Genomic DNA, 56,994 nt, shown 5'->3' on the forward strand with positions numbered 1-56,994 from the left:
CCGCACGGCGCTGCTGGATGTGTTCCTGATGTTCTGGGTGTTGTGCGGGTTCGCCTGCCTGGTGGTCGACCGTGACCGCTCCCGCGAACGCCTGGTGGGGTGGTACGAGAGTTCGCCGCTGAGCGACGGCGGACCGTGGCTGGGCATGCGACCTTGGCGGATCGCGGCCGGGGCGTGTCTCGGCGCGGCCTGCGCCACGAAATGGAGCGGCATCTTCTTCCTGGTGGCCTTCGCGGTGATGAGCTTGGTGTGGGACGCCGGAGCCCGCCGGGCGGTCGGACTGCGCCGCCCGTTCTCCGGCATGTTCCGCCACGACGTGCCCACCTCACTGGTCGCGGTCGCCGCCGTACCGGCGCTGACGTACACGGTGTCCTGGACGGGCTGGTTCGCCACCGCCTACGGCTACGGCCGCAACTGGGCCCAGGCCACCTCCAGCGGCTGGGTCTACTGGGTGTTCAGCTCGGCACGGTCGTGGATCGACTACCAGCTCCAGGTGCTCACCTTCCACACAGGCCTGGAGCAGACGCATCCCTACCAGTCGTGGCCCTGGCAGTGGCCGCTGCTGCTGCGCCCGGTCGCCTTCTACTACCAGAGCCCCAAGGGATGCGGCGCGGCCAGCTGCTCGCAGGCGACGCTCGGGGTGGGCACGCCGGTCATCTGGTACGGCGCGCTGGTGGCGTTGATCGCGTTGATCGCCTGGTACGTGGCCACCCGCGACTGGCGGGCCGGGGCCGTGCTGCTGGCCTACGGCGTCGGCTGGCTGCCGTGGGTCTACTACGCCATCGCCGACCACCGCACCATGTTCCTGTTCTACATGGCGCCCGTGGTGCCGTTCATGATCCTGGCGCTGACGCTCGCGGCCGGGCTGCTCATCGGCCCCTCCCGCGTCACGGGCTCCCGCAGGGCCGTCGGGGCGGCGGTGACCGGGGCGTTCGTGCTACTGAGCATCGCCAACTTCGCCTGGTTGCACCCCGCGCTGACCGCCGAGCTCATCCCCTACGACGACTGGTACCGGCGCATGCTCCTACCCAGCTGGATCTAGCCGCGCCTCCGCGGGCGGCGCCGGCTCGCCACGGCGCGCGGGCCACAGGCCGTGCCGGACGGCGATGGCGGCCGACAGGAAGGCCAGCGGCGCGGCGGGCAGCAGGTAGCGGTAGTCGAACTCGGCGGTGGCCGCCGGCGCGACCACCAGGGCCGCCGCCGCCACCAGCGGCAGCAGCCCGGGCCCGCCCAGCCGGCGCCAGCGCACGACCGCCCCGGCCGCGCCCACCAGCATCGCCAGTCCGAGCCCCAGACCGGGCATGGCGGCGACGCGCTGGTAGCGCTCCATGACCGTCGCCCACGGCCAGTACACCCGGGTGCTGGCCCTGCCCTGCTCGTAGGCGACCATGTCGCGGTCGGTCCAGCCCAGGTAGCTCGGCCAGTGGGGGAGCGAGGTCAGCAGCCGCGTGGTGTCGTGCCGGTTCACGCCCTTGCCGTCGAACTGGTACTGGTTCCAGGTGTTGGGGTCGGGGAAGACCGGCCGGTCCCAGCGGAAGCTGCGCAGCAGGTCGCCGGTGACGGCCGCCAGATAGTCGCCGGGCTGGGCGAGGATCGCCCGCTTGGCGAACGTGCCCGCCGCGTCGTTCAGCGACCGGTCGAACTTGTCGGCGCCATAGCGGTGCAGGACCTCGCCCCAGCCGCTGTACCAGAGGTAGAGCTGGGAGAACTTGCTGCGTTCGACGTTGGGATTGATGCACAGAGGGATGAGGTTCTGCTCGCGCTGGACGTCGATCTGCATCTTCCTGCAGTCGGCGAACTTGGCGGTGCGCATGTAGAGGATCAGCCCGTCGCTCTGCGTCATCGCGAACTGGCCGTTGACCACCGAGAACCACCCCATGTACGCGACCACCGGCACCGCGCAGGCGGCCACGACGGCGACCACGGGTTTCCAGTGGGTGCGCTTGACCAGCAGGAAGACCACGACGACGGCGAGAATGGGCAGGCCGATGCTGCGCGTCAGTGCCGTCAGAGCCAGCAGCAGCCCGACGGCGGCCCCCGCCTTCCACGACAGCCGCCTGTGCCACAGGACCAGCGTGACCACGCCCACGATGAGCAGCGTGAACATGGTGTCCGACATGATCATCTGTTCGAGCTGGATCTGGTAGGCGTCGAACAGCACCGGCACGGTGGCCAGGGTCGCCCCCCAGTCGGGCAGCCCAAATTTGCGCCTGAGAAGCGCATAGACCAGCACCGCCGTCGCCAGCCCCATGAGGTGCTGGGTAAAGACCACCAGCGCGAAGCTGTGGAACGGCTTGAGGATCAGCAGCCAGAATCCGTACCCGTCCGGACGAATGGGGTGCGGGCGGGGGTGCAGGGCGACCGAGACGTACTCGTAGGAGTCGTTGAACCACATCGCCGGCCGGTAGCCGAGCATCGCGATCACCCGCAGGACCGCGCCGAGCACGACGGCGATCACGAACAGCCGCCGAGTCCTGACGAACTCCCAGAGTCGCGCACCCCTGCGCGGCGTGGGCAGGCCGGCCTGTGCCGGGTCGGCAACGGTCACCATGGTTTACAGGATGCCAGCCCTTTCGACGTCTTGACCCGAGCACCGGGGGGCAGAGGGCATCATGGTTGAACTACGCAGACGATGATCGAGGCGCGAACGAGGGGTTTCGACGTGGAACTGACCGTGGTCATGCCATGCCTGAACGAGGCGGAGACCGTCGAAACATGTGTCCGTAAGGCGCTGGCCTGCATGGCGGAGCAGGGCATCGAGGGCGAGGTGGTGATCGCCGACAACGGCAGCACCGACGGGTCCCAGCAGCTCGCCCGCGACGCAGGGGCCCGCGTGGTCCACGTGGACGCGAAGGGCTACGGCAACGCCCTGATGGGCGGCATCCGCGCCGCGCGCGGCCGTTATGTGATCATGGGGGACGCCGACGACTCCTATGACTTCACCGCCTTGGCGCCCTTCGTGCAGGAGCTGCGCTCCGGCGCCGACCTGGTGATGGGCAACCGCTTCCGCGGCGGCATCGCCCCGGGCGCCATGCCGCCGCTGCACCGCTACCTGGGCAACCCGGTGCTGTCGTTCATCGGCCGCCTGTTCTTCCCCAGCGCCATCCGCGACTTCCACTGTGGCCTGCGCGGGTTCCGCCGCGAGTCCATCCTCAACCTCGGCCTGCAGACCGGCGGCATGGAGTTCGCCAGCGAGATGGTCGTCAAGGCCACGCTCCAGGGCCTGGACGTGCGCGAGGTGCCGACGACGCTCAGCCCCGACGGCCGCACCCGCCCGCCGCACCTGCGCTCCTGGCGCGACGGCTGGCGCCACCTGCGCTTCCTGCTGCTGTACAGCCCGCGCTGGCTGTTCCTGATCCCCGGCATGGTGCTGATGGTCCTCGGCCTGGCGGCGGGCGCGGCGCTCACCTTCGGCCCGGTCTACATCGGCAAGCTCGCCTTCGATATCGACACCCTGGTCGGCGCGTCGGCGGGAGTGGTCATCGGCTTCCAGGCGGTGCTGTTCGCGCTGTTCACCAAGGTGTACGCCGCCGAGGAGGGCTTCCTGCCCGAAGACCGCCGCATCAAGCGGCTGGTCGACGTCGTGACGCTGGAGAAGGGCCTGGTGGCGGGCGGCCTGCTCGCCCTCGCGGGCCTGGCCGGCATGGTCGCCTCGCTGGCCCACTGGCAGGTGCGCAACTTCGGGCCGCTGATCCCCGCCGAGTCGCTGCGCCTGGTCGTCCCGTCGGCGACCGCCCTCATCATGAGCTTCCAGACGATCTTCGCGTCGCTGTTCATCAGCATCCTCGGCATCCGCCGCACCAAGGAGACCCTGGCCGACGTCGCCGCCTCCGCCGCCGAGGAGGCCGCCGAGGCCGTCAAGCGCGAGAGCACCCCGGCCGCCTGATCCTTCCTTCCGCCCAGAGCCGTCTGACGGGGTGTCAGGCGGCTCTTCGCACGGGTAGGGGTAAACGGTTCGAGACGTTCCGCCGGGGCATCTAGGCTTGTGCCATGTCCCAGCACATCTTGACCGCCGTCGCGTGGCCGTACGCAAACGGCCCCCGCCACATCGGGCACGTCTCCGGGTTCGGCGTGCCGTCCGACGTCTTCAGCCGCTACCAGCGGATGGCGGGCAACAAGGTGCTGATGGTGAGCGGCACCGACGAGCACGGCACGCCGATCCAGGTGCAGGCCGACAAGGAGGGCGTCACCGCCCGCGAGCTCGCCGACCGCTACAACCGGGTGATCGCCGAGGACCTCACGGCCCTCGGCCTGTCCTACGACCTGTTCACCCGCACCACGACCAGCAACCACTACGCCGTCGCGCAGGAGATCTTCAAGGGCCTGTTCGACAACGGCTACGTCTTCCCCAAGACCACGCTCGGCGCGGTCTCGCCGTCCACCGGCCGCACGCTGCCCGACCGCTACATCGAGGGCACCTGCCCCATTTGCGGGTACGACGGGGCGCGCGGCGACCAGTGCGACAACTGCGGCAACCAACTCGACCCGGTCGACCTGATCAACCCGCGCAGCAAGGTCAACGGCGAGACGCCGAAGTTCATCGAGACCGAGCACTTCATGCTCGACCTGCCCGCCTTCACCGAGGCGCTGGGCACGTGGCTGCAGTCCAAGCAGGGCGAGTGGCGGCCCAACGTGCTGAAGTTCTCGTTGAACCTCCTCGGCGACCTGCAGCCGCGCGCGATCAGCCGCGACCTCGACTGGGGCGTGCCGATCCCGCTTGACGGCTGGCGCGACCGCGGCGACAAGCGGCTGTACGTCTGGTTCGACGCCGTCATCGGCTACCTCAGCGCCTCCATCGAGTGGGCGCGCAGGTCCGGCGACCCCGACGCCTGGCGCCAGTGGTGGCAGAACCCCGACGCCCGCGGGTACTACTTCATGGGCAAGGACAACATCGTCTTCCACTCCGAGATCTGGCCGGCGATGCTGCTCGGCTACAACGGCGAAGGCGCGCGGGGCGGCACGCCGGGGTCCTTGGGCAAGCTCGCACTGCCGTCCGAGGTGGTCTCCAGCGAGTTCCTGACCATGGAGGGGCGCAAGTTCTCCTCCAGCCGCCAGGTCGTCATCTACGTGCGCGACTTCCTCCAGCGCTACGACGCCGACGCGCTGCGCTACTACATCGCCGTGGCCGGCCCGGAGAACCAGGACACCGACTTCACCTGGTCGGAGTTCGTGAACCGCAACAACGGCGAGCTCGTCGCCGCCTGGGGCAACCTGGTCAACCGCTCGATCTCGATGGCGGCCAAGAACTTCGGCGCGGTGCCCGAGGCGGGCGAGCTGACCGACGCCGACCGCACGCTGCTCGAGCGCAGCCGCGCGGCCTTCCCCGCGGTCGGCGCCGAGCTCGGCAGGTCGCGGTTCAAGAACGCCGTCACCGAGGCCTTCGACGTCGTCCGCGACGCCAACCGCTACCTGGCCGAGCAGGAGCCCTGGAAGCTCAAAGACGACCCCGAGCGCGTGAAGTCCATCCTGCACGTCGCGCTCCAGGTCGTCGACGACGCCAAGACCCTGCTCACCCCGTTCCTGCCCGGCTCGTCGAACAAGGTGCACGCCATGCTCGGCGGGGAGGGCGTGTGGTCGGGCATGCCGCAGATCCGCGAGGTCGACGACGAGGACGGCCGCCACTACCCGGTGATCGGCGGCGAGTACGACGGCGCGGCCACCTGGGAGTCCAGGCCGCTGCGGGCGGGCGTTCCGCTGGCACCGCCCACGCCGCTGTTCGCCAAGCTCGACCCCAAGGTGGTGGAGGAGGAGCTCGCCCGCCTCGACTCCCCGTCCGCCGAGTGAGCGAGCGCCCGGCGGCCGAGGTCCCGCCCGCGCCGCCGCCGCTCGACACGGAGGTCTTCGACAGCCACTGCCACCTGGACATCATGGTGGGCGACCGCAAGGCGTCCTCGGGCGACCAGGTGGCACTGGCCGCCCAGGCGGCGAGCGGCGGGGTCGAGCGCATCCTGGCCGACGCGCGGGCGGTCGGCGTCACCCGGCTGGTGACGATCGGCTACGACCTGCGCTCATCGCGGTGGAACGCCGAGACCGCGCGGCGGCACGACGACGTCTACGCGGGCGTGGCGATCCATCCCAACGAGGCGCACGCCGCCACGCCCGAGGTGCTCGCCGAGATCGAGAAGCTCGCCGGCGAGCCGCAGGTCCGCGCCGTGGGTGAGACCGGGCTCGACCACTTCCGCGACTGGGCCTCCCATGACGACCAGCAGGCGTCCTTCCGCGCGCACATCGAGATCGCCAAGCGCACGGGCAAGGCGCTGGTGATCCACGACAGGGACGCCCACGACGACGTCCTGCGGGTCCTCGCCGAGGAGGGCGCCCCCGAGGTCGTTGTGTTCCACAGCTTCTCCGGGGACGCCGAGATGGCCCGGCGGTGCGTCCAGGCGGGGTACGTCATGTCGTTCTCCGGCCCGGTGACCTACAAGAACGCCGCCTACCTCCGCGAGGCCGCCAGGGTGGCGCCGCCGGAGCTCGTGCTGGTGGAGACCGACGCCCCTTACCTGCCGCCCACCCCGCACCGCGGCAAGCCGAACGCGCCCTACCTGATCCCGCTCACGCTCCGCTGCCTGGCCGAGGTCAAGGGGACGCCCGTCGACGACCTGGCCCGCGCCATCAGCGCCAACGGCGAAAGAGTCTTCGGCGCCTGGTGATTCCGCAGGGGCCGTCCCCGTCCCGGCCGGTCGATCATGGCCCGGGGTGCGGCGGCGGAGCAGTCGTTCGTCCCTTTGTCCCTTTAATCCGGTCCGGTACTCCCAAGCGGAGTCAATGTCACGGATTGGTTTCGGCGAACCGGTTGAGGAGGAGGGAGGCCCGGCGCTAGCGTCGGCAGCCCTCGGTGAGACCGACCGCGCGGCCCACCGGTCCCCCACCGTCTTCGGTCTACCTGAAGGACGCGCTGTGGATCCATCTCCGGCCCCTGGACGGGGCGCGCGGCGTGCGGGGTCGCGTCGTGCCCGCCGTCGCCGCACGTCCCGGCCTCGTCCGCCCGGCCTGCACTCCGGTCCGCGACCGGCCGTCCGCGCCGTCCGCGCCGTCCGCGCGGTGTGGGCGGTGTGGGCATGGGCGGTGGGCGCGGTCGTGGCGGGCGTCTCGCTCGGCCTGCTGACCGGCCACGTGCTCGCCAAAGAGGTGCGGCTGGCCGTGGACGGCGGCGAGACCACCGTCCGCAGCTTCGGCGCGACCGTGCGGGACGTCCTCGCCGCGGTCAAGGTGCGGGTCGGCCCGGGGGACGTGGTGTCCCCGCCGCCCACCGCGCCGGTCGCCGACGGCTCGTCCATCATCGTGCGCCACGCCCGCCCGCTCCGCCTCACCGTGGACGGCAGGAGGAGCGTGCACACCGTGACCGCCATCAACGTGGGCGAGGCGCTCCAGCAGCTCAAACTGAACGACCGCCTGGCCACCCTGTCGGCCTCCCGGATGCGGCAGATCCCCATCTCGGGCTTTGCGCTCGACGTGCGCACGCGGCGCCGGGTGACGGTCGTCCGGGGCGGGGTCCGGCTGGACGCCGTGACCACCCGGCGCACGGTGCGGGCCGTGCTGGCCCAGCAGAAGATCACCCTGGCCCGGGGCGACCGGGTGCGTCCTCCGATGGACGCCTTCCCCGAGGACAGCGAGGTGATCCGCATCATCCCGGCGGCGCCCGCCGCCCCGCCGCACACGGTTGCGGTCAGCCCCGCCGTCGCCGCGCTCAACTGGCCCGCGCTGGCGCGATGCGAGACCCTCGCCAACCCCAAGGCGTTCGACCCGGCCGGGCCGTACTTCGGGATGTACCAGCTCAGCCTGGCCATGTGGCAGGCGGCCGGAGGGATGAGGACCCCGCTCGACTGGGCGGCGGACGAGCAGACCTACCGCGCCCAACTCCTCTACCAACGGGTCGCCGGCCGCTGGCGCGCCCAATGGCCGGCCTGCGGCGCCCTACTGTTCACCCGCTGACGACCCCGTCGCCGTACACCGGCACTCGGGGGCGGTGGCCGCGCGGTCGAGAGCCGCTGAGGGAGGCGCCGAAGTCGCTCCGCCGGACGCGGCACTCGTCTTCGGGGGGCGCGGTGGCCGCGCGGTCCTCAGCCGCTGACGGAGGCGCCGAAGTCGACGGAGGCTCCGCCGGGGACGGCGGGCACCGCGTCGCGTCCGGGGACGACCAGGCGGGCCGCGGCGCCGTCGCGGAGCACCGCCACCGCCCCGCCGGGAGCGTCGCGCCGGTCCGGCACCCCCGCCAGCAGCCCCGCGCCGGGGCCGAAGGAGTCCGCCGCGCCGAAGGCGGCGATCGACCCGCCGAGGTGGTCGTACGGCCGGGCCAGGCCCGCCTGCGCGGCCCCGCCCGCCGGGCCCCCGACGAGCGGCACCTGCCTGATCGCGCCGCCCTGCGGTGCGCCGGCGGAGTCGAACGGGCCGCCGATCGCCAGCCGCAGCGACGTCGCGGACCCGACCATGGCCAGCGACCAGCCGATGGACGCCCCGGCCTTCGGGGGCTGGTCGGCCAGGCCCTCGCCGCCGAGCCGGATCGTCCGTGAGGGAACGGGAGCGCCGTCCTTGCCCCGGGTGAACACCTGCACCAGGCCGGCGTCGGTCGCCCCCGGCAGGTCGGCGAGCGGCGCGCCGGCCGCCAGATACGGCCGGCCGCCGGACTCGGCGTAGGCCAGGGCGTACCCGTACCGGTCGCCGGGGTGCTCGGTGACGCCCTTGACCGAGTTCGGGATGCCCCACTTGACGCTGGTGTACGCCTTCGCGGCCTCGGCGGCGTCGTAGATGATCTCGACCGCTCCGGTGTCGGCCTTGCCGGAGTCGCCCGCCTGCCTGCCGACCCCGTCGTCGTTCTCGTACGGGGTGCCGACCGCGAGGTCCACCGAGTCGTCGCGCCCGCCGAACCGGCCGAACACCAGCGACCAGCCGTACATGTCGCCCTGCTCGCCGTTGCCGACGATGCCCTCGGACTCCTGGGTGATGCGCAGCGCGGGCTCGGCGCCCCCTTCGGGCTTGGCGCAGTACAGGTAGATCGCGCCGGAGTCGCCGGTGCCGTCGGCGTCCTCGTACGGCGCCCCCACGGCGATCACGCCGGCCGGGCGGCCCGCGGACCGGGCGGCCGCCAGCGACCAGCCGAAGTGCGCGTCCCGCTCGGGCTTGGGGGCGGAGATCTCGCTGATCGCGCCGGCCGGCACCCGTCCGTCGTAGGCGCCGCCGCGGATCACGTACACCGCTCCGGCGTCGACGGCGTCCCCGCTGTCGGCGTAGGGGGCGCCGACGATGACGTCCAGGCACCGGTCACCGTCGTAGTGGGTCGTGCGGACGGTCCAGCCGAACGCGTCGCCGGGATGCGGCGCGGGCGCGGTGATCACCAGCCCCCGGCCGGGGCCGTCGCCGCCGACCGGCAGCACGTGCACCGCCCCGGCGCCGCGCACGCCGGCCGCGTCGGCCAGCGGATCGCCCGCCACCACGTCGTCGCGGCCGTCCCCGTCGAAGTCGTTGGAGCTCGCCTTCGCACAGCCGGCCGCCGCCTCGGCACGCTGGGCGCCCGGCACGGCCAGCGACACGACGAGCATCCCGGCCGCCAGCAGCACGGCCGATAAGCGGGATGACCCGGATGAACCAGATCGGCTCGATAACCCGGACGAGGCCGACGGGCCCGAGGTTCCGGACGGACCCGACGAGCAGGACGACTTCGCGGCCCTGGGCGAGTTCGGCGAACCGGACGAGCCTGAAGACCGGGGCGAGCCCGAGGTCCCGGGCGAGCCCGAGGGGGAGTCGGCCGGTGAGGTGGTGAAGGCGGCCGATGCTCGCCGCGGGCGCAGGGTCACAGCCGCACCTCGATCGTGGTCGTGTCGGAGATCGGCACCTTCAGGGTGGCCGGGCCCCGGGCCGGCGGCAGGTCGTAGACGAGCACGCCGTCGAGCCTGCCGCCCGGCGGCAGGGTCGCGGGGACCGCTGGGGAACCCGAGGACGCCGCGCCGGTCGTAAGCGGCTCGTGCTCGGCGCCGCGGTCGTCCACCAGCACGGGCGGCGTCGCCGAGACCGCCGCCGGGACCCCGCCGGGGTTGATCAGCGTCCACCTGACCACGCAGAACCGGCCCTCGTCGGGCGTGGCTCCCTGGTAGGAGGTGAGGCCGCACTGGGGCCTGGACGGGATGACGAACTGCGGGCCGTCGAGCGTCTCGCTCGCCGCGTAGCGGCGGCCTACGTCGGTCTCACGTGTGGGGGTGGGGGCGGTGACGGCGGCCACGCCGGTGGCGCGCACCGGGGTGCGGTCGGGCAGCACCATGACCAGCACGCCCGCCGTGACCAGGAGCCCGCCGAGCACCGTCAGCGCCGGTACCAGCCACCTGCGGCCGAGCGACCTGCGCCGCGGCTCGCCGCCGGTCGCGGGGATCGAGGACGGCACGGTGACCCCGTCCGCCCCCGCAGACGGCCGCGTGTCCTCGGTCCGCGTCCCCGCGGCGGCGGTCGCGCTCTCCGCCGGGAAGGCCCCAGGATCGATCGCGGTGTCCGTGCGGAACTCCGCGGCGGTCGGGGCCTGCGATGCGGCGGCGAGGCCACGGCCGGCCGAGGAGAGGGCCTCGGCGGACGCGGCGCCCCCCGGACCGGACGTCGTGGCGCCCCCCGGACCGGACGGTGCGGCGGTTCCCGGGACGGCGGACGCCGCGGCTCCGGACGCGGAGAGGGCGGCGGTCTCCGGACCGGCGGACGTCGCGGTTGCCGGCGTGAGAGGCCCGGTGGTCCCTGAGATGGCGGACGTCGCGGCTCCCGGGCCGGAGGGTGTCGCGGCTCCTGGTGCGGAGGTGGCGGTGCGTCCTGGGACGGAAGGTCCGGCGGCGCCGGGTGCCGGGCGCGCGGACAGGTGCCGGGGCAGGGCGAGCCCAGGAAGCGACAGGCCGGGGTTGGTGTCGTCGGTGTCCCCGATGCCCTCGGCGGCGAGCCCGCTCGAAGTCCCTCCTCCGGCAGCCCCGGAGGGACCGGAAGGCGTGGCCGACATGAAAGGACCGGCGGGCATGGCCGGTGTGGAAGGGCCGGCGGGCTTGACGGGCGTGAAAGGCCCGGAAGGACCGGAAGTCGTGGCGGGCGCGGAGGGGCCGGAGGGGACGTCCGCGGCGGCCGTGGATGCAGCGGAGGGCGTACCGGCCACGGGCGTGGCAGGAACGAAGGGCACGCCCGCGGAGGGCCCCGTAGCCCCGTGAGAGCCGTGAGAGCCGTGAGAGCTGTAAGAGCTGTAAGAGCCGTGAGCGCCTTCGACGCCTTCAACGCCTTCGGCTCTCTGAGCCTCTTCGGCGGCGGCGACGTTGGCGGGGGGCTCCCACGACTCGTTCAGCATCTCGGTGGCCACGAGCGTCGGCGGGTCCACGGGAACGACCCGCGCGGCGGCCGGTGGCGGCGTGGCACCGGTCGGGTCGCCGCCGACCAGGGCGATCAGCAACTCCTGGGCGGAGGGCCTGCGACGCGGGTCGGGATCGGTGGCCTGCCGCACGAGCCGGTCCAGCGGAGCGGGCAGCGTGCCGAGGTCCGGCCGGCCGGCCAGCACGCGGGAGGCGAGCGTCATCAGGTCGCCGCGCCCGTAAGGGTGCCGCCCGTTGCCGGCGTAGGCGACCAGGCATCCCCAGGCGAAGACGTCGGCGGCCGGGGAGATCTCCTCGCCGCGCACCTGCTCCGGCGCCCACCAGCCGGGGCTGCCGAGCAGCTCGCCCGAGCGGGTGACCCCCTGGGTGGCGTCGAGGGCGCGGGCGATGCCGAAGTCGATCACTCGCGGGCCGGACATCGACAGAATGACGTTGGCCGGCTTGAGGTCCCGGTGGACCAGCCCGGCGACGTGGATGGCGGCCAGCGCGGCGGCCACGCCGAGGGCGACACCGTGCAGGGTGCCCGCCTCCAGCGCGCCGAAGCGGGAGATCTGCTTGGACAACGGCGTCCCGGCGATGTACTCGGTGACCATGTACGGCCGGCCGTCGTCGGCGTTGCCGTTGTCGAGCACCTCGGCGGTACAGAACGACGCGACGCGCCGGGCGTTGGTGACCTCGGCGTGGAAGCGGACGGCGAAGCCCTCGTCCACGGTGAACTCGGCCTTGACGACCTTCACCGCGACGGGCCGTCCGGTGGGCGCCTCGGCGAGATAGACGGTGCCCATACCTCCCTGGCCGATGCGGCCGAGCAACCGATAGGGCCCGATGTTCGGGGGATCGGCAGGGAGGAGCGGGTCCGCACCTGTACGGTCCATCGACGACGCCTCCTCGCTCCCTGGCGTGGCCACACTACCCATGCCCACTTTCCTTCCGCTTGAAGATCGGTTACGGCTCGCAGGGCGATTCGAGCGGTTCGTCCGCCGGCTCTGGGGAGTGTTCGGTGCGAGACACTGAATGGATGGGGAGTTCAATTGTGGGTTTGCTGGGCCCGTCCGAAATACGTAATTTGGCGCACAAGCTCGACCTTCGTCCGACAAAGCGGCTCGGGCAGAACTTCGTCATCGACGGCGGCACGGTCCGGCGCATCGTCAGAGTGGCGGAGGTCACCTCCGACGACGTCGTGATCGAGGTGGGGCCCGGGCTCGGGTCGCTGACCCTGGCCCTGCTCCCCGAGGCCGCCGAGGTGGTCGCCGTGGAGATCGACCCGGTCCTCGCGGCTCAGCTCCCGATCACCGTCGCCGAGCGCGCCTCCGAGCTGGCCGGTCGCCTGACCGTCGTCCAGGCGGACGCGATGCGCGTCCTGCCCGGGCAACTGGGCGCCCTGCCCACCGCCCTGGTGGCCAACCTGCCGTACAACGTGGCGGTGCCCGTCGTGCTCCACCTGCTGGAGGTGCTGCCGTCGCTGCGCAAGGGCCTGGTGATGGTGCAGAGCGAGGTCGCCGACCGCATGGCCGCAGGTCCGGGATCCAAGGTGTACGGGGTGCCGTCGGTCAAGGCGGCCTGGTACGCCGACGTGCGCCGCGCGGGGCCGGTCGGCCGCACGGTCTTCTGGCCGGTGCCGAACGTCGACTCAGGGTTGGTGGCGCTCACCCGCCGCGAGCCGCCCGCGACCACCGCCTCGCGTGAGGAGGTGTTCGCGGTCATCGACGCGGCGTTCGCCCAGCGGCGCAAGACCCTGCGGGCCGCCCTCGCCTCCTGGGCCGGCACTCCCGCCGCCGCCGAGACGGCGCTCCGCGCGGCCGGCGTGGACCCCGCCCAACGCGGCGAACAACTCCCCATCGAAGACTTCGCCCGCATAGCCGAACACCGCCCCACCCCTATGTGAGGGCGCCGTCAGATATGTCCGGTGCGGTCGCGGCGAGATGGTCGCGGATGGCGTGGGCGGCGTGCTCGGCTTCGGCGGGGGCGCTGTGCTGCGAGGCGTTGAGTTGGGGTCATCCCGCGACCGTGGCGCCGAAGTCGGTGGGGTGGTGGGTCCGGTCGAAGGGCAGGATGTGCCCGTCGCCCGGGCGTAGCGGCTCGGCGTCCGTGCCGCCCATCCGCACCAGGCCGATCGCGCCCGTCCCGTCCCGGTCGGGAGCGCCGACGATCACCCATCCCTCGCCCGCGCCGCTCACCGACCAGCCGAAGTGCTCGAAGCTCTGCGGGCCGCGCGATCGCACCAGACGGGCGGGCTGGGCGAGCGGCGGTTCCGTGGACGGTGTGGGGCCGGACGCCGTCCCGGCCGGCGTGAGCGTCAGCACGTGCACGGCCCCGGTCTCCGGATGGGTGCCGTCCCCGTCGAACGGCGCGCCCACCACCAGGTCGCGGCCGCCCGAGAAGGCCAGCGAGAAGCCGAACGCGTCTCGCGGCTCGCTGATCTCCCCCACGTTCCCCTGCCAGAACGTCCACGCCGGAACGGGTTCGGGCGCCGTGCGGCCGCCGGAGAATATCTGGACGATCCCGGCGTCCCGGGCGCCGAGCGGATCGGCGTACGGAGCGCCGGCCGCGAGCCGGCCGACGGCGTCTCCGTAGGAGAGGGAGTACCCGAACAGGTCTCCCTCGTTGACCGGCACCTGGTCGGTCAGCTTCGACAGGTCCCAGCCCTTGCCGCGGTACCACCCGCCGGGGCCCTCCGCGGCGTCGTACAGCACCGTCACGGCCCCCGAGTCGCGCACCGTCCGGCCGTCGAGCGGAGTGTCCTCGTACGGGGCGCCGACGGCCAGGTCCGGGGCGGGGCCCTTGGCGAGCGCGCCCAGCGCGACCGACCACCCGAACAGGTCGCCGGCCTCCCCGTCGCCCGGCACGCCCGGCGTCTGCTGGGTGATCCGGCGGGGATCGCCGGGGACGCGGCCGCGGTCGCCGCCGAAGCGGTACAGGTAGACCGCGCCGGAGTCGGGGACGCCGTCGGCGTCCTCGTACGGCGCCCCGACGGCGAGCAGGCCGGAGGCGACGGCGAGCGACCAGCCGAAGTGCGCCTCGTTGCGGGGAGAGGGGGCGTGCAGGTCCAGCCGGGCGGCCCCGGGGCGGCCGAAGTCCGGCCCGCCCCAGTAGACGGTGACGGTGCCCGCCCCGGGGACGAGCGTGACCCGGTTGCTCGACTTGTCGGTGACGTAGCCGTTCCAGTGAGGGCTCGCGACCACCAGGTCCAGGCAGCCGTCGCCGTCGAGGTGCCCGGCGCGGGCCGTCCAGCCGCTCAGGCCGCCGCCGCTGGGGAACGGTCTGCCGACCACGTCGGGGAATCCCCGGGAGGTGCCGCTGAGGAGGAACAGGTGACCCCAGCCCGCCCACCGGTCGGGCGGCTCGCCGAAGGGGTCGCCCACCACGACGTCGTTGAAGCCGTCCCCGTTGAAGTCCGCCGTTCCCGCGTGCGCGCACGCCTCAGGGCCGGGGGCTGAGGCGGCGGGAAAGGAGGCTGTGGCGCTGGGGGAGGGGGCCGTGGCGCTGGGGGAGTAGGCGAGCCGGGCCGTGGAGCCGTGGGAGGCGGTGGCGTCCAGGGGCAGCAGGAGCAGCGGCACCACCAGTGCCAGCCGCCGCAGGAGGAGTGTCACAGGCGGACCTCGATCGGAGCGGTGCCGGCGGCGATGCGGCCGGTGAGGGCGACGGCCGTGCGGCCGGCGGGCAGTTCGTAGGCCGCCCCGAAGGTCAGCACCTGCCCGGGACGGATGTCGACGGGGCGTTCTCCGGGGCCGGGTGCGACGGCCCCGGGGCCGTCCGGCGCGCCGGTCCCGACGGCGCGGGCCATCGCGTGCCGTCCGCCGGCGTCGTCCACGAGCTCCGGCGCGCCGGTGAGCGTCACGGGCGTCCCGCCCATGTTGAGGACGAACCAGTACGCACGGCAGGTCTGCCCGCCGGGGCCTCCCGTGCCGCCGGCCGGTGGCGGGCCGCCGCAGACGGGCGGGGCGCTGACCAGGAACTGCAGCCCCCGCTCGCCGACCAAGACGCGACGGCCGAGGTCGGTGTCCCGGGCGGGCGCCCCGGCTCCTCCGCCTGCGTCCGGCCCCATCCATCGCACTACGAGGGCGGCCCCGGCGATCAGCGCCAGCGCGGCGGCGACGGCGGCGAGGGCGGCGGCCGCGCGCGTCCGCGCCCGTCGCCGCCCGCCCGGCCGCCACGCCGCCGGTCCGTGGTCGCGCCCGTCCGCGGGTCGGGAGTAGCCCGCCGGGCCGGAGTCGTGCCGGCCCGGTGACTCCGGGTCCGGCTCGCCGCCGGGCCCGTGCCCGCGCAGGGTCGCCCCCTCCTGCCCTGATGGGAGCGCCTGCTCCGGGGACGGCCCGGGCTCGGGTTCTCCTCCCGGCTCATGCCGCGGTCGTCCCGGCCGGTGGTCGGGGCGTGTCGTCCCGTCCCTGCCGTCGTGGCCGCCGAGAGGCCCGCCGGGGTCGTCGTCCGGACCGGACGGCCCGCCGGGAGCCCGCAGGTTGCTCGGCGGCTCCCACAGCGCTTCGAGGACGTGCGTGGAGGGCCCGTCGGCCTCCCCGCCGATGAGGTCGAGCAGCAGGTCGCGGGCCGTCGGCCGCAGGAGCGGGTCGCGGTGGAGCGCTCGGCGGACCAGGCGGTCCAGCGGCTCGGGCAGGCCGGCGAGCCGCGGTTCCTCGTGCAGGATGCGGTAGGCGACGGTCATCGGGTCGCCGTCGCCGAACGGATGCCTCCCGGTGCCGGCGTAGGCGACCAGGCACCCCCAGGCGAAGACGTCCGCCGCCGGGGTCACCGGTCCGCCGTCGATCTGCTCGGGGGCCCACCATCCCGGCGTGCCGACGACCTCGCCGGTCAGTGTGGGGCCGGTGAGGCCGCTGAGCGCGCGGGCGATGCCGAAGTCGATGACCCGGGGCCCGGTCATGGACAGGATGACGTTGCCGGGCTTCAGGTCGCGGTGGACCAGGCCCGCGGCGTGGATGGCGGCGAGCGCGGCGCAGACCCCGAAGGCCATGCCGACCAGCGGCGACTCCTCCAGCGAGCCGTAGGTGGCGATCTGTGTGGACAGCGGGGTGCCGGAGATGTAGTCGGTGACCATGTAGGGCCGCCCGTCCTCGGCGACGCCGTCGTCCAGCACCCTCGCCGTGCAGAACGAGGCGACCTTGCGGGCGTTGGCCACCTCCGAGCGGAAGCGCGCGGCGAACCCGGCGTCCTCGGTGAACTGCCGCTTGACGACCTTGACCGCGACCCGGCGGCCGGTCGGGGACGTGCCGAGGTAGACCGTTCCCATGCCGCCCTCACCCAGGCGTCCGGTCAGCGTGTACTCCCCGATCGCGCGAGGATCGTCCTTCGTCAGCGGGGAGGAGACATTCTGGCCGTCGATGGATCTCTCCTTCACCGTTCACCCCGTGGCCCCCGAACGGTCACCGTACAGATGCTCGATGTGCTTTGTCCGACCGTTTACCTACATATCCGTTACGGTCGGCGGTCGCCGAGGCCGCGCGCACCCGCCCAGACGCGCCGCGCACCCGCCCGGACGCGCACATGCCCGGAGGTGCACATGCCCGGAGGTGCACATGCCCGGAGGTGCACATGCCCGGAGGTGTACATGCCGGGACGCGCGCCGTGGCGCGGTGGCGCGGGCGTTACGATCGGATCCCGTGACCTCCGTGACCGTGCGGGTGCCCGCCAAGGTGAACCTGCAGCTCTCCGTCGGCCCGCGACGTGACGACGGCTACCACGACCTGGTGAACGTCTTCCACGCCGTCTCCCTGTTCGACGAGGTCACCGCGACCGATGTGATCACGCCCGCCGAGGACGCGATGGACGCCATGGCCGCCGTGGCAGCCGATGACGGCACGGTCACCGGCGAGGCCACGCCCCCGAACGCCGCCACCGGCACGGCCACCCCTTCCGGAGCCATGATCACGGTGAGCGTCGAGGGCGCCCCCGCGGGCCAGGTGCCGCTCGACGGGGAGAACCTCGCGGTCAAGGCGGCTGTCGCCCTGGCGGCGCGCGCCGGCCGGCCCGTGCGTGCCCACCTGGCCATCCGCAAGGCCATCCCCGTCGCCGGCGGCATGGCGGGCGGCAGCGCCGACGCGGCCGCCGCCCTGATCGCCTGCGACGAGCTGTGGGGCCTGCGCCTCGACCGGCGGGAGCTGATGGACATCGCCGCCGATCTCGGGAGCGACGTCCCCTTCGCCCTGTTCGGCGGCACGGCCGTCGGAACCGGACGCGGTGAGAAGCTCGCGCCGGTCCCTGTGACGGGCGAGTTCCACTGGGTGTTCGCGCTCGCCGAAGGCGGCCTGTCCACGGCCAAGGTGTACGGCGAGTGCGACCGGCTGCGCGAGGCCGCCGGTGAGCCGGTCGCCTGGCCGCGGGCCGACGACGCCCTCATGGCCGCGCTCGCCGCCGGAGACGTCAAGGCGCTCGGCGCGGCGCTGGCCAACGACCTGCAGCCCGCCGCGCTGGCGCTGTGCGGTCCCCTGGCCCGCACCCTCGCGGCGGGACGGGACAGCGGAGCCCTCGGGGCTCTGGTGTCCGGCTCCGGCCCCACCTGTGCCTTCCTCGCCGAGTCCGAGGCCCACGCGGCCGGCCTGGCGACGGCCCTGCGCGCGACGGGCGTCTGCCGCGAGGCCGTCACCGCGCGAGGCCCCGTCCCGGGCGCCGTGGTCGTCCCCGCCTGACTCGGGTGGTCCGCGCCTGACGATCACCTTCCCCGGGATCGTCCCGCCTGACGATCACCCTTCCTGGGGTCGTCCCCGCCTGACGATCACCTCCGCCGGGCCGTTCGCAGGGACCCGCCGAGGGCTGGGCGGGGCAAGGGCCGGGGCGGTGCGGCGGCGAGTGGGCGCGGATAGGCTTTGGGCACGATGAATCTGGTTAACCTCGAATCGGTCTCCCATGCCTACGGTCCCAAGCCCCTGCTCGGCGAGGTGTCGCTCGGCATCGAGGCCGGCGACCGCATCGGCGTCGTGGGGCGCAACGGCGACGGCAAGACGACGCTGATCTCCGTGATCGCCGGCACGCTCAAGCCCGACGCCGGGCGGGTCACGCACACCCGCGGGCTGCGCATCGGCTTTCTGTCCCAGCGGGACGATCTCGACCCTGCGGTGACCGTGCGGGAGGTCGTGCTGGGCGAGCGCGCCGAGCACGAATGGGCCGGTGACCAGGCGGTCAGGGAGATCCTGGCCAACCTCATCGGCGACATCGACCTCTCGGCGCGGGCGAGCGAGCTGTCCGGCGGCGAGCGGCGGCGCACCGCGCTCGCCCGGCTGCTCATCGACGAGCACGATCTGGTCATCCTGGACGAGCCGACCAACCACCTCGACATCGAGGCCATCGCCTGGCTGGCCGGCCACCTGTCGCAGCGCCGGTCCGCCCTGCTCGTCGTGACGCACGACCGCTGGTTCCTGGACGCGGTGTCGACCCGCACCTGGGAGGTCGTGGACGGCACGGTCCAGCGGTACGAGGGCGGGTACGCCGCGTACGTGCTGGCCAAGGCCGAGCGGGCGCGCATCGCGCAGGCGTCCGAGGAGCGCCGGCAGAACCTCATGCGCAAAGAGATCGCCTGGCTGCGCCGCGGCCCGCCCGCCCGCACGTCCAAGCCCAAGTTCCGCATCGAGGCCGCCCAGGCGCTCATCGCGAACGAGCCGCCGGTCCGCGACACCGTCGAGCTGGTGAAGTTCGCCTCGGCGCGGCTCGGCAAGACGGTGTACGACCTGGACCAGGTCACTCTGCACGCCGGAGGGCCCGGGGAGGGTCCGCTGGTGCTCGACCGGTGCACCTGGCAGTTCGGCCCGGGCGACCGCGTCGGGCTGATCGGGGTGAACGGCTCGGGCAAGTCGTCGGTGCTGCGGCTGCTCGCGGACGCGGTCCGGCCCGACTCGGGCACGGTCGTGCGTGGCAAGACGGTGCGGCTGGCCCACCTGTCGCAGGAGCTCGCCGAGCTCGACCCGAACCGCCGCGTCCTGGAGACCGTCGAGGAGATCCGCAAGTTCATCCAGGTCGGCAAGCGCGAGTGGACCGCCTCGCAACTGCTGGAGCGGCTGGGCTTCCGCGGCGAGGCGCAGTGGAAGGTCGTCGGCGACCTGTCCGGCGGCGAGCGGCGGCGGCTGCAACTGTTGCGGTTGCTCATGGACGACCCCAACGTGCTGCTGCTGGACGAGCCCACCAACGATCTCGACATCGAGACGCTGAACGAGCTCGAGGACCTTCTGGACGCCTGGCCGGGCACGCTGGTGCTGGTCAGCCACGACCGCTACTTCCTCGAGCGGGTGACCGACCGCTGCGTGGCCCTGCTGGGCGACGGCCGGCTGTCGCTGCTGCCGGGCGGCGTGGAGGAGTACCTCCAGCGCCGGTCGTCCGGCACGGCGCTGACGGCCAGGGCCGGTTCGGCTCCGGCGGGTTCGCGCGCACCGGCCGCCGGTGAGGCGGGCGGCGGGCAGCCGGAGGCCGCGCCGGCCGCGCCGGGCCTGTCGGCCCGCGAGCTGCGTGAGCTGCAGAAGGAACTGTCCCGGCTGGAGCGCCAGCTCGACAAGATCAGCGGGCGCGAGTCGGTGCTCCACGCCGCCATGGCGGACGCGGCCTCCGACTACGGCAGGCTGGCGTCCCTGGACGCCGAGCTCAAGGACCTCCGCGCACAGAAGGAAACCGTCGAACTGGAATGGATGGACCTGGCCGAAAAACTCGGCGAGTGACCCCCACAGCCCGTCCCTTGTCCCTGCCTCTTCGCTGGTAGCACTTGGTGGCGCCGACGCGGGGGGAAGGTGGTCGGCGATATCGGCGCCGGCCTGCGGCGGGACACCTCGCATGATCGGTGACCGGACGGGGGGTCAGGTGGTGTTCTGGGCTGAGTCGAAGGGGACCAGGATGGTGCGTAGGAGGGCGGCCAGGGTGTCGCGGTCGGCGGGGTCGAGGCCGGCCAGCAGCTCTCGCTCGCGCCGGAGCAGATCGGCGAACGCCTCGTCGACGCGGGTCCGGCCCTGCTCGGTCAGCGACACCAGCACTCCGCGCCGGTCTTCGGGGTCGGGCCGCCTGCGCACCAGCCGTGCGGCCGCCAGCCGGTCGATGCGGTTGGTCATCGTGCCGGAGGTGACCAGGGTGGCGCGCAGCAGGGCGCCGGGGCTCAGCTCGTACGGCGGGCCGGAGCGGCGCAGGGTCGTCAGGACGTCGAACTCCCACGGCTCCAGGCCGTGCTCGGCGAAGGACGCGCGGCGGGCGCGGTCGAGGTGGCGGGCCAGCCGGGACACCCGGCTCAGGACCTCCAGCGGTGAGACGTCGAGGTCGGGACGTTCCTGGCGCCACGACGCGACGAGCTGGTCGACCTCGTCCCGCGCGGAATCTTCGGCGGTCCCATCGCTCCGGCGCGTCGTCATGGGCAGAGTCTATCTCTCTTGACATCGAGAGATCTCGCCCAGTATGAATATCTTGATGTCGAGAGATATGTGGGACCCCGCCGTCTACGGCCGGTACGCCGACGAGCGCGCCCGGCCCTTCTTCGAGCTGATCGCCCGGGTCCGCGCCGATGATCCCGAGTACGTCGTCGACCTCGGATGCGGCACCGGCGAGCTGACCGCCGCGCTGTGCGAGCGCTGGCCGGGCGCCGCCGTCCACGGTGTCGACTCCTCGCCCGCGATGATCGCCAAGGCTCCCAAGGCTCCCAAGGCTCCCGAGGGGCCCGAGGGGCCCGAGGGGCCCGAGGGGCCGGCGTTCAGCGTGGGGGACGTCCGGTCCTGGCGTCCGGAGCGCCCGGTCGACGTGATCGTCTCCAACGCCCTGCTGCAGTGGGTGCCCGAGCACCGGGAACTGCTCCCGGGCTGGGTCGGGGCGCTGCGCCCCGGCGGCTGGCTCGCCTTCCAGGTGCCCGGCAACTTCGACGCTCCGAGCCACGCCCTGGTCAGGCAGGTCTGCGCCGGCGACGCCTGGAGGGACGAGCTCGGCGACCTGGTGCGGTACACCCCGGTCGGCGATCCCGAGGAGTACCTCTCGCTGCTGGCCGGGCTGGGGTGCGAGGTCGACACCTGGGAGACGACCTACGTCCACCTGCTCCAGGGCGAGAACGCCGTGCTCAACTGGATCATGGGCACGGCCCTGCGTCCGATGCTCGACCGCATCGGCGCCGACGAGCACAGACGCGAGGCGTTCCTCGCCGACTGCGCGCGGGTGCTCGCCGAGGCCTACCCGCGCAGGTCGTACGGCACGGCCTTCCCCTTCCGCCGCGTCTTCGTCGTCGCCCGCGCTCCACGCCCCGCCTGACCGGCGACCGCCCCGGCTCTGGGCTTCCCTGCGCGCGAGCGGTGGCCGCCCGGACCTGGCGGCTCGCCTATGCCGAACCGGTGGCCGCCCGGACCGGGGGGCTCGCCTATGCCGGACCGGTGACCGCTCGTCCGGGCGATGCGTCCCGTATTGTCCTTGATGGGACGAGGATCGTATCCGGCCGGCTGTGAGGTGAGCATGGCGCTCGAGATCGAGGACAAGTTCGATGTGCCGGCGGACTTCGCGGTACCGGACCTCGCCGCCGTCCGCGGGATCGCCGAGGCCGTCGAGCTGGTCGCGGAGAAGCTGGTGGCCGTGTACTTCGATACCGCTGACCTGCGGCTGGCCGCGCGGGGGATCACCCTGCGCCGCCGGCGGGGCGGCCACGACGCCGGATGGCACCTCAAGCTGCCCAAGGCGAAGGGTGTGCGGAACGAGGTCACCCACCCCCTGACGCGCAGCGCCAAGATCGTTCCGCGCCGCCTGTCGGACCTGGTCCTGGCGCTGACCCGGGGTGAGCCGCTCGTCCCGGTCGCCGAGCTGGAGACGGTGCGCAAGGTCACCAGCGTCCGGGACGCCGACGGCCGGCAACTGCTGGAGGTCGCCGACGACAACGTCAAGGGGACGGTGTTCGCGACGGCCTTCGGCGAGGACCGGCACGTCGAGCGCTGGCGCGAGGTCGAGGCCGAGCTGACCGGCGGCGACGAGGCGCTGCTCAAGCGGGTCGGCAAGGCGCTGCGCAAGGCCGGGGCGACCCCGGCCGGCACGCAGAGCAAACTTGCCCGGCTGCTCGGCGACCGCATCCCCGTCCCGGTCCTGGCCGAGCAGGAGGACGGCACGGCCGGCGCCGTCGTGGTCGGTTACCTGAGATCACAGGTCACCGCGCTGCTCGCCCAGGACCCCCGGGTGCGGCAGGTCGAGGAGGACGCCGTCCACCAGATGCGGGTGGCCTGTCGCCGCCTGCGCAGCGCGCTCCGGTCCTTCTCCGACGTGGTCGCCGAGACCACGGGCGTCCAGGACGAGCTGCGGTGGATCGCCGGCGTGCTCGGCGAGGTCCGCGACCTGGAGGTCATCCGCGACCGGTTCGCCCGCACACTGGACGAGCTGGAGCCCCGCCTGGTCGCCGGGCCGGTCCGCGCCCGCCTCGGCGAGGATCTCGAACGCCGCGAGGGCGAGGCGCTCGCGCGGGCCACGGAGGCGATGAAGGGCGAGCGCTACTTCGCCCTGCTGGACCGGCTGGACACGATGGTCGCCAAGCCGCCGCTCACCCCGCTCGCCGCCAGGAAGGCCGACACGACGCTCGCCAAGGTCGCCGACAGGTCCTGGCACCGCGTGGCGAAGAAGTACGACGAGGCGCGGATGATCGAGGACCCCGAGGCGCGCGAGACCGCCATGCACGACGTCCGCAAGGCCGCCAAACGGGCCAGGTACACCGCCGACGCGCTCAAGCCCCTGCTCGGCGACCGGGCGTCCGGCCTCGCCGGGCGGGCGAAGGCGGTCCAGGAGTCGCTCGGGCTCTACCTCGACGGCGTCGTGGCCCAGGAGGTCCTGCTGGAGGAGACCGAGCGGGCCCGCGAGGCGGGGGAGGACACCTTCACCTACGGCCTGCTCCTCGGCCTGGAGCGCGCCGCCGCGGAGCGCTCCCGAGCCGTCTTCCCCCGCGTCTGGGACGAGGTGACCTCGGCCGCCGGCTGACCGCGCGGAGAAACCCCTCGGCCGCCGGCTGACCGCGCGGGGCCGTCGGGAGCGTTCGGAAGGCGTCGAAGCGGTCCAGAGAGAGCCGTCAGCAGCGTTCAGAAGGCACCGAAGCGGTCAGGTGCGGTGGCGGTCGATGGCGACGATGCGCCCGCCGGCGTGGTGCAGTACCGCGATCGCGCCCTTGCGCAGGTGGAAGTCCTCCGGCCGGCCGTCGAGGCGCCGCTCGCACAGCCCGCCGATCAGCTCGGGCAGCACCTTGCCGTGGCTGCACACCGCCGTGGACAGGCCCTCATCCAGCAGCGGCAGGGTCGCCTTCAGCGTCAGCGAGCGGTCGAAGTTCGTCTCGTTCAGCACGCGTTCGGTGCGGATCGGCAGCGCCTGCCGGGCGGCGTACGGCAGCAGGGTCTGCACGCAGCGCCGGCTCGGCGAGCTGACCAGCGACGCGGGACGGTAGCCGTACAGGATGTCGCGGACGGCCTCGGCCTGCGCCTCGCCCTCCGCGTCCAGGGGGCGCAGCTCGTCATCGCCGTCCCACGCCTGCCGGGAGCCGGCGTAGGCGTGCCTGACCATCACCAGCGGCGTGGTGTCCACCGGCGCCGAGGTCAGGGCCGTGAGCAGCCCGGCGTCCCACTCGTAGGTGAGCCGGCGGCGGGCCTCGGCGACGGGGAGCCACGCGAGGTGGTCCACCTCGTCGGTGGGGTCGTGCGCCACCTCGGCCACCACCCGGGCGGCCCAGTAGTCGACGCGCTTGAGCCGCGAGCCCTTCATGTAGTGGACCGCGGGCAGGCGGCGGCCGAGCGTGGCGCTCACCCCGGTCTCCTCGGCCACCTCGCGCAGGGCGCCGGTGATGGCGTGCTCGCCCGGCTTCAGCTTGCCCTTGGGGAAGGACCAGTCGTCGTACTTCGGCCGGTGGACGACCGCCACCTCCGGGGCGCGCGGGTCGCCGCGCCAGACGACGGCGCCGGCCGCCCTGATCATTCCGCCGCTGTTCGGCGTGCCGTCAGTCATCGATCGTCCTCCACCGGCGCCGGCCGACCAGGTGTGACTGCAGGTCCAGCAGGGGATCGCCGTTCTCCGCCTGATGGTGGCGCACCCAGGTGCCCTCGCTGGTGAGCCACCAGCTGCTGGTGGTGTCGGCCAGTGACAGGTCGAGCAGTTCCGACAGGTAGGCCCGGTGCTGGGCGCTGTTGACCTTCACCAGCGCCTCCACGCGGCGTTCGATGTTGCGGCGCATCAGGTCGGCGCTGCCGATCCAGATCTCCGGCCGCCGCCCGTACCCGAACTCGTAGATGCGCGAGTGCTCCAGGAAACGGCCGAGGATGCTCCGGACCCGGATGTTCTCCGACAGGCCCGGGACCCCAGGCCGGAGCGTGCAGATGCCGCGTACGACCAGGTCCACCGGCACGCCGGCCTTGGACGCCGCGTACAGCGCGTCGATCACCGGCTCGTCGACCAGCGAGTTCGACTTGATCCGGATGCGGGCCGGGCGGCCGGCGACGTGGTGGGCGATCTCGCGCTCGATACGGGCCAGCAGTCCCGACCGCAGCGAGTGCGGGGCCACCAGCAGCCGCCGGTACGCCGAGTGGTAGGAGTACCCGGTCAGGTGGATGAACAGGTCGGTGAGGTCCTCCCCGACCATCGGGTCGGCGGTGAGCAGGCCGAAGTCCTCGTACTGCCGGGCGGTCTTGGGGTTGTAGTTGCCGGTGCCGATGTGGCAGTACTGGCGCAGCTCGCCCGACTGCTCCTGCCGCACGACCAGGGCCAGCTTGGCGTGGGTCTTCAGGCCGAGCACGCCGTAGACGACGTGGCAGCCGGCCTTCTCCAGCTTGCGGGCCCAGCTGATGTTGGCGTGCTCGTCGAACCTCGCCTTGATCTCGACCACGACGACGACCTGCTTGCCGGCCTCGGCGGCGTCGATCAGCGCGTCGACGACGGGGGAGTCGCCGCTGGTGCGGTACAGCGTCTGTTTGATGGCCAGGACGCTCGGGTCGGCCGCCGCCTGCTCGATGAACCGCTGCACGCTGGTGGAGAAGGAGTCGTAGGGGTGGTGCACGAGGATGTCGCGCTCGCGCAGCACCGAGAAGATGTCGTCTTCGGCGTGCACGGCCTCACTGGGGACGAACGGCGGGAAGCTCAACTCGCCGCGGTCGAGGTCGGCGATCGCGTGCAGGCCGGTCAGGTCGAGCGGGCCGGGCAGGCGGTAGATCTCGTGGTCGGCCACGTCCAGCTCGTCCACCAGCAGGTCGAGCACGGCGGGGCTGATGGTGTCCTCGACCTCCAGCCGCACCGGCGGGCCGAAGCGCCTCATCAGCAGTTCCTTCTCCAGGGCCTGCATGAGGTTCTCGGTGACGTCCTCGTCCACGTCCAGGTCCTCGTTGCGGGTCACCCGGAAGACGTGGTGCTCCAGGATCTCCATGCCCTTGAAGAGCTGGCCGAGGTGGGCGGCGATGACGTCCTCGAGGGGGACGAAGCGGTTGGGCGAGGCGGCGACGAAGCGGGGCAGCTGCGAGGGCACCTTGACCCGGGCGAACACCGTCTGCCCGTTGCCCGGGTTGCGCACCGTGACGGCCAGGTTGAGCGAGAGGCCGGAGATGTAGGGGAACGGGTGCGCGGGGTCCACGGCGAGCGGGGTGAGCACCGGGCGGACCCGCTCGCGGAACAGCTTGCGCATCGCCGTGCGCTCGTCCCTGTCGAGGTCGTCCCAGCGCACCACGTCGATGCCCACGTCGGCGAGCTGCGGGCAGAGCTGCTTGTGGTAGGCGGCGGCGTGCCGCTGGGCGAGGTCGTCCGCGATGGCCGCGATGCGGGCCAGCTCCTCGCGCGGCTTGAGCCCGCTCTTGGTGCGCAGCAGCAGACCGGTCGCCATCCGCCGTTTCAGGCCCGCGACCCGGACCCGGAAGAACTCGTCCAGGTTGCTGGCGAAGATGGCGAGGAAACGCACCCGTTCCAGCAGCGGCACGGCGGGGTCCTCGGCCATTTCGAGTACGCGCTGGTTGAAGGCCAGCCAGCTCTCCTCGCGGTTGAGGAAGCGTTCCTGGGAAAGCTGAGGCTCGTCGTGTCCTTCAGGGGTCGGCTGCACGATCTCGGCGGACATATGTCCAAAATGCCCTACTCGGTTGAACGACACGTTAACTTTTCGGCAACGACGGTTTTACTTCGCCCGCTCTTCGGCATCGGTGCTGGTGGAGGGCTGTGTGATCTGGGTCTCCCGGCCTTCAAGCTCGCCCTGCCCGACGTGCCTGGCGTGCTCGGTCAGCGGGACGCGTTCGACCAGCTCGATGCGCTCGACCAGTTCCACGCGTTCGCCCCGCTGGACGCGCTCGGCGCGCTCGGCGGCCAGCTTGGCGCGTCTGGCGGCCTCGCGCTCGGCCTGCCTGGCCTGCTGCTCGGCGAGCTTGGCCTCCTGGGCGCGGAGCTTCTCGCGCTCACGCTGCTCGCGGGCGACCAGCTTCTCCTCCTCGCGGCGCAGCTTGTCCTGCTCGCGCAGCTCGCGCGCCCGGGCCTTCTCCTGGTCGCGGAGCAGCCTTTCCTGCTCGCGCAGTTCGCGCGCGCGGACCTTCTCCTGCTCCTTGTGCTCCTTCTCGCGGAGCCGTTCGAGGTCTTTGAGCTCTTCTTTGGTGGGCCGGGCCAGGCTCCGCAGCTCGGCCGCGGCGGTCATCGCGGGCAGCCCGCGGGCGGTGACGGCCGTGAGCGCCGGGTGCGCCTCCAGGCCGGTGAGACCGTTCCAGGCGAGGTTGACCAGGTGGGCGGCGACCTCCTCGCGGTCGGGCTTGCGCGCGTCCAGCCACCACTGGCCGGTGAGGGCGACCATCCCGACGAGCATCTGGGCGTACATCGGGGCGAGCGTCGGGGCGTAACCGCGGTCGGCGAACTGGTCGGCCAGGACGTCCTCGACCTGGCTGGCGATGTCGCTGATGAGGCTCGCGAACGTGCCGGTGCCCGAGGCGGCGTGCGAGTCGCGCACGAGGATGCGGAACCCCTCGCTGGACTCCTCGACGTACTGCAGCAGCGCCAGCGCGGCGCGTTCGAGGCGTACCCGGGGGTGGCCGGCGTTCAGCGCGACGGCGACCAGGGCGAGCAGCCGCTGCATCTCGCGGTCGACGACGACGGCGTAGATGCCTTCCTTGCCGCCGAAGTGCTCGTACACGACGGGCTTGGACACCCGGGCGCTGGCGGCGATCTCTTCGATGGAGGTGCCGTCGAACCCCTTCTCCGCGAACAGCGTGCGGCTGACGCGGATGAGCTGCTCTCTGCGTTCCTTGCCGGTCATGCGCACGCGTGAGCGCGGTTCGGTCATGGATTCAATAATGGCTGGCCTCGCGGGCGCGGCAACCGCCAATACCCCACTTTGACGAGCTATGTCGGGTTTCTGTGGGGTGGTGGGAGCGGGAACGCGGGCACGAGGAGGAGGCACGCTCTGGGGGGTGGAAAGAGAGGGGATGAGAGATCGGGCCGCCATCGGGCGGCCCGAAAGGGAGGCTGGATCAGCCAAGCCGCTTCGCCGCCAGCCGCTCAGGAGTAGGCCACCGGACGTCGGTCGCCCAACCGGCCTGCTCGAACCAGCGGATCACGCGGGCGCTCGGGTCGATCTGCCCCTTGAGCGCGCCGTGACGGGCCGCCGTCGGGTCGCAGTGGTGCAGGTTGTGCCAGGACTCGCCGAAGGACGGGATCGCGAGCCACCACACGTTGCGGGACTTGTCGCGAACCTCGAAGGTCTCCTCGCCGAAGACGTGGCAGACCGAGTTGATCGACCAGGTCACGTGGTGCAGCAGGGCGATGCGCACCAGGCTCCCCCAGAAGAACGCGGTCAGCGCGCCGGTGATGGACCAGGTGACCAGGCCGCCGATGACGGCGGGCAGCGTCAGCGAGGCGAGGACCAGCCAGGGGAACAACCGGTGGATGCGGTGGACGTCCTTGTCGTTGATCAGGTCCTTGGCGAAGCGCTCCTGGTTGGTGCGCTCGGAGGAGAACATCCAGCCGATGTGGGCGAACAGCAGGCCCTTGGTCAGCGCCTTCCAGTCGTTGCCGAAGCGCCACGGCGAGTGCGGGTCGCCCTCCTTGTCGGAGTACTTGTGGTGGCGGCGGTGGGTGGCGACCCAGTCGATGACGCCCATCTCCAGCGACATGCTGCCGGCGATGGCGAGCACGATCTTGAGCGGGCGGTTGGCCTTGAAGGAGCCGTGGGTGAAGTAGCGGTGGAGACCGACCGTGACGCCGAGACCGGTGAACACGTAGAAGAAGAGGGTGATCGCGACGTCGCTCCAGCCGAGGAAGTGGCCCCAGGCCATCGGCACCGTCGCGACCAGCGCGAGGAACGGGACGGTCACGAAGATGACGAGCAGCACGCGTTCGAAGTTGCTCTTCGGTTCCGGCTCGAGATCCGGCCGGGGGGGCGGCGGGCTCGTACGGTCGGCGACGACTGTCATGGGCTACCTCACGTGGTTCGAGCGAAGTGTGGTTGTAGCTACGTAACCGTAACCTACGCCATCGTAAGTTCAGAATCCCTAAGCCGGAATGTGGGGAAGGTGACGGTTCGGCCCGGAACCCGTGGCGGGTCCACGCCTTGCGCATACATGCCCCCATCTGTTAAAGGGATGCACCCTCACCCCCACCAACATCAGACCGTTTCCCCGCGCTCGGTCCGTCTGCCTCCGATCAGGGCCTGGGCGTCGTGACCGGTGGCGCTTGTTGTGCGGCGGCGCCGGCGGGCGGTGCGCGAAAGCCGCGGCGGCGCAGGAGAGGGGCGGTGACGAAGACGAACAGGGCGAAGGCGGTGAGGCGCTGCAAGCCGGGCTGGGCCAAGAAGTCGCTGTGCTGGATGCCGTACACCGCGTACCAGTTGGCCGCCAGGTCGGTCACCATGATGGCGCAGGTCAGATCCACCCCGACCCTCCTGCCGAGGATCAGGAGCGCGGCCGCCGCCGTATCGAAGATCGTCAATGAGGTCCAGAACAGGTTCAGCCACCCGGGAGCCCAGTGATAGGGCCGCAGGCCGCCGCGGGCGAGGTCGACGAGGTGCGACACCGTGCCCACGAAGACCAGGGTGACGACGTACACGAGGATCAGCGCCACCGCCCATCGCGGGATGCGCCGCATCCATCCGATCACGCCGTCCATCATGGCGCTGGTCACCCGCCACCGCACAAGTGCGAGATCCTCGATCGATCATGGTCCAGGGTCTCGGACGGCACCAGTGGACGAGTCGCACAGGTGCATCCCGCCGGCTCGCCGCCGTCGTCCTGGCGCTCATCTCCGCGGATCCCATGGCCCGGCCCCCGACGCGTGACCGGCTCAAAGGCGCCCGAGCACCGCGCGGCCGAAGGGAGCGCCACAGGCACAGTGCGGGACCGGTCCCTCGTGGGTATTCTGGTCTCCGCGGTTCGGGGAAGGTGTCGCATCGGTCCGGCGTAGGGTAATTGGCAGCCCACCTGCCTTTGGAGCAGGGTTGTCCTGGTTCGAGTCCAGGCGCCGGAACTTTCCCTTATCTTGTCGCGAGCCTCCTCACAACGAGTCCGCACAGCTCGTGACTCTTCCGCGAGGGGGCTGGATCCCTCCCGGGAGACGACGGGTATTCTCACGGTGTCGGGTGGGTGGCCGAGCGGTGCCTGTACGGTTGCCGCGCGTCGGCCCGTCCGCCAATGTCTCAGCCGCGACGCCGAGGGAGCCTCAGTCCGTGAGTGTGCCGCGCCCGGCAGCCGTCATCGTCCTCGCCGCCGGCGAGGGCACCCGGATGAAGTCCGTCAAACCCAAAGTCCTCCACGAGCTGTGCGGCCGCGCGCTGGTCGACCACATGCTGGAGGCCGCCAGGGGCCTTTCCCCCGAACGCCTGATCGTCGTGATCGGGCACGCCCGTGAGCAGGTCGAGGCCCATCTCGCCGCGACCGGCCCCGACGCGCACGCCGTCGTCCAGACCGAGCAGAACGGCACCGGCCACGCCGTGCGCACCGTCCTTGAGGCGGTGGGCACGATCAACGGCACCGTCCTGGTCACCTACGGCGACACGCCGCTGCTGCGCACCGAGACCCTCGGCGAGCTGCTCGCCACGCACGCGGCCGAGGGCAACGCGGTGACCGTTCTGACCGCCGAGGTGCCCGACCCGGCCGGGTACGGCCGCATCGTCCGCGACGCCGCGGGCGCCGTCCTGTCGATCGTCGAGGACAAGGACGCCTCGCCGGAGCAGCGGATGATCAGGGAGATGAACTCCGGGGTCTACGCCTTCGACGGGCTGCTGCTGGCCGACGCGGTCAAGCGCGTCTCCACGGCCAACGCCCAGGGCGAGGAGTACCTCACCGACGTGCTGTCCATCCTGCGCGAGGAGGGGCACCGCGTCGGGGCGTACATCGCCGCCGACCACGTCGAGGTGGAGGGCGTCAACGACCGGGTCCAGCTCGCTTTCGCCCGCGGCGTGCTCAACACCCGCATCCTGCACGCCCACATGCGGGCGGGGGTCACCATCATCGACCCCGCCACCACGTGGATCGACGTCAGCGTCACCATCGAGCCGGACGCCGTGGTGCACCCCGCCACCCAGCTGCACGGCCGCACGAGCGTCGCCTCCGGCGCGGAGGTCGGGCCCGGCACCACGCTCACCGACACGGTCGTCGGCGCCGGCGCGGTGGTACGCAACGCCGTCTGCGAGGGCGCCGAGATCGGCCCCGACGCCTCGGTCGGCCCGTTCACCTACCTGCGGCCCGGCACCGTCCTCGGTCCGAGGACCAAGGCCGGCAGCTACGTCGAGATGAAGAACGCCCGCGTCGGCGCCGGGTCCAAGGTGCCCCACCTGTCCTACGTCGGCGACGCGACCATCGGCGAGGGCAGCAACATCGGCGCCGCCACGGTGTTCCTGAACTACGACGGCGTCCACAAGCACCACACCACGGTCGGCGACCACGCCCGGGTCGGCGGCGACAACATGCTCGTCGCCCCGGTCACCATCGGCGACGGCGCCTACACCGCCGCCGGGTCGGTCATCACCACCGACGTTCCCCCGGGGGCGATGGCGGTCGGCCGGGCCCACCAGCGCAATATCGAAGGGTGGGTCGCGCGCAGGCGCGCCGGCACGGCCGCGGCGGAGGCCGCCGCGCGTGCGCTCGCCGGGCGTGACGGCCACGAGGGTGGGACGAACGGCCCCGACGCACCGTCCGGGCGCGAGGGGAACGGCGGGCCGGGTACACCATCCCAGCAGGCCGAAAGCAGCGAGCGGGCCGAACCGGCCGGCGAACGATAGCGGGGAGCTTTGGAAATGAACCAGCGCGGCGAGCCGGCCGACAGGCGCGACGAGCCCTTCACGGCTCCGTCCGGTGGCCAGGCGGCCGAGGAGGTCAACATCACCGGGCGCAAGACCACCGGGGAGAAGCACCTGATGTTCTTCTCCGGCCGGGCCTATCCAGAGCTGGCCGAGGAGGTCGCGCAGCACCTCGGCATCCAGATCACGCCGACCAGGCTGCACGACTTCGCCAACGGAGAGATCTACGCCCGCTACATGGAGTCGGTGCGCGGCAGCGACGCCTTCGTCATCCAGAGCCACACCGAGCCCATCAACACGTGGATCATGGAGCACCTCATCATGGTGGACGCCCTCAAGCGGGCGTCGGCCAAGCGCATCACCGTGGTGCTGCCCTTCTTCGGCTACTCCCGCCAGGACAAGAAGGGGCGCGGCCGTGAGCCGATCACCGCGCGCCTGATGGCCGACCTGTTCAAGACCGCGGGCGCCGACCGGCTGATGTCGGTCGACCTGCACACCCCGCAGATCCAGGGCTTCTTCGACGGGCCCGTCGACCACCTGTTCGCACTGCCGGTGCTCCACCGCTATCTGAGCGGCAAGCTCGACCCGGCCGTCACCACGATCGTCTCGCCCGACACCGGCCGGGTGCGGCTGGCCGAGCGCTGGGCCGACCAGCTCGGCACCCCGGTCGCGTTCATCCACAAGCGCCGCGACCTGGACGTGGCCAACCAGGTGAAGGTGCACGAGGTCGTCGGCCAGGTGCGCGGGCGCACCTGTGTGCTGATCGACGACATGATCGACACCGGCGGCTCCATCTGCAAGGCGGCCGACGCGCTGTACGAGCAGGGCGCGACGAACGTCATCGTGGCCGCCACCCACGCGATCTTCTCCGAGCCGGCCGTCGACCGGCTGAAGAACTCGCGCATCTCCGAGGTCGTGGTCACCAACACTCTGCCCATCCCGCAGGCCAAGCGCTTCGACAAGCTCACCGTGCTGTCGATCGCCCCGCTGATCGCCCGCGCCATCAGCGAGGTCTTCAGCGACGGTTCGGTCACCAGCCTCTTCGAGGGCGACGCCTGACCTCCGCCCCCGCCCGCCTCGTGAAGCAGGCCCGCTCAGGCGGGGGCCGGGGAGCTTGGTGAGCAGGGCGCGGAGCTCGTGTTCCGCGTCCTGCCCGTGCGCGCTCCCGGTCGCCCGGCGGCGATCCGAGCGACGCGGTCGGTCGGGTAAGCTCTGAGGGTTCCGCGAGGTTCCGCGCTCGTAACGCCTTCCGCTAGGGCGGGTGAGGGTGAGCGCCGTTCTTCCTTTCCGAAGTTCCCGAGTTTCCCTAGGAGACATGCCGTGTCCGAAGTACGCATCGCCGCCGAACCGCGCTCCGAGTTCGGCAAGGGTGCCGCCCGCAAGATCCGTCGCTCCGACAAGGTCCCCGTCGTCCTGTACGGCCACGGCACCGACACCAAGCACCTGATCCTGCCGGGTCACGAGCTGCTGCTCGCTCTGCGCACGCCGAACGTCCTCATCCGCCTCCAGGGTGACGGCCTGAACGAGCTGGCGCTGCCCAAGGGCGTCCAGAAGGACCCGATCAAGGGCTTCCTCGAGCACGTCGACCTGCTGCTGGTGAAGAGCGGCGAGAAGGTCACGGTCGAGCTCCCGGTCACCACGACCGGCGACATCGCCCCCGGCGGCCTGTTCGACCAGCAGCTCCTCTCCATCGCCGTCGAGACCGAGGCCACCCACATCCCGACGGGCGTCGAGGTCGACATCGAGGGCCTGGAGGTCGGCGCGGTCGTCACCGCCGGCGACCTGAAGCTCCCCGAGGGCACCACGCTGGCCGCCGACCCCGAGACGGTCATCCTCCAGGTCACCGGGGTCCCGACCTCGGCCGAGACCGAAGAGGGCGAGGAGGGCGGCGCCGAGGGCGAGGCGGCCGCCGAGTAAGGCCGCACCCGCCGGCCGCCCGCGCCTCGCGGGCGGCCCGCACCCAACGGCAGTCCCGTATCGTCGCCAGGGCAGCCGGGCGCCCGTTCATCGGCCGCCCGGCTGCCCTGTCCGGCGTGCGGACGCCGGTCCCGCCGGCCGCGCGCCGCGGGCTCTGAGTGGAACCGAAGACGGAAGAGGTCGTCGTGGACCGCTGGTTGGTCGTCGGGCTGGGCAACCCCGGTCCCGAGTACGCCGGTAACCGGCACAACGCCGGCTTCATGGTGGTGGACGAGCTCGCCGCACGGGTCGGCGGCCGGTTCAAGGCGCACAAGTCGCGTGCCGAGATCGTCGAAGGCCGCCTCGTGGGCGCTCCCGTCGTGCTGGCCAAGCCCCGCTCGTACATGAACCTCTCCGGCGGCCCGGTCAAGGCGCTCGCCGACTTCTACAAGGTCCTGCCGGCGAACGTCATCGTGATCCACGACGAGCTGGACCTCCCGTACGGGGCGCTGCGCGTGAAGCTCGGCGGGGGCGACAACGGCCACAACGGGCTGCGCTCGCTCACCAAGTCGCTCGCCACCAAGGACTATCTGCGGGTGCGCTTCGGCGTCGGCCGGCCGCCCGGGCGCATGGACCCCGCCGACTTCGTGCTGCGCGACTTCGCCACGGGTGAGCGCAAAGACCTCCCCCTGCTCGTCGACCGCGCCGCCGACGTCGCCGAGTCGCTGATCACCTCAGGCCTGGAGGCCACCCAGAACGCCTTCCACGCCTCCGACCTCAAACCCCTCAAACCCCCGCGCTGACCTCGCCAGGTCCCACGCCGATCGCCGACGCGGCGCGGCAGGGCCGACATGGCGCGGCGGTCGTTCGCGCGTTGACACGCCCGTGCGTTCGTAAAGGGAGTTACCGGATTCCCCCAAGAGTGTCGGAGGCGACAGCTAGCATTCTCACCGAGAGTGTTCGGCCGGTCACCTTGGGGGATGCGTGCGCGAGGGGGAGAGCTCCGCTGCGGCCTTCGTGGCGCTTGCGGCCGTCAGGCCCCGTGCCCGTCTCCGTCCCCGGGCGCGGCGGCGGGTCGGTGCGGGCGGGGGGTCGTTCCGCCCGCGCTGGGTCCGGCGCTACCGGCTCTGCGCGGTGGCGGGCGATCTCGGGTGCGGGCTGGCCGCCGGCGCGGTGGCGATCGTGGTGCGGTTCGGCGAGGTCACGCCGTACGTCGCGCCGTATCTCGTGCTCAGCCTGGTGCTGCCCGTGCTGTGGGTGGCGGCCGTGGCGCTCAACCGTGCCTACGAGGCGCGGCTGGTCGGCGTGGGGCCGGAGGAGTTCCGCCGCATCACGCGGTGCGGGTTCTTCCTGACCGCCGGCGTGGCGATCGCCTCCTACGTCACCAAGACCGACCTGGCACGCGGGTACGTCGTCCTCGACCTCCCCCTCATGACCGCGCTCACCCTTTCCTCCAGATATGCCCTGCGCCTGGCGCTCCACCACCGCAGGGCGAGGGGGCGGTGCATGCGGCGGGTGGTGGCGGTCGGCCACCGGTCGTCCACCGCCGAGCTGGTCCGCCGCTTCCGGCGCGAGCCGTACCACGGCATGCAGATCGTGGGCGTGTGCCTGCCGCGGGGCGAGGCCGCCGGCACGGTCGAGGGCGTCCCGGTGTTCGGCGACTTCTCCGACGTCCCGCTGGTCGTCGGGCAGGTCGCGGCCGACACCGTGGCCGTGCTGGCGTGCCCCGAGCTCGACGGCACCGCCCTGCGCCGCCTGGCGTGGCGGCTGGAGACCACTCGCACCGACCTGGTCGTCGCCCCGGCGCTGATGGAGGTCGCCGGGCCGCGCACCACCATCAGGCCGGTGGCCGGGCTGCCGCTGCTGCACGTCGAGCACCCCGAGCTGTCGGGGTTCCGCCAGCTTCTGAAGAACCTCTTCGACCGCGCGGTCGCGCTCCTGGCCATCGCCGTGCTCGCGCCGGTCCTCGCCGCGCTCGCGGTGGCCGTCCGGTCGAGCGGCCCGGGGCCGGCGCTGTTCCGGCAGACGCGGGTCGGCAGGGACGGCGCGGAGTTCACCATCCTCAAGCTGCGCACGATGAGCCCGGACGCCGAGCGCCGCAAGGTCCACCTCGTGAGCGACGCCGACGGCGTGCTGTTCAAGATCCGAGACGATCCGCGGGTCACCCCGCTCGGGGCCTTCCTACGGCGGTACTCTCTGGACGAGCTGCCCCAGTTGTTCAACGTGCTCGCCGGTGACATGTCGCTGGTCGGCCCGAGACCGCCGCTCCCCGAAGAGGTCGCCACTTACGGGGACGACGTCCGCCGGCGGCTGGTCGTCCGCCCGGGTATGACGGGCCTGTGGCAAGTCAACGGCAGATCTGACCTTTCGTGGGAGGAATCGGTACGGTTGGACCTGCGTTATGTCGAGAACTGGTCTCTCACATTGGATCTTCAGATCCTGTGGAAGACCTGGTCGGCCGTGGCACGTGGCTCGGGCGCGTATTAGCCCGAGGTGAGGGACGACAACCCGGGTGCGCACCAGAAAGGGCATCGTGACGATACGCGACGACCACGCGCTCGCGAGAGACCTGGCGGCTGAGGCCGGCCAGAGGCTGCTGGCCCTGCGCGACCGCGAGGGGTTCGACGACCCGGTGGCGTTGCGCCACGCGGGTGACCAGGAGTCCCACGCCTATCTGGCCGAGGCGCTGGCCCGGCTGCGGCCCAGCGACAGCGTCCTGTCCGAGGAGGGCACGCGCGAGGAACGGCTCGATCCGCGCCGCCAGACCGCCGAGCGGGTGTGGATCATCGACCCGCTCGACGGCACCCGCGAGTTCGGCGAGCAGGGCCGCGCCGACTGGGCGGTCCACGTGGCCCTCTGGGAGCGCGCCTCCGGCACGCTGGTCGCCGGGGCCGTCGCGCTGCCGGCCCAGGGCGTCACGCTGTCCACCGCCGAGCCGCCCGCTCTCCCCGCCCCGCGCCGCGGCCGCGCCCGCATCGCGGTCAGCCGCACCCGCCCGCCGGAGTTCGTCAAGAAGCTCGCCCACCTCGTGGGCGCCGACCTGGTGCCCATGGGCTCGGCCGGCGCCAAGATCGCGGCGGTGATCACCGGCGAGGTCGAGGCGTACGTCCATGGCGGCGGGCAGTACGAGTGGGACTCCGCCGCCCCGGTCGCCGTCGCGCTGGCCGCCGGAGCCCACGCGAGCCGCATCGACGGGTCGCCGCTGACCTACAACCAGGAGAACCCCTCACTGCCGGATATCCTGGCTTCCCTACCGGATCTGGCGCCAACGTTGCTCGCCGGCATCCGCGACGTGCACCGATAGGGCCCACCCCGGAGGAAGAGCAGTGCTCCAGAGCGATTACACGACGTCGCAGCTCGATGTCCTCGAAGCCGAGGCCATCCACATCATGCGGGAGGTCGCGGCCGAGTTCGAACGTCCGTGTCTGCTCTTCTCCGGCGGCAAGGACTCCATCGTCATGGTCCGCATCGCCGAGAAGGCGTTCTGGCCGGCGCCCATCCCCTTCCCGCTGATGCACGTAGACACCGGGCACAACTTCGACGAGGTGATCGAGTTCCGCGACCGGCGCGTGGCCGAGCTGAACGCCCGCCTGGTCGTCGCCTCCGTCCAGGCGTCGATCGACGCCGGCCGCGTGGCCGAGGAGACCGGTCGCCGGGCCAGCCGCAACCGGCTGCAGACCACCACGCTGCTCGACGCCATCGAAGAGCACGAGTTCGACGCGGTCTTCGGCGGCGCCCGGCGCGACGAGGAGAAGGCCCGCGCGAAGGAGCGCGTGTTCTCCTTCCGCGACGACTTCGGCCAGTGGGACCCGAAGAACCAGCGTCCCGAGCTGTGGAACCTCTACAACGCCCGCATCCGCAAGGGCGAGCACATCCGGGTCTTCCCGCTCTCCAACTGGACTGAGCTGGACATCTGGGACTACATCCGGCGCGAGGGCATCGAGATCCCCTCGATCTACTACGCCCACACCCGCAGGGTGTTCGAGCGCGACGGCATGCTGCTCGCCGACCACGAGGTGGTCAACCGCGGCGAGGACGAGCCCGTCTACGAGACCGTCGTCCGCTACCGCACCGTCGGCGACATGACCTGCACCGGCGCGGTCGAGTCCACCGCCGCCACGGTGGAGGAGATCCTCGCCGAGATCGCCGCCACCCGCATCACCGAGCGCGGAGCGACCCGCGCGGACGACCGCACCTCGGAGGCCGCCATGGAGGACCGCAAGAAGGAGGGGTACTTCTGATGCCCCCTCTTGCCCCGCCCCCGCCCCTCCCGCGGCCCGCGCGCACGCCCCTCCGCCGCTCCGCCCGCACACCCGATGGAGAGCAGTTCTGATGGACATCCTGCGTTTCGCCACAGCGGGCTCGGTGGACGACGGCAAGTCCACCCTCATCGGGCGCCTGCTCTTCGACTCCAAGGCGATCTTCGAGGACCAGTTGGAGGCCGTCGAGCGCACCAGCCGCGACCGCGGCACCGAGTACACCGACCTGTCGCTGCTCACCGACGGCCTGCGCGCCGAGCGCGAGCAGGGCATCACCATCGACGTGGCCTACCGCTACTTCGCCACGCCCAAGCGCAAGTTCATCATCGCCGACACCCCCGGCCACATCCAGTACACCCGCAACATGGTCACCGGCGCGTCCACCGCCGACCTGGCCATCGTGCTCATCGACGCGCGCAAGGGCGTGGTCGAGCAGTCGCGCCGCCACGCCTTCCTCACCACGCTGCTGCGGGTGCCCCACCTGGTGCTGGCGGTCAACAAGATGGACCTGGTCGACTACGGGCGCGACCGCTTCGAGGAGATCCGCGAGGAGTTCACCGCCTTCGCGGCCAAGCTGAACGTCTCCGACCTCACCTTCATCCCGATCTCGGCACTGCACGGCGACAACGTCGTCACGCGGTCGGAGAACATGCCGTGGTACCAGGGCACCTCGCTGCTGCACCACCTGGAGAACCTGCACATCGCCTCCGACCGCAACCTGGTCGACGTGCGGTTCCCCGTGCAGTACGTGATCCGCCCCCAGCGCGCCACCGACCCGGCGTTCCACGACTACCGCGGGTACGCCGGCCAGGTCGCGGGCGGCATCCTCAAGCCGGGCGACGAGGTCATGCACCTGCCATCGGGTCTGACCACCCGCGTGGCGGCCATCGACACCTTCGACGGCCCCATCGAGGAGGCCTTTCCCCCCATGTCGGTCACCCTCCGCCTGGAGGACGACATCGACATCTCGCGGGGCGACATGATCTGTCGCCCGCACAACCAGCCGCAGGTGGCCCAGGACATCGACGCGATGGTCTGCTGGATGACCGACGGCCTCAAGCTCGGCCCGCGCTCCAAGCTGGTCATCAAGCACACCACCCGCACGGCCCGCGCGCTGGTGCGCGACCTGCACTACCGGCTGGACGTCAACACCCTGCATCGGGACGAGTCGGCCGGCTCGCTCGGTCTCAACGAGATCGGCCGGGTGTCGCTGCGGGTCACCCAGCCGCTCTTCGTGGACGACTACGCCAGGAACCGTATGACCGGCGGCTTCATCCTGATCGACGAGGCCACCAACGGCACCGTCGGCGCCGGCATGATCGTCGACGCCCGCTGAGGCGTCCCCGCGGACCGATCGCGTCATGCGGGCCGCTGCCCGCTCGCGTGCCCTCGTGGGGCGATGAGGTCCGCCGGCGCGTTCTCGCGGCTCTGTTCCGCGTCCGGTGATGGTCGCCCGGCGGCGTGTTCGCCGCCGGGCGGCCGATCTTCCGGACGTTCGTCCGTGGCTTCCTGTCGAATTCGCGTGGCCTGTGTCGTCGCCTGGTATGACGGCTCGCGATTCGAGAGGTGCACCGATGGACGACGAACGCCACGACCCCGGCCCGGGGACTTTTGTTCAGCACACCGCCGATTTGGTCGCCTCTACAGAACTACGAGAGCTGATCGGCGTCCCCGACCCGGTTGACGCCTCCGACGTCGCTGATCCCTCCGGCGCCGCTGACGCCCGGTCGGGGTGAGCCGGGGGCGGTGCCGGACCGGCTCAGGTCAGGACGAGCCAGGTGCGGCCGTCGATGAGCTCGCGGGCCGCGTCGAGGTGGCCGGCGTGGCAGGCGGTCTCGGTGATGACGTGCATCACGACCTCCCGCGTCGTGTGGAGGCGCCAGTCGCCGAACAGGTCCCCAGGCCACCAGGCCGGCGGGGCGTCCAGCGGCGTGGCGGTGAGCACGGCGTCGGCGGCCTCGATCTCCCGCCGATAGAGGGCGAGGATCTCCTCGGCGGGCACGTCTGGATCGACCTGCCAGGCGTCGTCGGACGGGTCGAGCGCGTCGATGAAGGCCGGGTCTCCGGCGATGACGGCCCTGAACCAGAATCGCTCCACGTCCAGTGCCAGATGCCGCACCAGGCCCAGGCAACTCCATCCCGACGGCAGCACCGGCCGCCGCAGGTCCTTCTCGCCGAGCCTTTCCAGGATCCCCAGCACGTGGCGTCGTTGATCGTTCAGGGCGTCGAGCAGGACCTCGGTCTCAGTGGGAGCCGTTCGCGGCATGCTTGTCATCCTCCTCATCGGCGCGGTCGAGCAGGGCCCGGCGCTCCGGCTTGCTGTGGACGGCGGTGGCGGCCCGCCGGAACAGGGAGGCGGCCCGGGCATGGTCGCCGTCACGGGCGGTGAGATCGGCCTCCGCGGCGACCGCGAGCGGATAGTCGTCCAGCGCGCCGCCGGAGCGCGCGCGGGCCAGCAGATCCAGGCCGGTCGCCGGACCGTAGGCGTAGCCGTGCGCCACGGCGCGGTTCAGTTCCACCACGGGAGTGGGTCGCAGCCGGGCCAGCCGGTCGTAGCAGCGGGCGATCGCCGGCCAGTCGGTGCCGGAGGCCGACTCCGCCGTGGCATGGCGCGCGGCGATGTGCGCCTGCAGCGCGTACGGGCCGTCCTGGCCGAGACCGGCCAGGATGTCCAGGCCGTCGGCGATCGCGGCGTGGTCCCACAGCGACCGGTCCTGCTTGTCCAAGGAGAGCAGGTTCCCCTCGGCGTCGCGGCGGGCGTCGCGCCGGGAGTGGTGGAACAGGAACAGGGCCAGCAGGCCGGCCACCTCGGGCTCGCGCGGCATGAGCAGCCGCAGCAGCCGCGCCAGCCGGATCGCCTCCTCGGCGAAGGCGGGCTCGCCGCCGGCGGTGTAGCCGCGGGTGAACAGCAGGTACAGCACCGCGAGGACGCCGGGCAGCCGCTCGGCGAGCGCCCGTCCGGTGGGCACCCGGTACGGGATGCCCGCACCGGCGATCTTCGCTTTCGCCCTGGTCAGGCGCCGGGTCATGGTCGACTCGCTGACCAGGAAGACGCGGGCGATGTCGGAGGTCGGCACGGCGCAGATCGTCCGCAGGGTCAGCGCCACCCGCGCCTCCATCGACAGCGCCGGGTGGCAGCAGGTGAAGATGAGCCGGAGCCGGTCGTCCACGATCGTGTCCTCCGCTTGCGAGGCAGGAGCACCCCCGTCCTCGGTGGTGAGCGCGAAGACCGCCAGCTCGCGCAACTTGCGGCGCTCCACCGACGCGCGCCGCAGGGTGTCGATCGCGCGGTTGCGGGCCACCGTCATGAGCCAGCCGCCTGGATTGTCCGGCACTCCGTTCACGGGCCACCGCTGCAGGGCCAGCGCCAGCGCCTCCTGGGCGCAGTCCTCGGCCAGCGTCCAGTCACCGATGACGCGGATCAGCGCGGCCACGATGCGCGGGTAGGCGTCGACGGCCGCCGCCGCGGCGGCCGCCTCCGCCGGGGACCCGTCAGGGCGACTCGTCACTGCTCGAAGTCGGCGAACGGCCGCAGCTCCAGCCGTCCCTCCCTGGCCATGGGGTGGGCGCGGGCCACCTCGATCGCCTCGTCGAGGTCGGCGCACTCCAGCAGGTCGAAGCCCACGATCACCTCCTGGGTCTCGGCGAAGGGACCGTCGGAGACCAGCAGCTCCCCGTTGCGCACCCGGACCGTGGTGGCGGTGGACGTGGGAGCCAGCGCCATACCTTGCAGGCGCCGGCCCTTGGCGTCGTTCTCCTCCACCCACACGTCGATGTCAGGCGCGTTCTCCTTGTCGGTGTCAGGCTCGGTATCGGTGCAGACGAACATCATGTACTTCATCTCATCGCTCCCTGGTTCGGTTGCTCGCACCCTAGTGACGAACGCCCTCCCCGCTTCCGGACAACCCGCGCAGATTTCTCCCCTCCAGCATGTCGCGCCCCTGCTCGTGCCTCGTCACTCACTGACTGGACTGTGCGGTCACGTGTCCGACGCCGCAGCGGTGGGAGCGGTAGTTCGCCCATGACGCCCCCCGCCGGCGACGCGCGCCCACTCGCGATCGAGGATTTCGTGGACTCGTTCGGAGATGTCGTCTTCTCCGCTGTGGCCCGCTCCGGCCGCGAGTAGCCGACGACGCCCCTCTCCAGGGAAATGCCCGTCTCCCTGATCGCTCACCATCGATGACTCATGGTGCATCGCCATGAGTGGAGGTGGAGATCGCACAGCAGGACGCGTCCGCTGAGAGCGGTCCGGTCGTGATCTCGCACCAGACGGTGCAGCCGGGGCCGTCGGGGTTGGAACGGAAGCCCCAGTTCCCCGCCGACAGCATGTCGACGATGGCCAGGCCCCGGCCGCCTTCGCCGAGAAGGAACGACGGCTCCATCTGCGTGCGCTCGGCCAGGAGCAACGCCTGCTCCGCCCTGATCCGAGGACGTCCAGTGGACGGGCCTCCGTCCGTCACCTCGACCCGGAGCAGGTCCCCGTCCGCCAGCAGTCGAAGGAGCAGGCATGGGGCGTGGCAGTCCTGGCTGTCCTGGTCGTACGGTCGGTCGTTGTGAGGACCGGTGGCGTGGCGGACGGCGTTGGTGACGAGTTCGGAGACGGCCAGGCGTACCGGCTCGTAGGCCGGGTGCTCCGTTCCGAGCCAGTCCCGGACGGCGGAACGGGCCTGCGAAGCCGACTCTGGGGTGCTCGGGAGGTACAGCTCTTTCAGCGTATCCGGCGCCATTGACATGCCTTTCGCCCGGTCGGTCCGACGGAATTCTCATTTCACTCGGCCGGGCCGGCCGAGGCGCCGCCATGGAGCCGGGGCGGTTCTCATACGGTGGCAAACAATGGGAGACGGTAATGGCGCTTCGGGGTTCGCATTGTGTTCACAATCGCGTGAACCTCCTCGCGGTACTTCGCGAACTCCCTGCATGATGGCCTGGAGCTGTTACCAGGCGGACAGAAGGGAACCCGGCGATGACCATCCCCCTGGCACCGGATCCGTCCATATCCCCGCGCATTCAGTTCGGTACAGAGCTACGCAAATTCCGACTTTCCGCCGGGTTCACTCAGCGGCAACTATGCGATGCGATTCACCTGTCGGTCAGCCAGCTCAGCATGATCGAGAACGGGCACCGGGCGCCGACCATGGATTTGGCGCAACACGTGGACGAGGCCCTCGGGCTCGGCGCCACCCTCACCGGCCTCCTCGACCGCCTCAACCGCGCCGCCGCCCAGCTACCCCGCTGGTTCCGCCCCTGGCTCGACTACGAACGCGAAGCCGAGGCCCTGCGCATGTGGGAGCCGCTCATGGTCCCCGGTCTCCTCCAGACCGAGGAGTACGCCCGAGCCATCCTGAGTCGCAAACCTGGAATCACGCCGGAGCAGGCTGAAGAGCACGTGGCGGCGAGAATGGATCGGCAGAGCATCCTGCAACGACACCGGCCTCCAATGCTCTGGGTCATCTTGGACGAGGGTGTGTTCCACCGTCCCATCGCTGGGCCAGAGCTGATGCGGAGTCAGTTCGAGCACCTCGTGCGTATGGCCGAAAACCCCCATATATCCCTGCAGGTGCTTCCCTACAGAGCGTGCAGCGTGGTTGGGTTGATGGGAGGCTTCGTTATCGCGGACATGCCTGGCGGAGCCCCCTCAGCGGCCTACATTGAGTCCCAAAGCACAGAAGATCGAGTGAGCGACCGATCAGATGAAGTGAAAGGTCTAGAGCTCAGGTATGACCTGATTCGAGTGGACGCCCTGCCACGTTCTGACTCACTTGGCATGATCAAGGAGACGATGCTGAGATGAACGGCGTGACCAGAGGATTTGTGAACCCTCAGTGGCGTAAGTCAACGTACTCCGGCGACGACGGAAGCAACTGCGTTGAAGTGGCTCGGTTGTCGAGTGGACGGCGGGGTGTGCGCGACAGCAAGGACCACTCCCTGATCCCGCTCGTTGTCACCCCGACGGAGTGGGCCGTCTTCCTCGACCACGTGAAGACCCAGCACTTCGCCTGACCTCGATCGAACAGTGGGTGCAGGTGCGGAAACGGACGGCGAACGCTGAAGGGGCCGAGCCGTGACCGGATTGGACGGCCCCGCCCGGCATGCAGGTGGGTGGTCCAGGTGTGGCTGCCCACCCCCATTGTCAGTCCCGGGCGCAGGCGGCGGTCGTTGATGCCCGACACGACGCAGGCGCCCGCCGGCCCTTGGGGCTGATCACGTGGTTGGACGGTGCAGGGTGCGAAGGACGTCGAACTCGTTGCCCTCGGGGTCGGCCATGACCACCCAGCTCCGGTCGGGGCCCTGTCCCACGTCCACCTTGGAGGCGCCGAGGCCGAGCAGCCTGGCCACCTCGTCGTCGGTACTACGGTCGATCGGGCTGACGTCGAGGTGGAGCCGGTTCTTCACGGTCTTGCCCTCGGGCACCGGGATGAACAGCAGAGTAGGCGGCATCTGCCGGGCCCGGACCTCCTCGACGGTCGGCTCCCAGGAGCCGATCTCGACCGTGCCCTCGCTCCGGTCGATCACCTTGAAGTCCAGGACCGCGCACCAGAAGGCCGCGAGCCGCTCCGGATCGTGGCAGTCGACGACCAACTCGGTGAACCTACTGGTCATAACTCCCCCAGACAGTGCGGACGGTGGATCAGTCTATTGGGGCCGCGCCGTCCGTTTGGCAAGTCCGTCACGCCTCGACCACCATTGCCCGGAATCGATCGTCTACTGCGCTGTCCATGGATGTTCACCGGCTCGGGCGCCGCAGCAGGCGCCGGCATCGCCGTACCACCACCCGCCGACCCGGCGCCGATCACTGCAGCACGCGGCACGGGTAGAGAGCCGCGCCCGGTGAACGAATGCGGTCACCGCAACAGCGGACCGGCGACCGGGTGGGCAGCCATGCTCTACTCCCCACCTGCCGGCGGGGTGGGCCCTTCCATCCCTCTGGTGACGGCCGAGCCCGCGCCCGGAAATCCGGTTGCGCGGGCGCGAGAGGGCGTGGGAGGGTCGGACGCGTTGGGATGTGCAGGTACACGGTGAGGAATGAAGTCCATGGTTTCGGCGAGCCTTAGTGGCCGCCGTCGGCGCTGATCGGGTTCTCTGCCAAGAGCACCTTTCAGTGTCCGCGTCCGTCTTACGGCGGCCCCACGTGCGGTGTCCGACACCGCTCCATCTCCTTCTGCGGAGATGGCCCCGGCCCGAGGCCGGGTCTGACAAAGCATGCGGCTCCCGATCGCGGGAGCGCGCTTCACCATGTCATCTACGTGAGGTCATCATCACCGTGGGCACCAACGTCCAGAGTTTCGCCGTCGCCAACCTCCGCCGCCGTCCCGTGGTCGTGGAGGTCGGTGGCTTCGTCGTGGGGGTCGACCCCAGCACCACCAGCCCATTCATCAACTACGCGACCCCGTTGCCCGGTGCTCGGCCCACCGGCCGGGACGTCGCCGCGCTGATCGACGCGTTCCGTGAGCGCGGTCTCAAGCCGCGACTGGAGTTCGCGCCGGACGCCGCGCCCGCCGTGGAGGCGGCGCTGAGCGAGGCTGGATTCACCGTGGAGGAGGTCCACGAGTACCTGGTCTGCACCCCGGCCACGCTGACGATGCCGCCGACGCTCGGTGAGCTCGCATCCGCGTCGACATCCACGTCCGCATCGGCATCCAGGTCATCCGCATCCACGTCGGCATCCGCATCGGCATCCGCCTCGGCATCGGGAACCGCATCCGCGGCCACGTCGGCAGACGCGCAGTACGGATGGTTCCGCGTGGAGAGTCCCGATACGGACGCGGAGTACAGGGCGATCGACGCGGCGTTGGCCGAGGCGTTCAGCGGGGTGTTCGCGTCGTCTCCGGAGGGGGCGGCGCGGCTGCGCCGTACCGAGGACGATGGCGGGGCGGTGCGGTTCGTCCGGGCGTCCGAGGGCGGCTGCGCCGGCGCGGCCATGTGCTCCGCGCCGGCCGAGGGGACCGCCGAGCTGGCGGGTGTGGGGACCCGTCCCGCCTTCCGTGGCCGAGGCATCGCGGCCGCGGTCACCGCCGCGCTGGCCGAGACCATGTTCGCCCGCGAGGCGCGGTCGGTCTGGCTGGAGTACTCCGGTGACGGGTCGCGCCGCGTCTACGAACGGGTCGGCTTCCGGCCCGAGGGCACCCGCCTCTACATGTCGCTCGAGCCGGTGGAAGAAGTCGATTCGCCGACCGGCGGGTGATGGTTCACCTGCTCGGTTGACCAGCGCGAGTCTGCCGGTCGGCGGCTGCTGGCCGCCGACCGGCCCTCAGCCGGCCGCCGGCCGGCTCTGAGCCAGCCGGCTCGACCGGCCGCGGACCAGCTCTGAGCCAGCCCGCTCGACCGGCCGCGGACCAGCCTCATGAGCGTCGGCGCGCTAGCGGTAGTAGCCCTCCACCGGGACGCGGGCCTCGTCGAAGAGGGCGGGGCCTTCGGCGGGGGCGTCGGTGAAGGCGGTGCCGGGCGGCTTGAGGGTGTCGAGCTGCTCGCCGGACAGGGCGTATACGACCCGGCCCAGGCCCGAGCGGGCGATCGCGCCGGCGCACATGCCGCAGGGCTGGCAGCTGGTGTACATCGTGGTGGCCGCCGCGGTGGCCGGGTCGAGCTCGCGGGCGGCCCAGCGGGCGAGCTTGAGCTCCGGGTGGGCGGTGATGTCCCGGTCGGTGAGGGAGGTGTTGTGGTCCTCGGCCAGGATGGCGCCGTCCGGGCCTGCCAGCAGCGATCCGAACGGCGGGTTGCCGCCGGCCCGTGCCTTGGCGGCCAGCTCGATGGCCCGGCGCAGCAGTTCTTCGTCCTGGTGTGTCATGGTCAGTCCTCCACGGTCTGTTCGGTCGTGCTCCACCGGCTCGCCACGGTCGCGAGGGCGTGCCAGGCCCGCTCGGGGCGCAGGGTCTCGTCGGGGTCGCCGTCGAACGGGTCGAGGACGACGGTGGTGGCGCCCAGGTCGCGCAGTTCGCGAAGGTCCTCGTCGATCTGGTCGGCGGTTCCCACGCCTGCGAGACGGTCGGGGGAGGCGACGGGCATGTCGGTGACCTGAAGTGCGATGCGCGGCACGAGCTCGGGAACCGGCCGTCCCTGCTCGTGGGCGAACTCCCGAATGCGTTCCAGCGCCCCGTGCAGCCATGGCATGGTGAAGCGCAACGGGTGCCATGCCTCGCCGAAGCGGACGGCCCGGCGCATACCGGCGTCGCTGTTGCCGCCGACCCAGATGGGGATGCCCGCCGCCTGGTAGTCCTCCTCGTTCTCCCAGGCGGCGCGGATGGCGCGCAGGTTCTCGTCGGTCAGCGCGCCGCGCCGCTCGTAGGGCACGTCGAGGGCGGCGAACTCCTGCCGGGCCCAGCCGACCCCCACCCCGAGGACCAGCCGTCCGCCGCTGAGCTGGTTGAGGTTGGCGGCCATGCGGGCGGTCAGCAGCGGGTGGCGGTAGGGGAGCAGCAGCACCGTCGTGCCCAGCCGGATCCGGTGGGTGATGCCGGCCAGCCACGCCAGCGTGGTGAACGGCTCGTAGAACGGCGGCGGGTACTGCTCGGCGACGTCCGGCGTCACCACGAGGTGGTCGGAGACCATGAGCAGGTCGAAGCCGAGGCCCTCGACGGTCTGTGCCCACTGCCGTAGCGTTCCGGGGTTGGTGCCGGGGCCGAAATTCGGGACGTTCACGCCTATTCGCACAGCTTAAGGCTAGCCAGCCGCCATGATCGCGGGAAGGGACTGTTCCCGGCGTTGGAGCCGCTCAGCCGGGATATGTGCCGGTATATTCGGCGAATGGCCGTGAATCTTGATGCGACCGACTGGTCCATCCTGGCCGAGCTCCAACGCGACGGCCGGGTGCCGCTCACCGAGCTGGGGCGCCGGGTGAGCCTGAGTGCCTCCGCCGTGACCGAGCGGGTGCGGCGGCTGGAGGCCGAGGGCGTCATCACCGGATACCGGGCCGAAATCGACCTGCCGAAGGTCGGCCTCGCCGTGCTGGCCGTGGTGCGCCTGAAGTACCCCGGCAGCCGTCACGAGCCGCTGCACCGGATGCTGGCGGAACGCCCGGAGATCCTGGAGTGCCTGCGCACCACCGGCGAGGACTGCTACACGCTGAAGGTCGCGGCCACCTCCATGGTCCACATGGAGAAGGTCGTCGACGAGCTGGCCGGCTTCGGCAGCACCACGACGAACATCGTCTACAGCCACACCCTCCCCTACCGGGGCCCACGGACGTCCGGTTCCTAGGTCCGCCTCGCGAAACGGGCGGTGCCGGCGGCGGGACGTGCGGTCGGACCGGGGGTTCCGGCGGCGGGACGTGCGCTCGCGGGCCGGGGCGTGAACTCGTCCCGGGGGTTGTGGAGAGACATGGGCGACACATCCCCCACGGGAAGGCCGGCTCGATGCCATGGTGCCGACGATGACCGCACCCCCCACCGCAAGGAGCGTCCTGGACTCGGACCTGATCGCCGAGTCCAGAGGACGACCGGAGGCGTTCGCGACGCTGTTCGACCGCTACGCCGCGATGCTCTACCGGTACGTCTCCCGCCGGCTCGGCCCCGAGGTCGCCGAGGACCTGGTGGGCGAGACGTTCCTCATAGCGTTCGGCCGCCGGGACCACTATGACCTGGCTTATCCCGACGCGCGGCCCTGGCTGTTCGGCATCGTCACCAAGCTGGTGTCCCGGCACCACCGCGCCGAGGCGGCCCGCTACCGCGCCCTGATGCGCAATCCCGTGGACGCCGTCGTGGAGGGGCATGCAGAGCAGGTCGCGAGCGAGGTGACCGCGAGAGCGTCCCGGTCGGTGCTGGCCCCGGCGCTCGCGGGGCTGTCCCAGGGCGACCGTGACGTCCTCCTGCTGATCGCCTGGGGGGACCTGTCGTACGAGGAGGTCGCCCACGCGCTCGGCATCCCGATCGGCACGGTCCGCTCGCGCCTCAACCGGGCCAGGCGCAAGGTGCGCGCCGTCCTCGGCGACACCAACCCCATGCACGAGCAGGAGGAGGACCGATGGACGAGCTGAGGGTGCTGCGCGACTTCGGCCGCGACCTGGAGCACGAGCCCCCTGCGACGCTGGCCGGGCAACGCCGCCGGCTCCTCGATGTGATCGCCGCCGCCTCCGAGACGTCCTCCGATCGGGCCCCCACGGGCGCCACCCATGACCGGGCCTCCTTCACCACGGGCGCGACCTCTGACCGGGCCTCCTTCACCACGGACGCCGCCTCTGACCGAGCGTCCCTCGCCACGGGCGCCGCGGCCGATCGAGGTTCGGCCGCCTCGGAAACCCCGGCCACGGTGGCGTTCGGGGGCTCCGGGGCGGGCGCGGGCCGCGGACGGCGCGGGCGATGGGCGGCACTCGCACGGCCCTGGCGCGGCGCGGGGTGGGTGGCGCTCGCGGGGGCCGCCGCCGTCACCGCCGCGCTGGTGATCGTGCCCACGGTGCTGCTCCGCGGCGCCACGCCCGCCGGGACGACCGTGTCCGCGCCGACCTGGGACCGGCCCGCGAAGCCGGGCGGCGGCGCGCTCAACGTGCTCGTCGTGGGCTCCGACCAGCGGCCGGGGCCGAAGGGCATGCCCGCCGGCTCCCTCGGCGAGCGGAGCGACGTCATGATGCTGGTGCACGTGGCGGCGGACCGTAAGAAGGTCCAGGCGATCAGCCTGCCCCGGGACTCCATGGTCCGCATTCCGGCGTGCCGGTCGCGGTCCGGTCAGGACATCCCCGCACGCACGGACATGATCAACCAGGCGTTCGCCGCCGGGGGACTGAGCTGCGCCTGGAAGACCGTCGAGAGCACCACCGGGGTCCACGTCGACCACGCGGTGGAGATGCGCTTCTCCGGGTTCAAGGACATGATCGACGCGCTCGGCGGGGTGGAGGTCACGCTGCCCGCGGCGGTGAAGGACCCCAAGTCCAAGCTCGACCTGCCCGCCGGCCGGCAGTTGCTCAGAGGCGAGCAGGCGCTGGCGTACGTGCGGACCCGTTACGCGCTCGGCGACGGGTCCGACATCTCGCGAATTCGACGGCAGCAGGCGCTCCTGCGTCCTCTGCTGGACCGGGTGCTGGCCAGCGTCGACGAACCGGACAAGCTGCTACCGCTGTTCCAGGCCGCGCGGAGTGCCTTCACCACCGACGTCGACATGGACTTCGACACCTTCCTCACGATCATGCAAGGTGTCCGGGCGAACGGCGCCGGCTCCGTCCGGATCATGATCGTGCCGGTACGTCCCTACCCTGCCGACCGCAACCGCCTCGAATGGCTCCAGCCGGACGCCGCCCGCCTGTTCGCCCAGCTCAGAACGGACTAGACGAATCCGGCGAACCGCCACCCCGGACCGGCCTCGGGGTGGCGGACTCCGGCGGGGATCGGTCAGGGGACGACGCCGTTCAGAACGGGGATGAGGTGCTCCTCCTCGTAGTCCAGGTGGGCTTCCAGTTCGGCGGTGAGCCGTTCCACGTCGGCGAGCACGGAGGCGGTGTCGGGGGCGGTGGGAGTAGCGGTGCCGGGAGCGGTGCCAGGAGCGGTGTCGGGGGCGGTGCCAGGAGCGGACCCCTCGCCCGAGAGCAGGTTCTGCAGTTCGTCCAGCAGCCGCCTGATCGTCTCGTGCTCCTCGCGCAGCCGCGCCAGAGGCGAGGCGAGCTCCGGATGCCGCTCGCCGAGGGTGGGGAGCATGTAGGTGTCCTCCATCAGGTGGTGGTGGTGGAGCCCCTGGCAGACGGTCAGGCAGTTGACGCGCAACTGCGCCCCGAGGCTCCGGCCCGACGCGGCGACCTCCTTGCGGATGAGCGCGAGCTCCCGCCGGAAGGCGTCGTGGACGGCCTTGAGGAAGTCGCCCGGCGCGCCGGAGGGGGGAGGCGGGCCGAGGGGGCGCAGGGCGACGACCGGGATGATCCGGGAGGTCTTGGCCTGGTAGGCGGCCCATCCCGGGTCCGCCTCGGCGGCGCGGGCGAAGATCTCTTCGCGTTCCTTCCCTTCCAGGACGACCGCGTCCGCCTCGTAGGTGAAGATCCCGTTCTCGACGGTGACCCGTGGATGGGCGAGGAGGTTGTGGTACCAGTCGGGATGCTTCGGACTGCCGGCGGCCGAGGCGATGATGACAAGCCGCTCGCGGTCCGGCAGGTAGGCGACCGGGGTCGTATGACGGGCTCCGGTTCTGGCCCCTGTCGTGGTCAGCAGGAGGAGCCGCGCGTCCTCGAAGGGGGCGCCCACTTTCCCGCGGTTGGCGCGGAACTCGTCGATGATCTTCTGGTTCCAGTTTTCGGGCATGGTCAGATCTGCTCCTGGCATGTTCGGGTCCGCGGACGCGCCGCGGCGATTACTCGTCCGCGGTCGCGCCGCGGTGATGGGTCAACGGCCGGTGTCCGGCGGGCCTGGGGCGGATCCGCGCGCGACGCGCCGCCGTACGCCCGTGTTGGAAGATCGTCGGACGACGGCGGAGCGGACGTGCGAAACCGCGTCGGCACGGGGTGCACTGCTGTGGCCGTACTGGGGGTGGAACGGCGTGACGTCACCGCGCGTGGTCGGGCCGCCGGAGCGGCGCATCCGTCACCGGGCGGTCAGAAGCGAGGGCGACTCTCCGAGGGAGGCGGGTTTTGTGCCACCCAAAGGAGTTCTGTGCCGCCGGAAACAGCTCTGGACCGCCGGAGGGAGCTTGTGCCACCGGAGGAGGGGACGACGCGCGGGCGCGACGCGATGATCAGGCGCGGCCTGTGGAGTAAGAACTCACGACATCATCCCCTATAGGTCGGGTGCCGCCCTGCCCGTCGCCTTCGCGGCCGACGTCACAACGACACGCGGATCATTACAGGCCGTCCCCGCAAACCCTGTCAACCCCCACCATCAATCTCACACCGGCACAAGCACCATGGCCACGTCCCCACCGCCCACCGGCGCCGGCCTCACCGCACCCCCATCCCGCCGCCGCGGCGCCGTCAAGGTGTCCAGGTGGGTGTGGGGTGTGACGCTGATGCGGCGCACGCGATGCCGGGCGTGCCGCACTTTCATTCCGCCGCGGCGGCGCCGTCAAGGTGTCCACGTGGGATGCGGTGTGACGTGGGGCACGCGATGCCGGGCCGACCGCACCCGCATCCCGCAGCCGCGGCGGCGCCGTCGAGCTGTCCACGGGGAATGGGGGTGCGGGGCCGATGTGCGATGGCGGGCCGGTCGGCCTGGGCGGACGCTGTCGTGGCTCCCGCCGCATGGTCTTAGGGAAGACATGGTGGACGGCGGGAAAAGGAGGTAGATCCTTTACTGTTTCGGCACGCCTCGATTACTGTGCGCGCTAATCTGTGCACGTTGTGTAATGGCCGTCCATCGGGGGTCCGTCGCAGTGGCTGTTCGTGTGGTCTTCATCGGTGGGCTGGGGCGCAGTGGGACGACGCTGCTCGAGCGGCTGCTCGGCGAGATGCCCGGCGTCACGCCGCTCGGCGAGGTCGTTCATCTGTGGGAACGCGGTGTGTGCTCGCGCGAGCCCTGCGGATGCGGTGAGCCGTTCACCTCGTGCGCGTTCTGGCGGAGGGTCGGCCTGCGCGCGTTCGGCGGGTGGTCCCCGGGCCTGGCCGATCGAGTGCTGACCCTGCGGCGCCGGGTCGACCGCACCCGGCACATCCCCGCGCTGGCTCGCCGCCGCTGCCGGGTCGGTCTCAGCGGGTACACCCGGGCCTACACCCGCGTCTACGAGGCGGCCGCGCAGGTCGCCGCCGCCCCGGTCGTGGTCGACTCCAGCAAGCACGCCTCGCTCGCTTTCTGCCTGAGCACCTCCCCGGTCGTCGATCTCAGCGTGGTGCACCTCGTCCGCGATCCCCGGGCGGTCGCGCACTCGTGGGACCGGCGGGTGAGCAGGCCCGAGAACGGCGCCCGCATGACCCGCTGGCGGCCGTGGCGCACATCCCTTCACTGGGTCGTGCAGAACCTCGCCTTCGAACTGCTCGCGCGGCGCGGCGGCAGGGTGATCCGCGTCAGGTACGAAGACCTGCTGGCCGATCCGCGCTCAGTGCTGGGCGCGTTGCTCGCCGATCTGCGGCTGGACGGGGGCGACCTGCCGTTCCTGCGTCCTGGGCTCGCCGAACTGTCCAAGTCCCACACCTGCGCCGGCAACCCCATGCGCTTCAGGGCCGGCCCGCTCCAACTCGCGAGGGACGACTCCTGGAGCGAGCACCTGGCCTGGCGTCACCGATGGCTCGTCACCGCGCTGACCTGGCCGCTCATGCTTCAGTACGGCTACCGCGTACGCGATCGGCATGCCGCGGAGCCCGTGCCCGAGCCCGCGGCCGGCCCGTGGCTCACCACCGGCGTCACCGCCCAGGAGTGCCGATGAGCCCGTCGGTCGGCGTGGTCGTCCCCACCCGCGGTGACCGGCCCCGGCTGCTCCGCGCGGCGGTGGCCTCCGTGCTGGCGCAGACCCGCCCCGAGGCCGCGGACGTCATCGTGGTCGTCGACGGTCCCGCTCAGGTGCGCGCGGTCGCCCGACAACTGTCCGACGGCGCGCCCCAAGCGACGCCGTGCACGGCCCAGGCCGCCGAGGATGCGGTCCAGGTGGCGGTTGATCGGCCGGGTCCTGGGGTGCCGGGGGCCGGTGGTCGTGGTGCGGTCCGGGTGGTGGCCAATCGGTTGAGTCCTGGGCTGCCTGGGGCCCGTAACACCGGCATCGCCGCGTTGGACACCGATCTGGTGGCCTTCTGCGACGACGACGACGTGTGGCTTCCCGGCAAGCTGACCGCCCAGCTCGCGGCGCTCGACGCCGACCCGGACGCCGAGTTCGCCGGGTGCGCCATCGAGGTCGAGTACGGCTCGCACCGCGTCGTCCGCCTCGCCGGCACCGACCAGGTGACCAGGTGGCATCTCACCCGCTCCCGCATGGTGATGGTGCACTCCTCGACGTTCTTGTTCAGGCGCGGCTCGATCTGGCCGGACGAGAGCGCCCCCGGCGGGCAGAACGAAGACTGGGACCTCGCCCTGCGCGCAGTCGGCCGCCACCCGATCGCTTACGTCGACCGGCCCCTGGTACGGGTCCGCTGGGGCGGTTCCGCGTACGCGACACGGTGGGCCGACCGCATCGCCGGCCTGGAATGGATGCTCGCCCGTCATCCTTACCTGGCCGCCGATCCGCGCGGAGCCGCGCGCATCTACGGCCAGCTCGCCTTCCACCACGCGGCGCTCGGACGCCGTGCGGCCGCATGGCGGTGGGCGCGCCGCGCGTTCGCCGCCCGCCGGGGCGAGCTGCGCGTCCCCATAGCCCTCGCGGTCGCCTCCGGCCTGGTCCCCGCGCAGACCATGCTCGGCCTGCTGCACACCCGAGGGCACGGCATCTGATGACGCCCCGCACACTTCCCGGTCACCCTCTTGTCGCAGACATCGCGGACGCCGCCGGAGGCCCCGGTTCGGTGGCCATCACGGGAGCCGCCGGTTCGACGGAAACCGCCATGTCCTCAGGGGCCGCCGGAGCCGTCGGCGGTGCCGTCGACGCGAGGCTCGGCGGCCGGGCGCGGGTCACGGTGGCGGGGGTCACGGTCGACACGCTCACCGAGGAGCAGGTGGTCGAGCATGTCGTCACGGCCCTGCGGCAGGGGCGGGGCGGGCATGTCGTGACCCCGAACGTCGACATCTGCCGGGCCTGCTCCCGCGACCCTGAGGTGCGGGCCATCGTCGAGGGCGCCGACCTCGCCGTGCCCGACGGCATGCCGCTGGTCTGGGCGTCCAAGCTGCTGGGCACCCCGGTGCCCGAGCGCATCACCGGGGCCGATCTGATCTGGTCGCTGTCGGCGGCGGCCGCGTCCGCCGGGCTATCGGTCTACCTCGTCGGAGGGCTTCCCGGCGTCGCCGTACGCGCCGCCGAGGTGCTGAGCGACCGTCATCCGGGGCTGCGCGTCGCCGGGGTGGTGTCGCCTCCGTTCGGGTTCGAGACCTCGGCGGAGGGGCTCGCCGCCGTGCGGGAGGCGTTGCTGCGAGCCCGTCCCGACCTGGTGTTCGTGGGTCTGGGCTTCCCCAAGCAAGATCGCCTCATCGGCCTGCTCCGCGCCGACCTCCCCCGGGCGTGGTTCGTCGGCTGCGGCTCGGCCATCGGGTTCGCCGCCGGGGCGGTGCGGCGGGCGCCCGAGTGGATGCGGCGCTCCGGCCTCGAATGGCTGTTCCGCCTGGCCGCCGAGCCGGGCCGGCTCGCCCGTCGTTACCTGGTCGACGATCTTCCCTTCGCGCTGCGCCTGCTCACTTCGTGCCTCCTCCGGCACGCCGCCCGCACGCTCAGGCCCGACCGCTAGAGCGGGTCCGACGATTCGAGGTGGCGGAGCCGACGCGTCAGGGCTCCGATGGTGGGTCACCACGCCTGACCACGAGGGATCATCTACCGCACCACCGTGATCATCTGCGGTACATGCTCTGGCGTCTTGGGCTGCGTGGCCCGGCCGCTGGTGCGGTGGCCTCACCTTCGCCGGGCCGCCTCCCCTTCAGCCCGGTTCGATGCCGGCAGCGTGACGGTGACGGCCAGTCCGCTGCCCTCGGCGTTCGGCGCCGCCGTCACCGTGCCGCCGTGCGCGTGCACGATGGACCTGACGATGGCCAGGCCCAGACCGGTCGACCGGGAACCCGCGGCACGGCCGGACGCCAGCCGCTGGAACGGCTCGAACAGCCGGTCGACCTCCGCGGGAGGGATGACGTCGCCACTGTTGCGCACCGTGACCACCGCTACCCCGCCGGCCGCGCCACGATCATCGACCATGCTGCGATCGTCGACCATGCCGCGTCCATAGGTCACGTCACGTCCGTCGACCATGTCGCGTCCATCGGCCACGTCGCGTCCATCGACCGCATAACGACCGTCGATCGCTTCACGACCGTTGGCCGGGCCGTGGCCGGTGGTGACCTCGACCCAGCCGCCTTCCCGGTTGTGCCGGATCGCGTTGTCCACCAGGTTGCGCACCAGGCGTTCGAGCAGGACCGGGTCGCCGTCGACCAGGGCGGGACGCAGGTCGGTGGTGACGTCCAGGCGGGCGCGCTCGGCCTCGTCGTCCGCCTCGCTCACCGCGACGGCCGCCGCCACCGCCAGGTCGTATGGCTCGTGGGCGATGACGCCGCTGTCGCTGCGGGCCAGTGCCAACAGGCCGTCCAGCAGCCGTTCGGCCCGGCCGGCCGCGGTCAGCACGTTGTGTGCCATGGCCTCCCACTGGGCGGGCGTGCTCTCCCGCTTGCCGAGCAGCACCTCGGCACCTGTACGGACGATCGCGAGCGGGGTGCGCAATTCGTGCGAGGCGTCGGCGACGAACCTCCGCTGGCTGTTGAACGAGGCTTCCAGCCTGGCCACCATTTCGTCGAAGGTGTCGGCCAGTTCCTTGAGCTCACCGCGCGGTCCGGTGAGTGCGACGCGCTCGTGCAACCGGTCCTGGGAGATCCGCCGGGTCGTGGCGGTGAGCGTCCGCAGCGGCCGGAGCATGCGCCCGGCGACGACCCAGGAAACTCCGAGTCCCAGCATGGCGGTGACCGCCAGTGCGATCGCAGAGGTTCCGGCGCTCTTCAGCAGCGTGTCGGCCCGCAGCCGGTCGAGGCCGCTCTGCTTGATCTCGTCGAACCTCGCGGGGTCGCCGGCGCTGGTCTTCTCGTCCCTCAGCAGCGGGTCTTCTCCGGCCGAGGCGTCGCCCGTCGCCCCGGCCGGGGGGCGGCGTCCGATGCTGTCGGTGTACAGGCTCTGGTAGAGCAGGGCGTAGTTCAGCGCGAGGAGCGCCGCGCAGGTCGCCACGAGCACGACCGCGTAGACGAGGGTCAGCCGCAGCCGGATCGACGGGTGCTTTCGGCCGCGCCTCACAGCCGGTACCCCGCGCCGATGACGGTCTCGATCAGTGGTGGGTCGCCCAGTTTGCGGCGCAGCCGGGCGATGGTGACCCGCACGGTCGCGGTGAAGGGGTCGGCGTGCTCGTCCCATGCCCGTTCCAGCAGGTTCTCGGCGCTGACCATGCCTCCGTCGGCGCTCATGAGGATCTCCAGCACGGCCAGTTCCTTGGTGGTCAGCGGGATGATCCGGCCGTCGCGGGTGACGACGCGCCGCGCGGTGTCGAAGGTCAGACCGGCGCGCCGCAGGACCCGTGGAGCGTTGTTGGCGCGGCGGGCCAGCGCGCGGATCCGCAGCACCAGCTCGTCGAAGACGAACGGCTTGGCCAGGTAGTCGTCGGCGCCCAGGATCAGGCCGGCGACCCGGTCCGCCGCCTCGCCCGCCGCGGTGAGCATGAGGACGCGGGCATCGGCGCCCCCCGCGGCCAACGCGGTGCACACCTGGTCGCCGTGGACGAGCGGCAGGTCACGGTCGAGCACGATCACGTCGTACCGGTTCGCGCCGGCCTTGTGCAGGCCGTCGAGACCATCGGCCGCGAGGTCGACCGCGATGCCCTGATCCCGTAGCCCGTCGGCGACCTGTTCGGCCAGCAGTACTTCGTCCT

48 protein-coding genes, 1 tRNA gene and 1 pseudogene (1 of these 50 only partly in view) are annotated in these 56,994 nt (G+C 71.8%); 29 read left to right on the plus strand and 21 right to left on the minus strand.

What is annotated here, in order from left to right; genetic code table 11:
• Positions 1-1,042, plus strand: a 1,042-nt coding sequence (locus ABZT47_RS12505) for a phospholipid carrier-dependent glycosyltransferase (protein ID WP_354839742.1), incomplete at its 5' end; no start/stop codon positions are given.
• Here ABZT47_RS12505 and ABZT47_RS12510 read toward each other — a convergent pair.
• Positions 1,025-2,551 (minus strand): hypothetical protein, encoded by a 1,527-nt coding sequence (locus ABZT47_RS12510; RefSeq protein ID WP_354839745.1) that lies wholly within the window; start codon positions 2,549-2,551, stop codon positions 1,025-1,027. The two genes, ABZT47_RS12505 and ABZT47_RS12510, sit on opposite strands and share 18 nt — an antisense overlap.
• Before the next feature lie 111 nt (positions 2,552-2,662).
• Between ABZT47_RS12510 and ABZT47_RS12515 the strand changes: the two genes are divergently transcribed.
• The 4 genes from ABZT47_RS12515 to ABZT47_RS12530 all read left to right on the plus strand — a co-directional run bounded on the left by ABZT47_RS12515 (position 2,663) and on the right by ABZT47_RS12530 (position 7,932).
• Positions 2,663-3,886, plus strand: coding sequence for a glycosyltransferase family 2 protein (locus tag ABZT47_RS12515; protein ID WP_354839747.1), 1,224 nt, complete (start codon positions 2,663-2,665; stop codon positions 3,884-3,886).
• A 104-nt stretch (positions 3,887-3,990) separates the two neighbouring features.
• On the plus strand, positions 3,991-5,784 hold the full coding sequence (gene metG / locus ABZT47_RS12520) for a methionine--tRNA ligase (protein WP_354839750.1): 1,794 nt from the start codon (positions 3,991-3,993) through the stop codon (positions 5,782-5,784).
• On the plus strand, positions 5,781-6,650 hold the full coding sequence (locus tag ABZT47_RS12525; protein ID WP_354839752.1) for a TatD family hydrolase: 870 nt from the start codon (positions 5,781-5,783) through the stop codon (positions 6,648-6,650). Before metG ends, ABZT47_RS12525 begins: the two co-directional genes overlap by 4 nt.
• 247 nt (positions 6,651-6,897) lie before the next feature.
• Positions 6,898-7,932, plus strand: a complete 1,035-nt coding sequence (locus ABZT47_RS12530; RefSeq protein WP_354839754.1) for a ubiquitin-like domain-containing protein — start codon at positions 6,898-6,900, stop codon at positions 7,930-7,932.
• A gap of 128 nt (positions 7,933-8,060) precedes the next feature.
• Here ABZT47_RS12530 and ABZT47_RS12535 read toward each other — a convergent pair whose 3' ends face one another.
• Positions 8,061-9,554 (minus strand): integrin alpha, encoded by a 1,494-nt coding sequence (locus tag ABZT47_RS12535; protein ID WP_354839757.1) that lies wholly within the window; start codon positions 9,552-9,554, stop codon positions 8,061-8,063.
• A 233-nt stretch (positions 9,555-9,787) separates the two neighbouring features.
• Positions 9,788-12,196, minus strand: a complete 2,409-nt coding sequence (locus ABZT47_RS12540) for a protein kinase (protein ID WP_354839760.1) — start codon at positions 12,194-12,196, stop codon at positions 9,788-9,790.
• Between the two features lie 143 nt (positions 12,197-12,339).
• On the opposite strand from ABZT47_RS12540, the gene rsmA reads away from it, so the two are divergent.
• Positions 12,340-13,206 (plus strand): 16S rRNA (adenine(1518)-N(6)/adenine(1519)-N(6))-dimethyltransferase RsmA, encoded by an 867-nt coding sequence (gene rsmA, locus ABZT47_RS12545; RefSeq protein ID WP_354839763.1) that lies wholly within the window; start codon positions 12,340-12,342, stop codon positions 13,204-13,206.
• Between the two features lie 109 nt (positions 13,207-13,315).
• Here rsmA and ABZT47_RS12550 read toward each other — a convergent pair whose 3' ends face one another.
• Both ABZT47_RS12550 and ABZT47_RS12555 read right to left on the minus strand, forming a co-directional pair.
• Positions 13,316-14,911, minus strand: coding sequence for a hypothetical protein (locus tag ABZT47_RS12550; protein WP_354839766.1), 1,596 nt, complete (start codon positions 14,909-14,911; stop codon positions 13,316-13,318).
• A complete protein-coding gene (locus ABZT47_RS12555) occupies positions 14,908-16,671 on the minus strand; it encodes a serine/threonine-protein kinase (protein ID WP_354839768.1) in 1,764 nt (587 codons plus the stop codon). Before ABZT47_RS12555 ends, ABZT47_RS12550 begins: the two co-directional genes overlap by 4 nt.
• A 271-nt stretch (positions 16,672-16,942) precedes the next feature.
• On the opposite strand from ABZT47_RS12555, the gene ABZT47_RS12560 reads away from it, so the two are divergent.
• Together ABZT47_RS12560 and ABZT47_RS12565 are read left to right on the plus strand one after the other, a co-directional pair.
• Positions 16,943-17,959 carry a 4-(cytidine 5'-diphospho)-2-C-methyl-D-erythritol kinase gene (locus tag ABZT47_RS12560; RefSeq protein WP_354840611.1) on the plus strand — a complete coding sequence of 339 codons (1,017 nt, stop codon included), beginning with the start codon at positions 16,943-16,945 and terminating at the stop codon, positions 17,957-17,959.
• Between the two features lie 186 nt (positions 17,960-18,145).
• Positions 18,146-19,972, plus strand: a complete 1,827-nt coding sequence (locus ABZT47_RS12565) for an ABC-F family ATP-binding cassette domain-containing protein (protein ID WP_354839771.1) — start codon at positions 18,146-18,148, stop codon at positions 19,970-19,972.
• A gap of 135 nt (positions 19,973-20,107) precedes the next feature.
• Here the strand turns inward: ABZT47_RS12565 and ABZT47_RS12570 are convergent, their stop codons facing one another.
• Positions 20,108-20,650: a MarR family transcriptional regulator gene (locus tag ABZT47_RS12570; RefSeq protein WP_354839774.1), complete on the minus strand. Its 543-nt coding sequence runs from the start codon at positions 20,648-20,650 to the stop codon at positions 20,108-20,110.
• 55 nt (positions 20,651-20,705) lie between these two features.
• Between ABZT47_RS12570 and ABZT47_RS12575 the strand changes: the two genes are divergently transcribed.
• Together ABZT47_RS12575 and ABZT47_RS12580 are read left to right on the plus strand one after the other, a co-directional pair.
• On the plus strand, positions 20,706-21,530 hold the full coding sequence (locus ABZT47_RS12575) for a trans-aconitate 2-methyltransferase (RefSeq protein WP_354839776.1): 825 nt from the start codon (positions 20,706-20,708) through the stop codon (positions 21,528-21,530).
• A 198-nt stretch (positions 21,531-21,728) separates the two neighbouring features.
• On the plus strand, positions 21,729-23,225 hold the full coding sequence (locus ABZT47_RS12580) for a CYTH and CHAD domain-containing protein (RefSeq protein WP_354839779.1): 1,497 nt from the start codon (positions 21,729-21,731) through the stop codon (positions 23,223-23,225).
• A gap of 117 nt (positions 23,226-23,342) precedes the next feature.
• On the opposite strand, the gene ABZT47_RS12585 is transcribed toward ABZT47_RS12580, so the two are convergent.
• The 5 genes from ABZT47_RS12585 to ABZT47_RS12605 all read right to left on the minus strand — a co-directional run bounded on the left by ABZT47_RS12585 (position 23,343) and on the right by ABZT47_RS12605 (position 29,336).
• Positions 23,343-24,236: an NUDIX hydrolase gene (locus ABZT47_RS12585; protein ID WP_354839782.1), complete on the minus strand. Its 894-nt coding sequence runs from the start codon at positions 24,234-24,236 to the stop codon at positions 23,343-23,345.
• Positions 24,229-26,322, minus strand: a complete 2,094-nt coding sequence (locus ABZT47_RS12590; RefSeq protein WP_354839785.1) for an RNA degradosome polyphosphate kinase — start codon at positions 26,320-26,322, stop codon at positions 24,229-24,231. Before ABZT47_RS12590 ends, ABZT47_RS12585 begins: the two co-directional genes overlap by 8 nt.
• 57 nt (positions 26,323-26,379) lie before the next feature.
• Positions 26,380-27,525: a TetR family transcriptional regulator gene (locus ABZT47_RS12595; RefSeq protein WP_354839788.1), complete on the minus strand. Its 1,146-nt coding sequence runs from the start codon at positions 27,523-27,525 to the stop codon at positions 26,380-26,382.
• A gap of 187 nt (positions 27,526-27,712) precedes the next feature.
• Complete coding sequence (locus ABZT47_RS12600; protein ID WP_354839791.1) at positions 27,713-28,654, minus strand: fatty acid desaturase; 942 nt, start codon at positions 28,652-28,654, stop codon at positions 27,713-27,715.
• Between the two features lie 229 nt (positions 28,655-28,883).
• Positions 28,884-29,336, minus strand: coding sequence for a hypothetical protein (locus ABZT47_RS12605; RefSeq protein WP_354839794.1), 453 nt, complete (start codon positions 29,334-29,336; stop codon positions 28,884-28,886).
• A 293-nt stretch (positions 29,337-29,629) separates the two neighbouring features.
• Here ABZT47_RS12605 and ABZT47_RS12610 point away from each other — a divergent pair.
• The 10 genes and pseudogenes from ABZT47_RS12610 (at position 29,630) to ABZT47_RS12655 (ending at position 39,364) form a co-directional block, all read left to right on the plus strand.
• Positions 29,630-29,702, plus strand: a tRNA-Gln gene (locus ABZT47_RS12610).
• A 199-nt stretch (positions 29,703-29,901) separates the two neighbouring features.
• A pseudogene (gene glmU, locus ABZT47_RS12615) lies at positions 29,902-31,323 on the plus strand (bifunctional UDP-N-acetylglucosamine diphosphorylase/glucosamine-1-phosphate N-acetyltransferase GlmU); the annotation flags it as partial.
• 231 nt (positions 31,324-31,554) lie between these two features.
• Positions 31,555-32,532: a ribose-phosphate diphosphokinase gene (locus tag ABZT47_RS12620; protein WP_354840614.1), complete on the plus strand. Its 978-nt coding sequence runs from the start codon at positions 31,555-31,557 to the stop codon at positions 32,530-32,532.
• Between the two features lie 261 nt (positions 32,533-32,793).
• Positions 32,794-33,390 (plus strand): 50S ribosomal protein L25/general stress protein Ctc, encoded by a 597-nt coding sequence (locus ABZT47_RS12625; protein ID WP_354839797.1) that lies wholly within the window; start codon positions 32,794-32,796, stop codon positions 33,388-33,390.
• A gap of 185 nt (positions 33,391-33,575) precedes the next feature.
• Complete coding sequence (gene pth / locus ABZT47_RS12630) at positions 33,576-34,172, plus strand: aminoacyl-tRNA hydrolase (protein ID WP_354839800.1); 597 nt, start codon at positions 33,576-33,578, stop codon at positions 34,170-34,172.
• A gap of 355 nt (positions 34,173-34,527) precedes the next feature.
• Positions 34,528-35,856 carry a sugar transferase gene (locus ABZT47_RS12635; protein WP_354840617.1) on the plus strand — a complete coding sequence of 443 codons (1,329 nt, stop codon included), beginning with the start codon at positions 34,528-34,530 and terminating at the stop codon, positions 35,854-35,856.
• A gap of 43 nt (positions 35,857-35,899) precedes the next feature.
• A complete protein-coding gene (locus tag ABZT47_RS12640) occupies positions 35,900-36,673 on the plus strand; it encodes a 3'(2'),5'-bisphosphate nucleotidase CysQ (protein WP_354840620.1) in 774 nt (257 codons plus the stop codon).
• A 22-nt stretch (positions 36,674-36,695) separates the two neighbouring features.
• Complete coding sequence (gene cysD / locus ABZT47_RS12645) at positions 36,696-37,610, plus strand: sulfate adenylyltransferase subunit CysD (protein WP_354839803.1); 915 nt, start codon at positions 36,696-36,698, stop codon at positions 37,608-37,610.
• A 91-nt stretch (positions 37,611-37,701) separates the two neighbouring features.
• Positions 37,702-38,964 carry a sulfate adenylyltransferase subunit CysN gene (gene cysN, locus ABZT47_RS12650; RefSeq protein ID WP_354839806.1) on the plus strand — a complete coding sequence of 421 codons (1,263 nt, stop codon included), beginning with the start codon at positions 37,702-37,704 and terminating at the stop codon, positions 38,962-38,964.
• Positions 38,965-39,202: 238 nt separating this feature from the next.
• Positions 39,203-39,364 carry a hypothetical protein gene (locus ABZT47_RS12655; protein ID WP_354839809.1) on the plus strand — a complete coding sequence of 54 codons (162 nt, stop codon included), beginning with the start codon at positions 39,203-39,205 and terminating at the stop codon, positions 39,362-39,364.
• Between the two features lie 23 nt (positions 39,365-39,387).
• Here the strand turns inward: ABZT47_RS12655 and ABZT47_RS12660 are convergent, their stop codons facing one another.
• The 4 genes from ABZT47_RS12660 to ABZT47_RS12675 form a co-directional block, all read right to left on the minus strand.
• A complete protein-coding gene (locus tag ABZT47_RS12660) occupies positions 39,388-39,894 on the minus strand; it encodes a DinB family protein (protein ID WP_354839811.1) in 507 nt (168 codons plus the stop codon).
• Positions 39,872-41,137, minus strand: coding sequence for a sigma-70 family RNA polymerase sigma factor (locus tag ABZT47_RS12665; RefSeq protein WP_354839813.1), 1,266 nt, complete (start codon positions 41,135-41,137; stop codon positions 39,872-39,874). Before ABZT47_RS12665 ends, ABZT47_RS12660 begins: the two co-directional genes overlap by 23 nt.
• On the minus strand, positions 41,134-41,469 hold the full coding sequence (locus ABZT47_RS12670) for a YciI family protein (RefSeq protein WP_354839816.1): 336 nt from the start codon (positions 41,467-41,469) through the stop codon (positions 41,134-41,136). The genes ABZT47_RS12665 and ABZT47_RS12670 overlap by 4 nt, the downstream gene beginning before the upstream one ends.
• 343 nt (positions 41,470-41,812) lie before the next feature.
• Positions 41,813-42,355: an ATP-binding protein gene (locus ABZT47_RS12675; RefSeq protein ID WP_354839819.1), complete on the minus strand. Its 543-nt coding sequence runs from the start codon at positions 42,353-42,355 to the stop codon at positions 41,813-41,815.
• A 236-nt stretch (positions 42,356-42,591) separates the two neighbouring features.
• Here ABZT47_RS12675 and ABZT47_RS12680 point away from each other — a divergent pair, with 236 nt between their 5' ends.
• Positions 42,592-43,419, plus strand: coding sequence for a helix-turn-helix transcriptional regulator (locus ABZT47_RS12680; RefSeq protein ID WP_354839822.1), 828 nt, complete (start codon positions 42,592-42,594; stop codon positions 43,417-43,419).
• Positions 43,416-43,628, plus strand: coding sequence for a DUF397 domain-containing protein (locus ABZT47_RS12685; RefSeq protein WP_354839825.1), 213 nt, complete (start codon positions 43,416-43,418; stop codon positions 43,626-43,628). Before ABZT47_RS12680 ends, ABZT47_RS12685 begins: the two co-directional genes overlap by 4 nt.
• A gap of 201 nt (positions 43,629-43,829) precedes the next feature.
• Here ABZT47_RS12685 and ABZT47_RS12690 read toward each other — a convergent pair whose 3' ends face one another.
• Complete coding sequence (locus tag ABZT47_RS12690) at positions 43,830-44,228, minus strand: VOC family protein (RefSeq protein WP_354839828.1); 399 nt, start codon at positions 44,226-44,228, stop codon at positions 43,830-43,832.
• A gap of 661 nt (positions 44,229-44,889) precedes the next feature.
• On the opposite strand from ABZT47_RS12690, the gene ABZT47_RS12695 reads away from it, so the two are divergent.
• Complete coding sequence (locus tag ABZT47_RS12695) at positions 44,890-45,810, plus strand: GNAT family N-acetyltransferase (RefSeq protein ID WP_354839831.1); 921 nt, start codon at positions 44,890-44,892, stop codon at positions 45,808-45,810.
• A gap of 174 nt (positions 45,811-45,984) precedes the next feature.
• On the opposite strand, the gene ABZT47_RS12700 is transcribed toward ABZT47_RS12695, so the two are convergent.
• Together ABZT47_RS12700 and ABZT47_RS12705 are read right to left on the minus strand one after the other, a co-directional pair.
• Positions 45,985-46,413 carry a nucleoside deaminase gene (locus ABZT47_RS12700; protein ID WP_354839833.1) on the minus strand — a complete coding sequence of 143 codons (429 nt, stop codon included), beginning with the start codon at positions 46,411-46,413 and terminating at the stop codon, positions 45,985-45,987.
• Positions 46,414-46,415: 2 nt separating this feature from the next.
• On the minus strand, positions 46,416-47,264 hold the full coding sequence (locus tag ABZT47_RS12705) for an LLM class flavin-dependent oxidoreductase (RefSeq protein ID WP_354839836.1): 849 nt from the start codon (positions 47,262-47,264) through the stop codon (positions 46,416-46,418).
• Between the two features lie 105 nt (positions 47,265-47,369).
• On the opposite strand from ABZT47_RS12705, the gene ABZT47_RS12710 reads away from it, so the two are divergent.
• From ABZT47_RS12710 to ABZT47_RS12720, 3 genes are all read left to right on the plus strand, one after another.
• Positions 47,370-47,822, plus strand: coding sequence for an Lrp/AsnC family transcriptional regulator (locus ABZT47_RS12710; RefSeq protein WP_354839839.1), 453 nt, complete (start codon positions 47,370-47,372; stop codon positions 47,820-47,822).
• A 172-nt stretch (positions 47,823-47,994) separates the two neighbouring features.
• Positions 47,995-48,597 (plus strand): sigma-70 family RNA polymerase sigma factor, encoded by a 603-nt coding sequence (locus ABZT47_RS12715; RefSeq protein ID WP_354839842.1) that lies wholly within the window; start codon positions 47,995-47,997, stop codon positions 48,595-48,597.
• Complete coding sequence (locus tag ABZT47_RS12720; RefSeq protein ID WP_354839845.1) at positions 48,585-49,880, plus strand: LCP family protein; 1,296 nt, start codon at positions 48,585-48,587, stop codon at positions 49,878-49,880. The genes ABZT47_RS12715 and ABZT47_RS12720 overlap by 13 nt, the downstream gene beginning before the upstream one ends.
• A gap of 62 nt (positions 49,881-49,942) precedes the next feature.
• Here ABZT47_RS12720 and ABZT47_RS12725 read toward each other — a convergent pair whose 3' ends face one another.
• Positions 49,943-50,839, minus strand: a complete 897-nt coding sequence (locus tag ABZT47_RS12725) for a nitroreductase/quinone reductase family protein (RefSeq protein WP_354839847.1) — start codon at positions 50,837-50,839, stop codon at positions 49,943-49,945.
• A 1,063-nt stretch (positions 50,840-51,902) separates the two neighbouring features.
• Between ABZT47_RS12725 and ABZT47_RS12730 the strand changes: the two genes are divergently transcribed.
• The 3 genes from ABZT47_RS12730 (at position 51,903) to ABZT47_RS12740 (ending at position 54,828) form a co-directional block, all read left to right on the plus strand.
• Positions 51,903-52,889: a sulfotransferase gene (locus tag ABZT47_RS12730; RefSeq protein WP_354839850.1), complete on the plus strand. Its 987-nt coding sequence runs from the start codon at positions 51,903-51,905 to the stop codon at positions 52,887-52,889.
• Positions 52,886-53,884: a glycosyltransferase family 2 protein gene (locus ABZT47_RS12735; protein WP_354839853.1), complete on the plus strand. Its 999-nt coding sequence runs from the start codon at positions 52,886-52,888 to the stop codon at positions 53,882-53,884. Before ABZT47_RS12730 ends, ABZT47_RS12735 begins: the two co-directional genes overlap by 4 nt.
• A 110-nt stretch (positions 53,885-53,994) precedes the next feature.
• Complete coding sequence (locus ABZT47_RS12740; protein ID WP_354839856.1) at positions 53,995-54,828, plus strand: WecB/TagA/CpsF family glycosyltransferase; 834 nt, start codon at positions 53,995-53,997, stop codon at positions 54,826-54,828.
• Positions 54,829-54,989: 161 nt separating this feature from the next.
• On the opposite strand, the gene ABZT47_RS12745 is transcribed toward ABZT47_RS12740, so the two are convergent.
• Both ABZT47_RS12745 and ABZT47_RS12750 read right to left on the minus strand, forming a co-directional pair.
• Positions 54,990-56,366, minus strand: coding sequence for a HAMP domain-containing sensor histidine kinase (locus tag ABZT47_RS12745; RefSeq protein ID WP_354839858.1), 1,377 nt, complete (start codon positions 56,364-56,366; stop codon positions 54,990-54,992).
• Positions 56,363-56,994, minus strand: partial view of a response regulator transcription factor gene (locus ABZT47_RS12750; RefSeq protein ID WP_354839861.1) — the 3' portion only. It continues 19 nt past the right edge of the window; 632 of the gene's 651 nt are visible here — the last part of the coding sequence; its start codon lies beyond the right edge, outside the window; its stop codon occupies positions 56,363-56,365. The genes ABZT47_RS12745 and ABZT47_RS12750 overlap by 4 nt, the downstream gene beginning before the upstream one ends.

This window comes from Sphaerisporangium sp. NPDC005289 (assembly GCF_040607455.1).
GTDB lineage: Bacteria > Actinomycetota > Actinomycetes > Streptosporangiales > Streptosporangiaceae > Sphaerisporangium > Sphaerisporangium rhizosphaerae.

Bases quoted from the DNA above. Each gene is read 5' to 3' on its own strand.
- ABZT47_RS12510 (WP_354839745.1), bottom strand. From the start codon at position 2,551: ATGGTGACCGTTGCCGACCCGGCACAGGCCGGCCTGCCCACGCCGCGC.
- metG (WP_354839750.1), top strand. From the start codon at position 3,991: ATGTCCCAGCACATCTTGACCGCCGTCGCGTGGCCGTACGCAAACGGC.
- ABZT47_RS12540 (WP_354839760.1), bottom strand. From the start codon at position 12,196: ATGGACCGTACAGGTGCGGACCCGCTCCTCCCTGCCGATCCCCCGAAC.
- rsmA (WP_354839763.1), top strand. From the start codon at position 12,340: ATGGGGAGTTCAATTGTGGGTTTGCTGGGCCCGTCCGAAATACGTAAT.
- ABZT47_RS12565 (WP_354839771.1), top strand. From the start codon at position 18,146: ATGAATCTGGTTAACCTCGAATCGGTCTCCCATGCCTACGGTCCCAAG.
- ABZT47_RS12570 (WP_354839774.1), bottom strand. From the start codon at position 20,650: ATGACGACGCGCCGGAGCGATGGGACCGCCGAAGATTCCGCGCGGGAC.
- ABZT47_RS12575 (WP_354839776.1), top strand. From the start codon at position 20,706: ATGTCGAGAGATATGTGGGACCCCGCCGTCTACGGCCGGTACGCCGAC.
- ABZT47_RS12580 (WP_354839779.1), top strand. From the start codon at position 21,729: ATGGCGCTCGAGATCGAGGACAAGTTCGATGTGCCGGCGGACTTCGCG.
- ABZT47_RS12585 (WP_354839782.1), bottom strand. From the start codon at position 24,236: ATGACTGACGGCACGCCGAACAGCGGCGGAATGATCAGGGCGGCCGGC.
- ABZT47_RS12590 (WP_354839785.1), bottom strand. From the start codon at position 26,322: ATGTCCGCCGAGATCGTGCAGCCGACCCCTGAAGGACACGACGAGCCT.
- ABZT47_RS12595 (WP_354839788.1), bottom strand. From the start codon at position 27,525: ATGACCGAACCGCGCTCACGCGTGCGCATGACCGGCAAGGAACGCAGA.
- ABZT47_RS12600 (WP_354839791.1), bottom strand. From the start codon at position 28,654: ATGACAGTCGTCGCCGACCGTACGAGCCCGCCGCCCCCCCGGCCGGAT.
- cysN (WP_354839806.1), top strand. From the start codon at position 37,702: ATGGACATCCTGCGTTTCGCCACAGCGGGCTCGGTGGACGACGGCAAG.
- ABZT47_RS12655 (WP_354839809.1), top strand. From the start codon at position 39,203: ATGGACGACGAACGCCACGACCCCGGCCCGGGGACTTTTGTTCAGCAC.
- ABZT47_RS12660 (WP_354839811.1), bottom strand. From the start codon at position 39,894: ATGCCGCGAACGGCTCCCACTGAGACCGAGGTCCTGCTCGACGCCCTG.
- ABZT47_RS12670 (WP_354839816.1), bottom strand. From the start codon at position 41,469: ATGAAGTACATGATGTTCGTCTGCACCGATACCGAGCCTGACACCGAC.
- ABZT47_RS12675 (WP_354839819.1), bottom strand. From the start codon at position 42,355: ATGGCGCCGGATACGCTGAAAGAGCTGTACCTCCCGAGCACCCCAGAG.
- ABZT47_RS12680 (WP_354839822.1), top strand. From the start codon at position 42,592: ATGACCATCCCCCTGGCACCGGATCCGTCCATATCCCCGCGCATTCAG.
- ABZT47_RS12685 (WP_354839825.1), top strand. From the start codon at position 43,416: ATGAACGGCGTGACCAGAGGATTTGTGAACCCTCAGTGGCGTAAGTCA.
- ABZT47_RS12690 (WP_354839828.1), bottom strand. From the start codon at position 44,228: ATGACCAGTAGGTTCACCGAGTTGGTCGTCGACTGCCACGATCCGGAG.
- ABZT47_RS12700 (WP_354839833.1), bottom strand. From the start codon at position 46,413: ATGACACACCAGGACGAAGAACTGCTGCGCCGGGCCATCGAGCTGGCC.
- ABZT47_RS12710 (WP_354839839.1), top strand. From the start codon at position 47,370: ATGGCCGTGAATCTTGATGCGACCGACTGGTCCATCCTGGCCGAGCTC.
- ABZT47_RS12715 (WP_354839842.1), top strand. From the start codon at position 47,995: ATGACCGCACCCCCCACCGCAAGGAGCGTCCTGGACTCGGACCTGATC.
- ABZT47_RS12720 (WP_354839845.1), top strand. From the start codon at position 48,585: ATGGACGAGCTGAGGGTGCTGCGCGACTTCGGCCGCGACCTGGAGCAC.
- ABZT47_RS12725 (WP_354839847.1), bottom strand. From the start codon at position 50,839: ATGCCCGAAAACTGGAACCAGAAGATCATCGACGAGTTCCGCGCCAAC.
- ABZT47_RS12735 (WP_354839853.1), top strand. From the start codon at position 52,886: ATGAGCCCGTCGGTCGGCGTGGTCGTCCCCACCCGCGGTGACCGGCCC.
- ABZT47_RS12740 (WP_354839856.1), top strand. From the start codon at position 53,995: ATGTCCTCAGGGGCCGCCGGAGCCGTCGGCGGTGCCGTCGACGCGAGG.